General features: G+C 71.1%; 50 protein-coding genes (2 of these 50 cut by a window edge). 25 read left to right on the top strand and 25 right to left on the bottom strand.

Annotated features, from left to right (window positions below; translation table 11 throughout):
• A protein-coding gene (locus ACFC96_RS29385) for an FAD-binding and (Fe-S)-binding domain-containing protein (protein ID WP_376614956.1) crosses the window boundary here: on the top strand, positions 1-2,571 show its 3' portion. Its footprint begins 348 nt before the window's first position; 2,571 of the gene's 2,919 nt are visible here — the last part of the coding sequence; its start codon lies off the left edge, out of view; it ends in the stop codon at positions 2,569-2,571.
• Positions 2,572-2,957: 386 nt separating this feature from the next.
• On the top strand, positions 2,958-4,427 hold the full coding sequence (locus ACFC96_RS29380) for a Gfo/Idh/MocA family protein (RefSeq protein WP_376614954.1): 1,470 nt from the start codon (positions 2,958-2,960) through the stop codon (positions 4,425-4,427).
• Positions 4,428-4,479: 52 nt separating this feature from the next.
• On the opposite strand, the gene ACFC96_RS29375 is transcribed toward ACFC96_RS29380, so the two are convergent.
• From ACFC96_RS29375 to ACFC96_RS29365, 3 genes are all read right to left on the bottom strand, one after another.
• Entirely contained in the window at positions 4,480-5,865 is a 1,386-nt protein-coding gene (locus ACFC96_RS29375) for a cation:dicarboxylate symporter family transporter (protein WP_376614952.1), read from the bottom strand.
• 188 nt (positions 5,866-6,053) lie between these two features.
• A complete protein-coding gene (locus tag ACFC96_RS29370) occupies positions 6,054-7,709 on the bottom strand; it encodes a peptide-N4-asparagine amidase (RefSeq protein WP_376614950.1) in 1,656 nt (551 codons plus the stop codon).
• Between the two features lie 80 nt (positions 7,710-7,789).
• A complete protein-coding gene (locus ACFC96_RS29365) occupies positions 7,790-8,545 on the bottom strand; it encodes a L,D-transpeptidase family protein (protein WP_376614948.1) in 756 nt (251 codons plus the stop codon).
• Positions 8,546-8,731: 186 nt separating this feature from the next.
• Between ACFC96_RS29365 and ACFC96_RS29360 the strand changes: the two genes are divergently transcribed.
• Both ACFC96_RS29360 and ACFC96_RS29355 read left to right on the top strand, forming a co-directional pair.
• Entirely contained in the window at positions 8,732-10,729 is a 1,998-nt protein-coding gene (locus tag ACFC96_RS29360; RefSeq protein ID WP_376614946.1) for an ABC transporter transmembrane domain-containing protein, read from the top strand.
• Positions 10,726-12,516 carry an ABC transporter ATP-binding protein gene (locus ACFC96_RS29355; RefSeq protein WP_376614945.1) on the top strand — a complete coding sequence of 597 codons (1,791 nt, stop codon included), beginning with the start codon at positions 10,726-10,728 and terminating at the stop codon, positions 12,514-12,516. The genes ACFC96_RS29360 and ACFC96_RS29355 overlap by 4 nt, the downstream gene beginning before the upstream one ends.
• 32 nt (positions 12,517-12,548) lie before the next feature.
• Here the strand turns inward: ACFC96_RS29355 and ACFC96_RS29350 are convergent, their stop codons facing one another.
• Entirely contained in the window at positions 12,549-13,343 is a 795-nt protein-coding gene (locus ACFC96_RS29350; protein WP_376263256.1) for a metal-dependent hydrolase, read from the bottom strand.
• Between the two features lie 157 nt (positions 13,344-13,500).
• On the opposite strand from ACFC96_RS29350, the gene ACFC96_RS29345 reads away from it, so the two are divergent.
• From ACFC96_RS29345 to ACFC96_RS29335, 3 genes are all read left to right on the top strand, one after another.
• Positions 13,501-16,014: a DEAD/DEAH box helicase gene (locus tag ACFC96_RS29345; RefSeq protein WP_376614943.1), complete on the top strand. Its 2,514-nt coding sequence runs from the start codon at positions 13,501-13,503 to the stop codon at positions 16,012-16,014.
• A gap of 67 nt (positions 16,015-16,081) precedes the next feature.
• Positions 16,082-16,954: an acyl-CoA thioesterase gene (locus tag ACFC96_RS29340; RefSeq protein WP_376263261.1), complete on the top strand. Its 873-nt coding sequence runs from the start codon at positions 16,082-16,084 to the stop codon at positions 16,952-16,954.
• Positions 16,951-17,514: a tetratricopeptide repeat protein gene (locus ACFC96_RS29335; RefSeq protein ID WP_376614941.1), complete on the top strand. Its 564-nt coding sequence runs from the start codon at positions 16,951-16,953 to the stop codon at positions 17,512-17,514. Before ACFC96_RS29340 ends, ACFC96_RS29335 begins: the two co-directional genes overlap by 4 nt.
• A gap of 37 nt (positions 17,515-17,551) precedes the next feature.
• Here ACFC96_RS29335 and ACFC96_RS29330 read toward each other — a convergent pair whose 3' ends face one another.
• Entirely contained in the window at positions 17,552-18,541 is a 990-nt protein-coding gene (locus ACFC96_RS29330) for a DUF6397 family protein (protein ID WP_376614939.1), read from the bottom strand.
• A gap of 110 nt (positions 18,542-18,651) precedes the next feature.
• A complete protein-coding gene (locus tag ACFC96_RS29325; protein ID WP_376614938.1) occupies positions 18,652-19,050 on the bottom strand; it encodes a roadblock/LC7 domain-containing protein in 399 nt (132 codons plus the stop codon).
• Between the two features lie 96 nt (positions 19,051-19,146).
• Between ACFC96_RS29325 and ACFC96_RS29320 the strand changes: the two genes are divergently transcribed.
• Positions 19,147-19,575 (top strand): PPOX class F420-dependent oxidoreductase, encoded by a 429-nt coding sequence (locus ACFC96_RS29320; protein ID WP_376263273.1) that lies wholly within the window; start codon positions 19,147-19,149, stop codon positions 19,573-19,575.
• A 12-nt stretch (positions 19,576-19,587) separates the two neighbouring features.
• Here the strand turns inward: ACFC96_RS29320 and ACFC96_RS29315 are convergent, their stop codons facing one another.
• The 5 genes from ACFC96_RS29315 to ACFC96_RS29295 are packed head-to-tail and all read right to left on the bottom strand — an operon-like array spanning position 19,588 to position 24,429.
• Complete coding sequence (locus tag ACFC96_RS29315) at positions 19,588-20,193, bottom strand: ATP/GTP-binding protein (RefSeq protein ID WP_376263275.1); 606 nt, start codon at positions 20,191-20,193, stop codon at positions 19,588-19,590.
• Positions 20,174-20,605 carry a DUF742 domain-containing protein gene (locus ACFC96_RS29310; protein WP_376263278.1) on the bottom strand — a complete coding sequence of 144 codons (432 nt, stop codon included), beginning with the start codon at positions 20,603-20,605 and terminating at the stop codon, positions 20,174-20,176. The genes ACFC96_RS29315 and ACFC96_RS29310 overlap by 20 nt, the downstream gene beginning before the upstream one ends.
• Positions 20,606-20,621: 16 nt before the next feature.
• Complete coding sequence (locus tag ACFC96_RS29305) at positions 20,622-21,059, bottom strand: roadblock/LC7 domain-containing protein (protein WP_376614937.1); 438 nt, start codon at positions 21,057-21,059, stop codon at positions 20,622-20,624.
• Entirely contained in the window at positions 21,056-23,599 is a 2,544-nt protein-coding gene (locus ACFC96_RS29300; RefSeq protein WP_376614936.1) for a nitrate- and nitrite sensing domain-containing protein, read from the bottom strand. The genes ACFC96_RS29305 and ACFC96_RS29300 overlap by 4 nt, the downstream gene beginning before the upstream one ends.
• Before the next feature lie 56 nt (positions 23,600-23,655).
• Positions 23,656-24,429, bottom strand: coding sequence for an MHYT domain-containing protein (locus ACFC96_RS29295; protein ID WP_376614935.1), 774 nt, complete (start codon positions 24,427-24,429; stop codon positions 23,656-23,658).
• A gap of 225 nt (positions 24,430-24,654) precedes the next feature.
• Here ACFC96_RS29295 and ACFC96_RS29290 point away from each other — a divergent pair, with 225 nt between their 5' ends.
• Positions 24,655-25,254: a class I SAM-dependent methyltransferase gene (locus ACFC96_RS29290; protein WP_376614933.1), complete on the top strand. Its 600-nt coding sequence runs from the start codon at positions 24,655-24,657 to the stop codon at positions 25,252-25,254.
• Between the two features lie 158 nt (positions 25,255-25,412).
• Here ACFC96_RS29290 and ACFC96_RS29285 read toward each other — a convergent pair whose 3' ends face one another.
• Entirely contained in the window at positions 25,413-26,192 is a 780-nt protein-coding gene (locus ACFC96_RS29285; RefSeq protein ID WP_376263622.1) for an alpha/beta fold hydrolase, read from the bottom strand.
• Positions 26,193-26,328: 136 nt separating this feature from the next.
• On the opposite strand from ACFC96_RS29285, the gene ACFC96_RS29280 reads away from it, so the two are divergent.
• The 4 genes from ACFC96_RS29280 (at position 26,329) to ACFC96_RS29265 (ending at position 29,952) form a co-directional block, all read left to right on the top strand.
• Entirely contained in the window at positions 26,329-26,874 is a 546-nt protein-coding gene (locus ACFC96_RS29280) for a PadR family transcriptional regulator (protein WP_376263290.1), read from the top strand.
• Positions 26,875-26,944: 70 nt separating this feature from the next.
• Positions 26,945-27,241, top strand: coding sequence for a hypothetical protein (locus tag ACFC96_RS29275; RefSeq protein ID WP_376263293.1), 297 nt, complete (start codon positions 26,945-26,947; stop codon positions 27,239-27,241).
• A 178-nt stretch (positions 27,242-27,419) separates the two neighbouring features.
• Positions 27,420-28,373, top strand: a complete 954-nt coding sequence (locus tag ACFC96_RS29270; protein ID WP_376614931.1) for a hypothetical protein — start codon at positions 27,420-27,422, stop codon at positions 28,371-28,373.
• Positions 28,374-28,548: 175 nt separating this feature from the next.
• Positions 28,549-29,952 (top strand): tannase/feruloyl esterase family alpha/beta hydrolase, encoded by a 1,404-nt coding sequence (locus tag ACFC96_RS29265; RefSeq protein WP_376614929.1) that lies wholly within the window; start codon positions 28,549-28,551, stop codon positions 29,950-29,952.
• A gap of 10 nt (positions 29,953-29,962) precedes the next feature.
• On the opposite strand, the gene ACFC96_RS29260 is transcribed toward ACFC96_RS29265, so the two are convergent.
• Both ACFC96_RS29260 and ACFC96_RS29255 read right to left on the bottom strand, forming a co-directional pair.
• Positions 29,963-30,145, bottom strand: coding sequence for a hypothetical protein (locus ACFC96_RS29260; protein ID WP_116500187.1), 183 nt, complete (start codon positions 30,143-30,145; stop codon positions 29,963-29,965).
• A 282-nt stretch (positions 30,146-30,427) separates the two neighbouring features.
• Positions 30,428-31,483, bottom strand: coding sequence for a fatty acid desaturase family protein (locus ACFC96_RS29255; RefSeq protein ID WP_376263301.1), 1,056 nt, complete (start codon positions 31,481-31,483; stop codon positions 30,428-30,430).
• 246 nt (positions 31,484-31,729) lie between these two features.
• Between ACFC96_RS29255 and ACFC96_RS29250 the strand changes: the two genes are divergently transcribed.
• From ACFC96_RS29250 to ACFC96_RS29240, 3 genes are all read left to right on the top strand, one after another.
• Positions 31,730-34,672: an SNF2-related protein gene (locus tag ACFC96_RS29250; protein ID WP_376614928.1), complete on the top strand. Its 2,943-nt coding sequence runs from the start codon at positions 31,730-31,732 to the stop codon at positions 34,670-34,672.
• Positions 34,669-36,006, top strand: a complete 1,338-nt coding sequence (locus ACFC96_RS29245; RefSeq protein ID WP_376614926.1) for an SWF or SNF family helicase — start codon at positions 34,669-34,671, stop codon at positions 36,004-36,006. The genes ACFC96_RS29250 and ACFC96_RS29245 overlap by 4 nt, the downstream gene beginning before the upstream one ends.
• 310 nt (positions 36,007-36,316) lie before the next feature.
• On the top strand, positions 36,317-38,509 hold the full coding sequence (locus ACFC96_RS29240) for an alpha-N-acetylglucosaminidase (protein WP_376614924.1): 2,193 nt from the start codon (positions 36,317-36,319) through the stop codon (positions 38,507-38,509).
• A gap of 62 nt (positions 38,510-38,571) precedes the next feature.
• On the opposite strand, the gene ACFC96_RS29235 is transcribed toward ACFC96_RS29240, so the two are convergent.
• On the bottom strand, positions 38,572-39,801 hold the full coding sequence (locus tag ACFC96_RS29235; protein WP_376614922.1) for an acyl-CoA dehydrogenase family protein: 1,230 nt from the start codon (positions 39,799-39,801) through the stop codon (positions 38,572-38,574).
• Positions 39,802-39,965: 164 nt separating this feature from the next.
• Here ACFC96_RS29235 and ACFC96_RS29230 point away from each other — a divergent pair, with 164 nt between their 5' ends.
• Positions 39,966-40,622: a TetR family transcriptional regulator gene (locus tag ACFC96_RS29230; RefSeq protein WP_376263312.1), complete on the top strand. Its 657-nt coding sequence runs from the start codon at positions 39,966-39,968 to the stop codon at positions 40,620-40,622.
• Here ACFC96_RS29230 and def read toward each other — a convergent pair.
• Complete coding sequence (gene def / locus ACFC96_RS29225; RefSeq protein WP_376263315.1) at positions 40,619-41,179, bottom strand: peptide deformylase; 561 nt, start codon at positions 41,177-41,179, stop codon at positions 40,619-40,621. The two genes, ACFC96_RS29230 and def, sit on opposite strands and share 4 nt — an antisense overlap.
• Before the next feature lie 141 nt (positions 41,180-41,320).
• Here def and ACFC96_RS29220 point away from each other — a divergent pair, with 141 nt between their 5' ends.
• The 5 genes from ACFC96_RS29220 to ACFC96_RS29200 all read left to right on the top strand — a co-directional run bounded on the left by ACFC96_RS29220 (position 41,321) and on the right by ACFC96_RS29200 (position 45,777).
• The gene (locus ACFC96_RS29220) at positions 41,321-42,559 is read left to right on the top strand and encodes a Mur ligase family protein (protein WP_100597528.1); all 1,239 of its coding nucleotides are present in this window, start codon (positions 41,321-41,323) and stop codon (positions 42,557-42,559) included.
• A gap of 23 nt (positions 42,560-42,582) precedes the next feature.
• Positions 42,583-43,311, top strand: coding sequence for a type 1 glutamine amidotransferase (locus ACFC96_RS29215; protein ID WP_116500181.1), 729 nt, complete (start codon positions 42,583-42,585; stop codon positions 43,309-43,311).
• Positions 43,312-43,454: 143 nt separating this feature from the next.
• Entirely contained in the window at positions 43,455-44,480 is a 1,026-nt protein-coding gene (locus ACFC96_RS29210; protein ID WP_116500180.1) for a 6-phosphofructokinase, read from the top strand.
• Between the two features lie 103 nt (positions 44,481-44,583).
• Complete coding sequence (locus ACFC96_RS29205) at positions 44,584-45,534, top strand: cytochrome c oxidase assembly protein (RefSeq protein ID WP_376263318.1); 951 nt, start codon at positions 44,584-44,586, stop codon at positions 45,532-45,534.
• An 84-nt stretch (positions 45,535-45,618) separates the two neighbouring features.
• Positions 45,619-45,777 (top strand): hypothetical protein, encoded by a 159-nt coding sequence (locus ACFC96_RS29200; RefSeq protein WP_100597532.1) that lies wholly within the window; start codon positions 45,619-45,621, stop codon positions 45,775-45,777.
• 37 nt (positions 45,778-45,814) lie between these two features.
• Here ACFC96_RS29200 and ACFC96_RS29195 read toward each other — a convergent pair whose 3' ends face one another.
• The gene (locus tag ACFC96_RS29195) at positions 45,815-46,207 is read right to left on the bottom strand and encodes an SSI family serine proteinase inhibitor (RefSeq protein WP_376614920.1); all 393 of its coding nucleotides are present in this window, start codon (positions 46,205-46,207) and stop codon (positions 45,815-45,817) included.
• A gap of 188 nt (positions 46,208-46,395) precedes the next feature.
• On the opposite strand from ACFC96_RS29195, the gene ACFC96_RS29190 reads away from it, so the two are divergent.
• Positions 46,396-47,118: a lysophospholipid acyltransferase family protein gene (locus ACFC96_RS29190; protein ID WP_376263324.1), complete on the top strand. Its 723-nt coding sequence runs from the start codon at positions 46,396-46,398 to the stop codon at positions 47,116-47,118.
• A gap of 91 nt (positions 47,119-47,209) precedes the next feature.
• On the opposite strand, the gene ACFC96_RS29185 is transcribed toward ACFC96_RS29190, so the two are convergent.
• From ACFC96_RS29185 to ACFC96_RS29150, 8 genes are all read right to left on the bottom strand, one after another.
• Entirely contained in the window at positions 47,210-48,721 is a 1,512-nt protein-coding gene (locus tag ACFC96_RS29185) for an alpha/beta hydrolase (protein ID WP_376614998.1), read from the bottom strand.
• A 295-nt stretch (positions 48,722-49,016) separates the two neighbouring features.
• A complete protein-coding gene (locus tag ACFC96_RS29180) occupies positions 49,017-49,772 on the bottom strand; it encodes an urease accessory protein UreD (RefSeq protein ID WP_376614919.1) in 756 nt (251 codons plus the stop codon).
• The gene (gene ureG / locus ACFC96_RS29175; RefSeq protein ID WP_376263330.1) at positions 49,769-50,446 is read right to left on the bottom strand and encodes an urease accessory protein UreG; all 678 of its coding nucleotides are present in this window, start codon (positions 50,444-50,446) and stop codon (positions 49,769-49,771) included. Before ureG ends, ACFC96_RS29180 begins: the two co-directional genes overlap by 4 nt.
• 58 nt (positions 50,447-50,504) lie before the next feature.
• Positions 50,505-51,179 carry an urease accessory protein UreF gene (locus ACFC96_RS29170; protein WP_376614917.1) on the bottom strand — a complete coding sequence of 225 codons (675 nt, stop codon included), beginning with the start codon at positions 51,177-51,179 and terminating at the stop codon, positions 50,505-50,507.
• 19 nt (positions 51,180-51,198) lie between these two features.
• Positions 51,199-52,920 (bottom strand): urease subunit alpha, encoded by a 1,722-nt coding sequence (locus ACFC96_RS29165; protein WP_376614915.1) that lies wholly within the window; start codon positions 52,918-52,920, stop codon positions 51,199-51,201.
• Entirely contained in the window at positions 52,913-53,224 is a 312-nt protein-coding gene (locus ACFC96_RS29160) for an urease subunit beta (RefSeq protein ID WP_376263338.1), read from the bottom strand. Before ACFC96_RS29160 ends, ACFC96_RS29165 begins: the two co-directional genes overlap by 8 nt.
• Before the next feature lie 16 nt (positions 53,225-53,240).
• Positions 53,241-53,543: an urease subunit gamma gene (locus ACFC96_RS29155; protein WP_116501972.1), complete on the bottom strand. Its 303-nt coding sequence runs from the start codon at positions 53,541-53,543 to the stop codon at positions 53,241-53,243.
• An 828-nt stretch (positions 53,544-54,371) separates the two neighbouring features.
• The gene (locus tag ACFC96_RS29150; protein WP_376263341.1) at positions 54,372-54,650 is read right to left on the bottom strand and encodes a type II toxin-antitoxin system Phd/YefM family antitoxin; all 279 of its coding nucleotides are present in this window, start codon (positions 54,648-54,650) and stop codon (positions 54,372-54,374) included.
• Positions 54,651-54,880: 230 nt separating this feature from the next.
• Between ACFC96_RS29150 and ACFC96_RS29145 the strand changes: the two genes are divergently transcribed.
• Both ACFC96_RS29145 and ACFC96_RS29140 read left to right on the top strand, forming a co-directional pair.
• Positions 54,881-55,240 (top strand): hypothetical protein, encoded by a 360-nt coding sequence (locus ACFC96_RS29145; protein WP_376263344.1) that lies wholly within the window; start codon positions 54,881-54,883, stop codon positions 55,238-55,240.
• A 305-nt stretch (positions 55,241-55,545) separates the two neighbouring features.
• Positions 55,546-56,145: the 5' portion of an ATP-dependent Clp protease proteolytic subunit gene (locus tag ACFC96_RS29140; RefSeq protein WP_376614914.1), read on the top strand. It continues 36 nt past the right edge of the window; the window shows 600 of its 636 coding nt (coding positions 1-600); the start codon lies at positions 55,546-55,548; its stop codon lies off the right edge, out of view.

Genomic DNA, 56,145 nt, shown 5'->3' with positions numbered 1-56,145 from the left:
GTGGACGTCCGCAAGCACTGGGCGGGCGTCGAGGTCATCGGTGACGGCGAGCGGGCCAGGATCGGCCCGGGCACGACGATCGTGCGTGCCAACACGACGCTCGCGCGGCACGGGCGCGTGCTCGGCCCGGACCCGGCCAGCGCGATCGCCTGCACCATCGGCGGGGTCGTCGCGAACAACGCCTCGGGCATGACGGCGGGCACCACCAGGAACTCGTACCGGACGGTCGCCTCGCTCACCTTCGTCCTGCCCTCGGGCACCGTGGTGGACACGGCCGACCCCGACGCGAACGCGCTGCTCGAGCACGCGGAACCGGCGCTTTGTGTGGGCCTGTTGGAGATCAAGGGCGAGATCGAGGCCGACCCGGAGCTGGTCGCCCGTATCCGCGCCAAGTACGAGATCAAGAACACCAACGGCTACCGCCTGGACGCGTTCCTGGACGGGTCGACCCCGGTGGAGATCCTGCGCGGCCTCATGGTGGGGTCCGAGGGGACGTTCGGCTTCATCTCCGAGGTCGTCTTCGACACCCTGCCCCTCGACCGGAAGGTGTCCACGGCGCTGCTGTTCTTCCCCTCGCTGCCCGCGGCGGCAGCGGCGGTCCCGCTGTTCAACGAGGCGGGCGCGATCGCCGTCGAGGTGATGGACGGCAATACGCTGCGTGCCTCGGTGCGCGTCGAGGGGGTGCCCGCCGACTGGGCGCACCTGCCCGGGTCGACGACGGCGCTCCTGGTGGAGTTCCGCGCGCCGGACGAGGCGGCCCAGGAGCGCTACGAGGCGGCGGCCGCCGCGGTGCTGGACGGGCTCGAACTGGTGGCGCCCGTGGCCTCGGTGACCAACGCGTTCACGCGGGACGCGAAGACGATCGGTGGCTATTGGAAGGCCCGCAAGGCGTTCGTGACGGCGGTCGGCGGATCACGCCCCTCCGGGACGACGCTGATCACCGAGGACTTCGCGGTGCCGCCCTCGCGCCTGGCCGAGGCGTGCGAGGCGCTCCTCGAACTCCAGACGCGGCACGGCTTCGACGCCGCCGTCGCCGGTCATGCGGCGCACGGCAACCTGCACTTCCTGCTCGCCTTCGACGCCGGCAGGCCCGAGGACGTCGAGCGGTACGCGGCGTTCATGGACGAGTTCTGCCGCCTCACCGTCGAGCGCTTCGACGGCTCACTCAAGGCCGAGCACGCCACTGGGCGCAACATCGCGCCGTTCCTGGAGCTCGAATGGGGCGCGAAGGCCACGGAGTTGATGTGGCGCACCAAGCAGGTCATCGACCCGGACGGCGTCCTCGCGCCGCGCATCGTCCTCGACCGCGATCCCAAGGCCCACCTGCGCGGCCTCAAGACGATCCCCAAGGTGGAGCTGATCGCCGACCCGTGCATCGAGTGCGGTTTCTGTGAACCCACGTGTCCCAGCGAGGACCTGACGACCACGCCCCGCCAACGGATCGTCCTGCGCCGCGAGATGATGCGCCAGCCGTCCGGTTCGCCGGTCGAGGACGGGCTCGTCGAGGCGTACGGGTACGACGCGGTGGACACGTGCGCGGGCGACTCGACCTGCAAGCTGGCCTGCCCGGTCGGTATCGACACGGGTGCCTACATGAAGGAGTTCCGGCACGCGCGGCACACCCCGCGCGAGGAGAAGGTGGCCGCGTTCACGGCGAAGAACTTCAAGGCCGTGGAGGCGTCGGCGCGACTCGCCGTGGCGGCCGCCGGCAAGATCGGCGACCGGCTCCTGACCTCTGTGACGCAGGCCGCCCGCAAGGCCGTACGCCCCGACCTCGTGCCGGAGTGGCTGCCCGAGATCCCCGCTGCCGCGGCCCGGAAGCTGCCGCGCACCGCACGCGTGGGAGCCGCCGCGGTCTACTACCCTGCCTGCGTCAACCGTATCTTCGGCACCCCGGGGGACGTGTCCCTCGCGCAGGCCATGGTCGCCGTCTCCGCGCGCGCGGGGCGGTCGGTCTGGATTCCGGACGATGTCGCGGGGACATGCTGCGCCACGATCTGGCACTCGAAGGGCTACGACGAGGGCAACACCGTCATGGCGAACCGGATCGTCGAGGCGGCCTGGGGCTGGACCGCCGGCGGCGCACTGCCGCTCGTCGTGGACGCCTCGTCGTGCACGCTCGGCATCGCCCATGAGGTCGTCCCCTATCTGACGGACGACAACAGGGAGTTGCACAAGGAGCTCAAGATCGTCGACTCGATCGTGTGGGCGGCGGACGAGCTGCTGCCGCACCTGACGGTGCACCGGACGGTCGGTTCGGCGGTCCTTCATCCGACGTGTTCCATGGAACACCTGGGCGATGTGGCGCAGTTGCGGGCCGTCGCCGAGGCCTGTGCCGACGAGGTCGTCGTCCCGGACGACGCGGGGTGCTGTGCCTTCGCGGGCGACCGGGGCATGCTCCACAAGGAACTCACCGAGTCGGCCACCCTCAAGGAGGCGGCCGAGGTGACCGCCCGTGGCTTCGACGCGCATCTCTCGGCGAACCGGATGTGCGAGGTGGGCATGGATCACGCGACGGGCCGCAGCTATCACTCCGTGATCGTGGAGCTGGAGCGCGCGACGCGTCCCTAGGGTCTGTCGCACCGGTTCGCGGTGGCCGCCCGGTGGGACGTGGACACCGAGTTTCAGGCCCCGTGTCGTCGTATTCCCGATGTCCGCCCGCAGGGGCGTGGATCCGGAGTCCAGGGCCACGCTCGTCGGCAGGGTCCCCGCCTCCTGGGCGGGGACCCTGTCTGCGTATCGGCGAACGTGGCGGTCAGGGCTCCCCGATGTGGCGGCAGGAAGCATGGCGCCCTGCGGGACGCGCGAGAGCGCGGACTCCTCCCCGCTACCCAAGAGTCCCAAAGAGTCCGTAAAGAAAGTCCAACTCCCTGACCACTTCTGTCCCTTGCGCCCCGGTGTCGTCCCCTCCAGGGTGGCTAGCGCTTGCAGCGCACCCACCCATCGATGGAGGTCCGATGCACGACGACAACGCGACACCGGCACCCGACGCGAGCCACGAGCACCCCGAGCAGAGCGACGGCGGGCAGTCCCGCAGGTCCGTCCTACGGACGGCCGGCATCGCCGGGGCGGGGCTCGGGCTCAGCGCCTTCAGCGGTGGCACGGCGCAGGCCGCCGGCGGGCCGGCCGAGGCCGATCGCGGCGGGGCCGGGCAGGCCGCGGAGGCCCCGGCCCGCAAGGGCGAGACCATGGTCGGCGTGCCCTTCGAGGGGCGTTCCACCGTCCGGGTCGGCATCATCGGGCTCGGCAACCGCGGCGGCAGCATGATCGACCTGTTCCTGGCGATCCCAGGGGTCCAAGTAGTGGCGCTCTGCGACCCGGTGAAGGACAAGACCGCGCGTGCGGCGGCCAAGGTGACAGCCGCGGGGCAGCCCGCCCCTGCCACGTACACCAAGGGCGATCACGACTTCGAGAATCTGTGCAAGCGGGGCGACATCGACTTCGTGTACGCGGCGACGCCCTGGGACTGGCACTTCGAGATGGCGAAGACGGCGATGCTGAACGGCAAGCACGTCGGCGTGGAGTGCCCCATCGCCCTCCAGCTCGACCAGCTCTGGGAGTTGGTCGATCTCTCCGAGCGCACCCGCAGACACTGCATGCAGCTGGAGAACTGCTGCTACGGCAGGAACGAGATGCGAGTCCTGCGGATGGCGCACGCCGGCAAGTTCGGCGACCTGCTGCACGGAGCGGGCGCCTACAACCACGACCTGCGCGGCCTGATGTTCGACCCCGACTACTACGAGGGCCCGTGGCGGCGCCTGTGGCACACGCGACTGCGCGGCGATCTGTACCCCAACCACGGCTTCGGCCCGGTCGCCAACTACATGGACATCAACCGCGGTGACCGCGTCACACACATCTCCAGCTTCGGCACGCCCTCGCTGGGCCTCGCCCAGTACCGCGAGGCCCACATGCCGAAGGGCGACCCGAGCTGGAAGGAGACGTACATCGAGTCCGACCGCACCATCAGTCTGGTCCAGACGGCGAAGGGGCGCGTCATTCGGCTCGAACACGATGTGTCCACGCCCCACCCCTACTCGCGGATCAACAGCCTCGGTGGCACGAAGGGTGTGTTCGAGGACTACCCGGAGCGGATCTATATAGAGCCGGACCACACGAACGACTCCTGGGGTGACTTCTCCAAGTACACCGACTTCGACCACTGGCTGTGGAAGGAGCACTCCAATCCGCCGGGCGGCCACGGCGGCATGGACTACATCATGGTGTTCCGTCTGATGCAGTGTCTGCGGGTGGGTCTCGTACCGGACTTCGACGTGTACGACGCCGCCACGTGGACGTCTCCGGTGCCGCTGAGTCACTTGTCCATCAAGGCGAAGGGCGCGCCTCAGGCGATCCCCGACTTCACGCGCGGGATGTGGAAGAAGGCGCGGCCCGGGGTGGACTCCGAGAAGCCCGAGGAAGCCTGACGGTGCGGGGGCCCGGCACACGGGCGCGCGTGTACCGGGCCCCCGCCAGGTCTCAACCCACCGACTCCGCAGCGGACTTGGGGCCCCGGGGCTTCGCGAGTTCCGGCGCCTCGGCCGGCTCGTCACGGTCCTCCTCCGGTACGAACGGGATCTCGCCGCCCAGCACCTTCTTGGCCTTGACCGTGTCGAGCGCGCCCTCCCAGCGGGATACCACGAAGACGGCCACACAGTTGCCGAGCAGGTTCGTGGAGACGCGCATGGCATCCATGATGCGGTCGACGCCGAGCAGCAGGGCGACGGCACCCGCCGGGATGACCCCGAGGGCGGACGCGGTGGCCGACAGGGCGAGGAAGGCCGAACCGGGCACCCCCGCCATACCCTTGCTGGTGAGCATCAGGACGACCACCACGGTGATCTGCTGACCGAGCGAGAGGTCCACGCCCACGGCCTGCGCGATGAAGAGCGTACCGATGGAGAGATAGATCGACGCCCCGTCGAGGTTGAACGAGTACCCCGTCGGCAGGACCAGGCCCACGGCGTCGTCGCGGCAGCCGGCGTGGCGCAGCTTCTGCATCATGCGGGGCATGACCGTCTCGCTGGAGGCGGTGCCGAGCGCGAGGAGCAGCTCCTCGCGCGTGTAGCGGACGAACTTCCACAGGCTCAGTCCGGTGACCGCCTTCATGGCGAGGCCGAGGAGCACGAGGAAGACCACGGCGACGGCGTAACAGACACCGATGAGCTTGCCGTACGTCGACAGGGCGCCGAGGCCGTACTCCCCCACCAGGTGCGCCGTCGCGCCGAACACGGCGAGCGGGGCCAGCTTCATGATGAAGCCGACGACGGCGAAGACCACTTCCTGGCCCTGTTCGATGGCGGGCAGGATCGCGGGGACCTTGGTGTTGCCGAGATGCAGCAGCGCGGCGCCTACCAGGCAGGCGAGGACGAGCACTTGGAGCAGCGAGTTCTCGGCGAAGGCGCCGACGGCGCTGTCGGGGAGCGAGTGCAGGATGAAGTCGCCGGTCGACGGGAGGGAGCCGCCACCGGTCTTGTCCGCCACGGCGGAGGCGTCCAGCTTGGACGGGTCGACGTTCATGCCGACGCCGGGGCCGGCCAGGTTTCCGGCGAGCAGTCCGACGACGAGGGCGACGGTCGTCGCCACCTCGAACCAGAGGAGCGCCTTGAGCCCGATGCGGCCGAAGGCCTTGAGGTCTCCGGCCTTGGTGATTCCGGCGACGACCACGCAGAAGACCAGGGGCGCGATCATCGCCTTGATGAGACGTACGAAGCCGTCGCCGAGCGGTTGGACGGCTGTGCCCGCGTGGGGCCACAGCCGTCCCACGACGACTCCGATCACGAGTGCGCAGGCGACCTGCGCGAACAATGAGGTACGTAGTACGCGTGCGGCGCGTCGCGGCAGGGACGGTACGGACTGCGGCACGGGGCATTCCTCCGGAGCAATGTCAGTGACTTGTGCGGATTCTGCTATGCGGAAACTTGATTCCAATATCTGTTCCGCGAAGCGTCACTATGTCGGAGTGGCGGCTCTCGTAGAAGACCCCGATGTCACATCGGCGTAAATCTTGGATATTGCTCCAAGTCCTGAACGTCCGTGCCTGACCGCGCCCCTCAGCAGCGCCTGCGGTCCACCGTCAGCGCACCCTGCGCCGTGGCCAGCTCGCGGTCGTAACAACCGTCGGGGCTGGTCAGACGGTATCGCTCGCGACTTGTGCCGACAGCGTGCCGTTCGTCACGCGGCACGTTCGCCGTGTACGAGGCGTCGCCCGCATAGGTGTCGTCGAGCACCGTCCACGCCGCGTGGCCCGCCCCCGTGGCCCGTCCCGTCTTCGCCCGGTCACCGAGCTCGATCACGGTCCGCAGCCGGTTGTCCGCGTCGAGCGTGGTGGCGCCGTCCATCGTGTAGGTCCGGTTCGTACGAAGGGTGTGACGGCCGGAGACGACCGTCTGGCGGTCGGTCCAGGTCCCCTTCAGCGCGTCGTTGTTCTCGCCGTCGGTCCAGCGGTGCGTGGACTCGCCGGCGAGATCGCGGGTGACGGTGGTGGCGACGCGGCCGTGCGAGGTGTTCACGTAACCGGACACCGTCAGGCTGTGCCCGCCCTTCGCGTCCAGGCGGTGCTCGTCCGTGCCGGGCGTGTACGTCGTCGAGATGTCCGGCTCGCTCTCCTTGTGGCCGGTCAGCCCGCCGGTGACGCGCGCACTCCCGCCGTCCTGCCAGACGAGCACGTTGACCGGGGCGCTCCAGCCGCTCTGGCCCTTCGGGACACCCACGACGGAGACGTCGACCCGGTGCGGACGACCGTCGTCGAGGAGTCCGGCGAACGGCGTCAGGTCGTACTGCAGGGGTCGTACGTCGAAGGCTCCGGGAGCCGGAACGACGTACCAGAGGAAGGGATTGGACCAGCCTCCCGTCCAGACGTTCGGGAACGGCGAGGCGATGCCCGCGAGTTGGCCGTCCACGGAGATCTGCACCTCGCGGTACGGTCCGTCGTCCGCCTTGCACGAGTACGGGACCTCGCCCGGCACCGCCAGGTACCAGAACTCCTCGCAGCCGCCACCGGATCCGGTCGCGTACACCTCGGCGACGATGCGCTCGCTGTTACGCGGGGTGGTGAGTGTGCCCTGGTCGAGGGTGAGTACACGGTCGGGCGTGTCCGTGGCGGGCCGACGCTTCGCGCCCGGCTCGGCGGCATAGAAGGTGAGGGTGGCCCTGATCTCGATGACGCCGGTGTAGGTGTCGTCGACAACGTTGCCTATGAGCATCTCGACCGGCTGGTCGGCCCGCAGGGTGTCGCTGTAGCGGGTGACGTCCTTTTCCACGTTCCAGGCGATGCCGTCGGGCGAGGGCTCGGGGGTGGAGGTGCGCAGCACTTCGACGCCACCGATGTGCAGATAGCCGAGACGGTCGAACTGTCGCCCCTTGACCTTGCCTTCGAGGCGCAGGACGACCTTGCTCCACCGGTCGCCGCAGCCCTTGGGCGGGGTGTAACTGCCCTTGTAGGGCGTGAAGTCACGGAACTCGGTCTCCGCGAGCGTCACGCGGCAGGACTTGGTGGTGGGCTTGGCCACCGGCGGCGTGGCGGTGATCGGGTCGTGCCAGTCGGTGCCGAACTCCGTTGGCGGGTCGGCGGGTTGGCCTGCGACAGGACGACTGTCGGCGGAGGCCTCGGCGGGACGGGCTTCAGCGGAGGCGGCGGTGGCCTGGCCGGCGAGGGCAGCGGCCGCGAGGGTCACCGCTGCCAGCATGGACATGACGCGTCTTCTCATGAGGGGTGTTGTACGGGGTGGACGCGGCCCCCGCAACAGCCCGTGCCCGCGCCGGGCGATGCGTCAGTTCTTCAGCCCTTTCAATTCTTCAGCCCTTTCAGTGACGCCTTGTCGCCCATGACCACGACCGGGTGCTGCGCGGGGTCGATCGTGCGCAGCAGGTACTCCATGCCGGACTTCGACAGGCTCACGCATGCCGATGTGCCGCTGCCGTGGTCCATGTGGAGCCAGATGCTGCCGCCCTTGGTCTGCCCCTCGGGCCGGGTCGGGTCGTTCGGCGAGGTGCCCTTCACACGGTTGTAGTCGATGGCGATGACGTAGTCGAAGTCGTGCCAGTGCGACTTGGCCCAGTAGTGCGGGGCCTGGAAAGACGCCGCTTGCGTGTAGGGCAGCTTCGCGCCCGGGTCGGCGAGGACACCGCCCGCGTCGGTGAGCGTGAACACTCCTATGGGGCTTCGCTTGTCGCCCTCGCGGTGGTCGGCGGTCCAGCCCTTCTTGCCGTTGTGGGCGGGCCAGCTCCGCGTCTTGTCCCAGGTGGAACCGGACTTCGTGTAGAGCACGACGGTCGAGTCACCGGAGTTCTTGCCGTCGCCGTAGACCGCGACGACCTGCCCCGCGTTCTGCGGGATCTTCGACTGGAGTTGGTCCCCGACGTCCGGAATGCGCTTGAGGTCGACGGCCGGGCGGTCCTCCTGCCGGCTGTCGGCCGAGCCCGCCCCGGCCTTGCGCCCGCTCCCGTCGCCCCCGCTCGAACCGCCGCAGGCGGACAGGGTCATGAGAAGGACGCTGCAGGCCGCCGCAGCGACCGCCGTTCGAACCGCACCCGCGTTACGCATGCGGTCCATGGTCGCACCACGCACCAGGTGCCCCCGACCGGCCCCGCCCCCGGCGTCGAACACGGGCCGAAACTTTGCCCCACGGCGGAAAACCGTTTGCCTCCGGTGCCTGAATCCCGCGAACCTTGCACGGTTTGTTCCATCCGTACCCCGACTTCGCACTCCCCTTCCAAGCCCTGGGACACCATGCAGATCCACGATCTTCCGTATCCCGACCCGGGCCTGCCAGACGCCCGCTCCGGCCCGCGCTTCCTGCTCTGGCTCGGCCGGAACCAGCTCGGCGGCCAGTTCAAGTCCCTGTGCTGGGGACTCCTCCACTTCCTGTCCGTCGCCTCCCTTCCCTATGGCGTCGGCTTCGCCGTGCAGGCCGTGGTCGACGGTTCAGGCTCACGGCTCGCCCTCGCGGGCGGGCTCATCCTGCTCCTCGGCGCCGCGCTGGCTCTCGGCGACACGATGCTGCACCGGACGGCGGTCACCAACTGGATCACCGCGGCGGCCCGGGTCCAGCAGCTCCTCGCCCGCCGGACGGCGGCCCTGGGCGCCGCGCTGACCCGGCGGGTCGCCGCCGGTGAGGTCGTCGCGGTCTCCACGGGTGACGTCGAGAAGATCGGCTGGTTCGTCGAGGCGCTGTCGCGTTTCGCCGCCGCCGCGCTCACCGTCGTCGTGGTCTGCGTCGGCCTGGTCCTCTACCAGCCGGCGCTCGGCATCGTCGTCGCCGTCGGCATGCCGGTCCTCGCGCTCGCCGTCCTGCCGCTCCTCCCCCGCGCCACCCGCCGCGCCGACCAACAGCGCGAGAAGGCGGGCCGCGCCACGGAACTCGCCTCGGACACCGTCGCGGGACTGCGTGTCCTGCGCGGCATCGGCGGCGAGGAACTGTTCCTCGACCGCTACCGCCGCGCCTCGCAGGAGGTCCGTACCGCCGCCGTGCGCAGCGCGCGCATGTGGTCCCTGATCTCCGCGGTCCAGGTGCTGCTGCCTGGCCTGCTCCTGATCGCGGTCGTCTGGTACGGCATCGAACTGGCCCGCCAGGGCCGGATCACCGTCGGTGAACTCGTCACCGTGTACAGCGCCGTGATGATCCTCAACTACCCGTTGCGGCACTTCGAGGAGATCGCCATGGCGTACTCCTTCTCGCGCCCCTCGGCCCAACGCGCGGCGCGCGTCCTCTCCCTAGAACGGGTCACGGAGCCGGGCGGACTCCGCGCCGCCGAGGCACCGGCCGGTGACCTGTACGACCCGGTGACGGGGCTGCTGGCCCCCGCGGGCCGGCTCACCGCCGTGGTGTGCGGCGACCCCGATCTCGCGGGCCGACTCGCGGACCGACTCGGGGGACACCCCACGGAGGCGGACACCGGGACCAGTTCGAGTACCGCGTCGGGTTCAAGTTCGGGTTCGGGTTCGGGTTCGGGTTCGGGTACAGAGTCCGGACCCGGAGCGGATTCGGATTCCGGGTCCGGGTCCGGTTCCGGAAGCGATCTCGGCAGGCCGACACCGCCCGTCACCGCCCTGCCCTCCGTGCTGCTCGGCGGGGTACCGCTCGACGAGCTGCCGCTCGACACAGCCCGCACCGCCGTGCTCGTGCAGGACAAGGACCCCGTGCTGCTGTCGGGCACGCTCGCCGAACTGCTCGACGTCCCGGCCTCGGGATCCGTGCGTCCCGAGCAGGCGCTGGACGCGGCACAGTGCGCCGACGTGCTGGACGCGCTCTCGCAGGCGTCCCTCGACGACGACCCGATGAACGCGCGGATCACCGAGCGCGGCCGTTCCCTCTCCGGAGGCCAGCGGCAGCGGCTCGCGCTGGCGCGGTCCCTGGTCACCGACCCGGAGGCCCTGGTCCTCGACGAGCCGACGTCCGCCGTCGACTCCCACACCGAGGCCAGGATCGCCGAGGGCCTACGGGCGCTGCGCAGCGGCCGTACGACCGTCGTACTCACCTCGTCACCGCTGCTGCTCGACCGGGCGGACCGCGTCGTCCTGGTCCACGAGGGCACGGTCGCGGCGGTGGGTGAGCACCGGGAGCTGGTGCTCACCGACCCCCGGTACCGGGCCGTCGTGACCCGCGAGACCGACGAGGAGGCGGCGTCGACGGCGCTGTCCCGGAACGCCGACACCTCTCTGCACGGAGATCCGGGCATCGGCGGCGCCGGCATCGAAGAACTCACCGAGATCGAGGAGACGGCATGATCGGCCTGGCGCCACCGGCCTACGACCCGGCGGCCCCGACCACGGCGAACACCCTGCCCGTCGGTGCCCCGGCGACCGTGCGGTCCTACGTCCGCGAGCTGTACCGGCGACACCGCCGCGCGTTCCTGCTGCTCATCGGCGTGAACACGATCGCCGTCGTGGCGTCCATGGTCGGCCCCTATCTGCTCGGCGCCCTGGTCCAGGACGTCTCCGACGGCTCGGACCGGCTGCATGTGGAACATCTGGGCGGCACCATCGCCGTGTTCGTCGTCGCGCTCGTCCTCCAGGCCGTGTTCGTGCGGCAGGTGCGGCTGCGGGGCGCGATGCTCGGCGAGCGAATGCTGGCGGACCTGCGCGAGGACTTCCTCGTACGAGCGGTCGGCCTGCCGCCCGGCGTGCTCGAACGGGCCGGTACCGGTGACCTCCTCTCCCGTATCACCACCGACATCGACCGGCTCGCCAACGCGATGCGCGAGGCCGTTCCCCAGCTGTCCATCGGCGTCGTGTGGGTGGGGCTGCTCCTCGGCGGTCTCGCCGTGACCGCGCCGCCGCTGGTACCGGCCGTCCTCGTCGCGGTACCGCTGCTCGTCGTCGGCTGCCGCTGGTACTTCAAGCGGGCCCCGTCCGCCTACCGCTCGGAGGCCGCCGGCTACGCCGCTGTGGCCGCGGCCCTCGCGGAGACCGTCGACGCCGGGCGCACCATCGAGGCCCACCGGCTCGGCGACCGCCGCGTGGCCATGTCCGACCGGCGGGTCAGGGAGTGGACCGCGTGGGAGCGCTACACGCTCTATCTCCGATCGGTGCTCTTCCCGGTCATCAACGCCACCCATGTGACGGTGCTGTGCTCGGTGCTCCTGATCGGCGGTGTCTTCGCACTCCAGGGCTGGATCGACGTGGGGCAGCTGACCACGGGCGCGCTCATCGCCCAGATGCTGGTCGACCCGCTCGGCCTGATCCTGCGCTGGTACGACGAGCTCCAGGTCGCCCAGGTGTCGCTGGCCAGGCTCGTGGGGGTCAGGGACATCGAGCCGGACGCGGGCGACGGCTCGGTGGCTCCGGACGGCCGGCACGTGCAGGCCGACGACGTGCACTTCGGGTACCGGGCGGGCGTCGACGTACTGCGTCAGGTCTCCCTCGACGTGCGCCCCGGGACACGGCTCGCGCTGGTCGGGCCCTCCGGGGCGGGCAAATCCACGCTCGGCCGGCTGCTCGCCGGGATCTACGCGCCGCGCACCGGGCAGGTCACGCTGGGGGGCGCCGAGCTCTCCCGAATGCCCGCCGAGCACGTGCGCTCGCATGTGGCGCTGGTCAACCAGGAGCACCACGTGTTCGTCGGCTCCCTGCGCGACAATCTGCGGCTCGCGCGTACCGGGGCCAAGGACGCCGAGCTGTGGGCGGCTCTCGGCGCGGTCGACGCGGACGGCTGGGCGCGGGCGCTCGACGGAGGTCTCGATACCGAGGTCGGCTCGGGCGCGGTGGCGCTGACCTCGGCGCAGGCGCAGCAGATCGCCCTGGCGCGCCTGGTCCTCGCCGATCCGCACACCCTGGTCCTGGACGAGGCGACCTCGCTGCTCGATCCTCGGGCGGCCAGGAACCTGGAGCGCTCGCTCGGCAGGGTCCTCGACGGCCGCACGGTCGTCGCGATCGCCCACCGGCTGCACACCGCTCATGACGCGGATGTGATCGCCGTGGTCGAGGAGGGCCGGATCAGGGAGCTCGGCAGCCACGACCAGTTGGTCGCGGCCGACGGTGCGTACGCGGCGCTGTGGCGGTCCTGGCACGGGTGACCGCCCGCGCGGGGCAGGGAGTGCGCGGCGGCTCAGATGACGTTGAGCGCGGCCGCGCACCCCACTCCGCCGAGCAGCATGAACACCGGCATCAGCACCTTGAGCTCGACCCAGCTGCCCGCGCGGAAGCGCATCACCTTGGGCGGACCGATCGGGTACCAGCGCTTGCGGCCGACGGGGATGGGCCACAGGATCGGGCAGCCGGAGACCGTGAGCGCGTCCCCGATGTCGTGGACCAGAGCGCCCAGGACGATCGGCAGGCCCAGCCACAGGTACTCCTGGCCGGGCTGCGTGAACAGCCAGTCCGACCCGTTGCCCGGCTTGTCGAGGATTCCGGCGAGTATCCAGGCGCTGGTCCCGGCGAGCAGCCACACCAGGACGTCGCTGCTGGAGCCGCGCGCCGCCCGCCACAGCAGGCCTTCGATGGCGAGGACCATGTGGACGAAGAGGAGGGCGAGGACCGCCCAGCGCCCGCCGAAGATCGCCGCGGCCGAGGCGCCGGCGCCGATGAGGACGGCCCACAGCCAGGTGTGCGTGAGGGTGCGGTGTCCGCCGGAACGGCGCGGGTCGCCCTTCATACGGGTCGCCTTGTAGACCGCGTACGACAGCTTGTCGACGATCTCGCACAGGCCGCGCGACAGGGGGCCGAAGGCCCGGGAGATGGTGGCCGCCTTGTGGTCCAGGTCGGGGGCGAGGGCCGCGCCCGCGCAGATCAGTGCCCCGACGAGCACGACGGGCCAGGGCATGGGGTGCCCGGCGGCGGCCGCGGCCGCGCCCACCCCCAGCCAGGCCGCTGCTCCTGACAGCGAGTGTGCCGGTCCCATCATGGCTGTGTTCCGCCCCATTCCACTTGTGCGGGTGCCCAGTTGTCCCCACCCGGGCCCCGGCGTCCTGACGCTCCGTCGGCGCCACAGCGTACCTTTCGTGATCTTCGTCCGGGCAACCGATTGCCGGATCGGGTCGGAAGGCAGGCAAGATGGGGGCGTGACCCTTATCGATCAGCTGCCGCAGACCGCCGACCCCGACGCCCTCTACGAGGCTTTCGAGTCGTGGGCCGAGGAGCGCGGGATCACCCTCTATCCCCACCAGGAGGAGGCGCTGATCGAGGTGGTGTCCGGGGCGAACGTGATCGTCTCGACGCCCACCGGGTCCGGCAAGAGCATGATCGCCGCCGGTGCGCACTTCGCGGCGCTCGCACGGGACGAGGTCACCTTCTACACGGCACCGATCAAGGCGCTGGTCTCCGAGAAGTTCTTCGAGCTGTGCAAGCTCTTCGGCACGGAGAACGTCGGCATGCTCACGGGTGACGCGTCGGTCAACGCCGACGCCCCCGTGATCTGCTGCACCGCCGAGATCCTCGCGTCCATCGCGCTGCGCGACGGGGCGCGGGCCGACATCGGCCAGGTCGTGATGGACGAGTTCCACTTCTACGCGGAGGGCGACCGCGGCTGGGCCTGGCAGATTCCCCTGCTCGAACTGCCCCAGGCGCAGTTCATCCTCATGTCGGCGACGCTCGGCGACGTGTCGATGTTCGAGAAGGATCTGACGCGGCGCACCGGCCGCCCCACGTCCGTGGTCAGCTCCGCGACGCGTCCGGTCCCCCTTTCCTACGAGTACCGGCTCACGCCGCTCACGGAGACGCTGACCGAGCTCCTCGACACCCGGCAGGCCCCGGTCTACATCGTGCACTTCACGCAGGCGCAGGCCGTCGAGCGCGCGCAGGCACTCATGAGCATCAACATGTGCACGCGCGAGGAGAAGGAGAAGATCGCCGACCTGATCGGCAACTTCCGCTTCACCACCAAGTTCGGCCGCAATCTGTCGCGCTACGTGCGGCACGGGATCGGCGTGCACCACGCGGGCATGCTGCCCAAGTACCGACGCCTGGTGGAGAAGCTCGCGCAGGCCGGCCTCTTGAAGGTCATCTGCGGTACGGACACGCTGGGCGTGGGCGTCAACGTGCCCATTCGTACCGTTCTGTTCACCGCTCTGACGAAGTACGACGGGACGCGGGTGCGGACGCTGCGCGCGCGGGAGTTCCACCAGATCGCGGGCCGGGCCGGGCGGGCCGGGTTCGACACGGCGGGCCTCGTCGTGGCGCAGGCGCCCGAGCACGTCATCGAGAACGAGAAGGCCCTCTCGAAGGCGGGGGACGACCCGAAGAAGCGCCGCAAGGTGGTCCGCAAGAAGGCGCCCGAGGGCTTCGTCGGCTGGACCGAGAACACCTTCGAGAAGCTGATCGGCTCCGCTCCGGAGCCGCTGACGTCCCGCTTCCGCGTGACGCACATGATGCTGCTCGCGGTCATCGCCCGCCCGGGCAACGCCTTCGACGCCATGCGCCGCCTCCTCGAGGACAACCACGAGCCGCGCAAGCAGCAGCTGCGGCACATCCGCCGTGCGATCGCCATCTACCGCTCGCTCCTCGACGGCGGCATCGTGGAGAAGCTCGACGAGCCCGACCCGACGGGCCGGATCGTGCGCCTGACGGTCGATCTCCAGCAGGACTTCGCGCTCAACCAGCCGCTGTCGACGTTCGCCCTCGCCTCCTTCGACCTGCTCGACAAGGACTCGCCGTCCTACGCGCTCGACATGGTGTCCGTCGTGGAGTCGACGCTCGACGACCCGCGGCAGATCCTCGCCGCCCAGCAGAACAAGGCGCGCGGCGAGGCCGTCGCGGCGATGAAGTCCGACGGCGTCGAGTACGAGGACCGCATGGAGCGGCTCCAGGACGTCACGTACCCGAAGCCCCTGGACGAGCTGCTGTACCACGCGTACGACGTGTACCGCAGGAGCCACCCGTGGGTGGGTGACCACCCGCTGTCGCCGAAGTCCGTGATCCGTGACATGTACGAACGGGCCATGACCTTCACGGAGTTCGTGTCCTTCTACGAGCTCGCCCGCACCGAGGGCATCGTGCTGCGCTACCTGGCCGGCGCCTACAAGACGCTTGAGCACACGGTCCCCGACGATCTCAAGTCCGAGGACCTCGAGGACCTGATCGCCTGGCTGGGAGAGATGGTCCGCCAGGTCGACTCCAGCCTCCTCGACGAGTGGGAGCAGCTCGCCAACCCCGAGGTCATGACGGCCGAGGAGGCCCAGGAGAAGGCCGACCAGGTCAAGCCGGTCACGGCGAACGCGCGCGCGTTCCGGGTGCTCGTCCGCAACGCCATGTTCCGACGGGTCGAGCTGGCCGCCCTCGACAACGTCGACGAACTGGGCGAGCTGGACGCCGACGCGGGCTGGGACGCGGACGCCTGGGGCGAGGCCATGGACAAGTACTGGGACGAGTACGAAGATCTCGGCACCGGTCCCGACGCCCGCGGGCCGAAGCTGCTGCAGATCGAGGAGGACACCGCGCACGGCCTGTGGCGGGTGCGCCAGACGTTCGCCGATCCGAACGGCGATCACGACTGGGGCATCAGCGCCGAGGTCGATCTGGAGGCGTCCGACGCGGAGGGCCGTGCGGTCGTCCGCGTCACGGATGTCAGCCAGCTGTAGGCCCTGCCCCGGACGCGCACCCCGGACGCAGCGCTCGGAGCGCGGCGCAGAGATGGGAGAACAACGCATGACGAACCCGGCTGAGCGGCTCGTCGACCTGCTCGACCTGGAGCAGATCGAGGTCAACATCTTCCGGGGCCGCAGCCCGCAGGAGTCTCTGCAGCGGGTCTTCGGCGGCCAGGTGGCCGGCCAGGCGCTCGTCGCGGCGGGCCGCACCACCGAGGGCGACCGCCCCGTGCACTCGCTGCACGCGTACTTCCTGCGTCCGGGCCGCCCCGGCGTGCCCATCGTGTACCAGGTCGAACGGGTCCGCGACGGCCGGTCGTTCACGACACGCCGTGTCACCGCCGTGCAGCAGGGCCGCACGATCTTCAATCTCACCGCCTCCTTCCACAGGCCCGAGGACGGGAGCTTCGAGCACCAGCTGCCGCCGGCGCGCGAGGTTCCCGATCCGGAGTCCCTGCCGACGATCGCCGACGAGGTCAAAGCCCATCTGGGCGCGCTGCCCGAGACGTTGGAGCTCATGGCGCGGCGCCAGCCCTTCGACATCCGGTACGTGGACCGCCTGCGCTGGTCACCCGAGGACATCGAGAGCGCCGAGCCGCGCAGCGCGGTGTGGATGCGCGCGGTCGGACCCCTCGGCGACGACCCGCTCGTGCACACCTGCGCTCTCACGTACGCGAGCGACATGACCCTCCTCGATGCCGTGCGCATCCCCGTGGAACCGCTGTGGGGTCAGCGCGGTTTCGACATGGCCTCGCTCGACCACGCCATGTGGTTCCACCGTCCCTTCCGTGCGGACGAGTGGTTCCTGTACGACCAGGAGTCCCCGATCGCGACGGGTGGCCGCGGCCTGGCGCGCGGCCGGATCTATGACACCGACGGACACCTCCTCGTGTCCGTGGTGCAAGAGGGCCTCTTCCGGAAGCTCGGGGAGTGACCGGATCCGTCGACCGGGACGCGTCGCTCGCCCGGGCCGTGCGGCTGCGCGAGGACGGCCTGCGCGAGGAGGCCCGCGAGCGGCTCGTCGAGCTGTCCGCCCGGTTCCCCGACGACGCCGGCATCGCGTACCAGACGGCCTGGGTCCACGACGCCCTCGGACTCGAGGCGGACGCCGTTCCGTACTACGTGCGGGCACTCGCCGGCTCCGGCCTGAGCCCGGACGACCGGCGTGGCGCTCTGCTCGGTCTGGGCAGCACGTACCGCACGCTCGGCCGCTACCCGGAGGCGGTCGCCACGCTGAGCGCCGGAGTCACCGAGTTCCCGCAGGACAGGGCCCTCCAGACGTTCCTGGCCATGGCCCTGTACAACGTGGGCCGCGCGCACGACGGGATGCGGCTCCTGCTGACCGTTCTCGCGGCGACGAGCGGCGATCCGGACCTCCTCGCGTACCGGCCGGCCATCGAGCACTACGCCAAGGACCTCGACGCCACCGACCTCGACGCCACGGGTCTCGACGCCACGGGTCTCGACGCCACGGGTCTCGACGCCGTCGAGTAGGGCCGTGCCTGGGAACTGCCCCCGTCCCAGGCCGCGTTCAGGATTCTCTGCGGCGGAGCCAGCCGAACAGTCCACGCGAGGGGCGAGGTGGCTCGGCCCCGACCGGACGCTGCTCACCCGCCGTCCCGGTCACCCCTCCCGTGGGTGCGGTGTCCGGCTCCGGCGGCACCACTCCGTGCGCGTACGCGGTCGGCGTGAGGGGTTCTCGGTCCGCGGCGACGGACGTGCCCGCGTTCGGTCGCGGCGCGGGCCGCAGGCGTCGCGCCTCCGCCAGGCTGAGCAGCAGACTCGCCCTGAGCCAGCTGACCTCGTGCGGGTCGTCCGCTGTCATGATCCGCTCGGAGATGCGTGCCGATGGCGAGTCGGGCGCCCCGTGTCCGGTCGACTCGGGCCGCAGTGTGCTCAGATAGCCGCGCTCGTACGGGCACTTGACGAGTTCCAGGACCGTCACCGGGTGCAGGAGGGACGCGACGGCGGCGGCGCGCTCCCATGCGTCGGAGCTCTGCCCGAGCAGGTGGCCCGCGTGCCGCGAGCGCCAGTTCCTGGCCCGCAGGTCGATCCCCGCGTCGAGGCGGGCGCGCATACGGTCGGGTGCGCGTCCTGTCATCAGTGGTGCGTTGACCTCGGCCGCCGCGAACTCCCTCAGCTCTTCGGCCAGATAGAGCCAGACCACCGCTCGGTACCGGTTCAGGTAGAAGCGGACCGGCGTCAGCATCCCCGCGCGGGCGAGCCGGGTGAACCTGGCTGTGGTGATGTCCATGAGGCCGGCGCCTTCCGTGGTCCCCACGGCCCGGACATGCTCCCTCAGCGAATCCGGGAAGCCCGCGGTGTCACGCACCCGCTCGATCTCCTCGCGGGCCACGCGGCGGCGCCCGCCGTCGTGGGCCGGTACGGTGCGGACGCGTCCGAGTCGCACCGCCAGCTCGAACTCGCCACGCTTCAGGCCCAGTTCGCGAGCCGCCCTGCTCTGTGCGAGCGAGGCGGCAGGTACTCGCGTGGCCGGTGTCGCGATGGTGTCGCCACCCATGTCTGATCTCCCCCGTGAGTCGTGATCGCTCCCGGGAAAAACCGTAGCCCGAATCCCGCCCGCGCCGCCGAGCCTGTGGATAACTCTGACTGGTCCGACGTCTGCGCAGGTCAGGTGCCTTCTGCCCGGCGGGCTCCCACACCGAGGTGCTCGCCGACCCGATTGACGAGGAGCGTCATCTCGTAGGCGACCTGGCCGATGTCGGCCTCGGCCGAGCTGAGGACGCACAGGCAGCTGCCGTCGCCCGCCGCCGTCACGAACAGTACGGCGTCGTCGAACTCGACCATCGTCTGCCGGACGCCACCGGCGCCGAAGTGCCGCCCGGATCCCTTGGCCAGGCTGTGCAGACCGGACGACACGGCCGCCAGATGCTCGGCGTCCTCCCGCCTGAGGTCGCTGCTCGCCCCGGTGACCAGACCGTCGTTGGACAGGACGAGAGCGTGGCGTACATGTTCGACACGCTCTGTCAGGTCGTCCAGCAGCCAGCCGAGCCCCTCGTTGTCCGCCATGATCCCGTCTCCCCCATTCCCGATCTCTCCCCTACCCGGAGGATCTGTCTCGCCAGCCTTCCCCACGCCCGGCGTCTGGGCAAGCAGGATGACCCCATGGCACACAAGATGACCGATGAGGAATGGCGGGCGTTCGTCTCCGAGGGGACCCGTACCGCCAAGCTGTCCACCGTGCGGCCCGACGGCAGCCCGCACATCGCGCCTGTCTGGTTCGTCCTCGACGGCGCGGACCTCTTGTTCAACACCGGCAAGGACACCGTGAAGGGCCGCAATCTCGCCCGGGACAACCGGGTGGCCCTGTGCGTGGACGACGAACGGCCGCCGTTCTCGTTCACCGTGATCGAGGGCCGTGCCGAACTCAGCGAGGACCTTGGGCAGTTGCGGGACTCGGCGACGAGGATCGGCGCGCGCTACATGGGTGAGGACCGCGCCCAGGAGTTCGGCGAGCGCAACGGCGTGCCCGGCGAGCTCCTGGTGCGCGTACGGATCGACAAGGTCGTGGCCCTCACGGGGCTCACCGACTGACGACGTCGCACCTCAGCCCACGGAGTCGAGGAGCCGGGCGGTGTGCATCCGCCCGGCGTACTCGACGAGCCGGATCAGCACCTCCTTTCCCGAGTCGCGGTCGCGGGCGTCGCACAGCACGACGGGTGTCCCGCGGTCGAGGTCGAGGGCGCGCGACACCTCGAGAGCGCCGTAAGCACGGGCGTTCGTGAAGCAGTTGACCGCCACCACGAACGGGATGCGGCGGTGCTCGAAATAGTCCACGGCGGGGAAACTGTCCGCGAGCCGGCGGGTGTCCGCGAGGACGACGGCGCCCAGCGCGCCCTGCGAGAGTTCGTCCCAGAGGAACCAGAAACGGTCCTGGCCCGGCGTGCCGAACAGGTAGAGCGAGAGGCCGGAGCGGATGGTGATGCGGCCGAAGTCCATGGCCACGGTCGTGGTGGTCTTGCGCTCCACGGCCCCGGTGTCGTCCACGTTCTGGCCGAGCTCGCTGAGCAGTTCCTCGGTGCGCAGCGGCCGGATCTCGCTCACGGCGCCGACCAAGGTGGTCTTGCCCACCCCGAATCCGCCCGCGACCAGGATCTTCAGAGCCAGGGCGGAGTTGTCGGCGTTCGTCTCTTCAGAGTGCTCGGAGGCCATCGATGACTTCCCTCAAGATTCTTTCGTCGGGTAGCTGAGCGGGCGGCACGGGCCGGCTGACCTTGACGCAACCCATGTCGAGCAGGTCGCCCAGGAGCACCCTGACCACCCCCACGGGGAGGTCGGTGCCGGCGGCGAGTTCGGCGACCGACTGCGTCTCGGTGCGGCACAGCTCGATGAGCGCCCTGTGCTCGGGCCCGAGCGCCGTGTCGTCGTCCTTGCCGGGCGCGGCGTCGTCGAGTTCGACGAGTGCGATCAGGTCGAAGCGCACCCCTCTGGGTCCGGGTGAGGTGCGCCCGCCGGTCATCGCGTAGGGGCGGACCAGGGGTCCTGCCTCGTTGTCGTACCACTGGCTGCCTGCCAGGTCCGGGCTGCCCCGCCCCTGGTCGTCTCTGTTCCCGTGATCGTTCATCGTCGTGGACGTCCGGTCATCCGGCGGCGGGCGGGTGGGCGGCGAACCGCGCCGGCGTGTAGAGGTGTTCGCCGACCCGCTTGACCATGCGGGCCATCTCGTACGCGACGAGGCCGATGTCGGCGTCGGCCGTGCTGAGGACGGCGAGGCACGAACCGTCGCCCGCGGCCGCGACGAAGAGGAAGCCGTCGTCCATCTCGACCATGGTCTGGCGGACGCCGCCCGCTCCGAAGTGCCGGCCGGCCCCCTTGGCGAGGCTGTGGAAGCCGGAGGCGACGGCGGCCAGGTGTTCGGCGTCCTCGCGGCCGAGACCGCTCGACGCGCCGACGGCGAGCCCGTCGTTGGACAGGACGACCGCGTGCCTCAGCTCGGTCACGCGCTGCACCAGGTCGTCGAGGAGCCAGTCGAGTTCTCCGGACCGGGGCGCGGCGCCCGTGGTCGGGTCCTGGATCATGTGGGATCTCCTTCGGTGCTGTCGCTGCCGGGCACGGGTCCTGAGCCGGTTCCTGGTGGGCGGCCGCCGCCCCGGACCCAGCCGTCACGGAAGGCCGCCATGCGCTGCCGTGCCTGTTCGGGTGTCCGTGCGTCGGGTTCCTGGTGCGGTGCGGCGCCGTTCTGCTCCTCGGGCCGCTCACGCAGTTGGGGCGCGAGGCTCGCCTGCCGCACCCGCTTGGGCAGTCCGTCCGGCGAGGCGTCGTCGGTGTCGTCCGCGTTGTCGGCGGGCTCCCGGTGCAGGCGCAGGGCGGTGACTCCGGGGGGCGGTGAGGCGTCGTGCGCCGTGTCGGCGTCCGGCACGGCGTGTACGGCGGCGGCGATGGCGGGGCGCGGCCCCTGGGCCGGCACGGAGTTACCGTTCATGTGGGGTGCTTCCGGATCGGGCACGCGCGCGTAGTGGTGCTCCGTCGCGTGTTCCTGGGTGGTGTCCGCCCGTTCCGGAGTTCCCGCGTGCAGGAGAGGTGTGGGCAACAGGACGACCGTGGTGGTGCCGCCATAGGGCGAAGTGCGCAGATGCACCTTGATCTCGTGGCGGTGGGCGAGGCGGCTGACCACGAAGAGCCCGAGCCGGTCGCTGTCGAACAGGTCGAGCGCTTCGGAGTGGGCGATGCGGTTGTTGGCCTCGGCGAGCGTCTCCTTGCCCATGCCGAGGCCCCGGTCCTCGATCTCCAGGGCGTAGCCGTTTCCGACGGGTTCGCCACTGACCCTCACCTTGGTGTGCGGTGGGGAGAACTGGGCGGCGTTCTCGACGAGTTCGGCCAGGAGGTGGGTGAGGTCGGCGACCGCAGCGCCCTGCACGGAGGCGGCGGGCAGTTGCCGTACCTCCACGCGCGCGTAGTCCTCGACTTCGGAGACGGCCGCGCGGACCACGTTGGTCAGCGAGACGGGGGTGCGCCAGGCGCGGCCCGGGGCGGCTCCCGAGAGGATGATCAGGCTTTCCGCGTGGCGCCTCATGCGGGTCGTGAGGTGGTCGAGGCGGAAGAGGTCGCTGAGTTCGTTCGGGTCCTCGGCCCTGCGCTCCATGGTGTCGAGGAGGCCGAGTTGCCGGTGCACGAGGACCTGGCTGCGGCGGGCGAGATTGACGAAGACCCCGGAGATCCCGCTGGCGAGTTCCGCGCGTTCGGCCGCGGCGCGCAGGGCTGCCCTGTGCACCGTGCCGAGCGCCTCGGCGACCTGTCCGGTCTCGTCCTCGGCGGGAGGGCCTTCCGGCGCCTCGGCAAGGACATCGATCTCCTCGCCGGCGCGCAGTTTCCGCATGGCCTGCGGGAGTTTGCGCCGAGCGATCTCCAGGGCGCTGTTGCGCAGACTGACCAGTTCGATGACCAGGCCCCGGCCGATGCGTACGGAGATCACGAGGGAGGCGGCGACGGCCAGCAGGCCGAAGAGGACCGCGGCGCCCGCGGGCGTGAGCAGTCCGCGGGTGAACGGATCCGCCCGGACCCCGGCCGTGCGCGCTGCGTCCGACTCGATCGAGCGGAACCGGTTCTGCACGGTCGTGTGCGCACTGTCCCAGGTGAGTGCGGGTGCCGCGGCGAGCGCGGCACTGCCGGGCCTGGCGGCGAGCGCCTTGTCCTCGACGGCTTGTACGTCGCCGTACGCGCTCCCCTCCACGAGGTCGCGCCAGGCGGTCCGTTGCGGTGCCGGGAGGTCGGCGACGGCCGATTCGGCGAGGGTCCGCCGGGTGTCGACCGCTCCGGTGAACAGCCGCAGCCGTGCGCCGTCCAGAGAGCCCGCGAGACGGGCGGCGGCGAGCAGGGAGTCCTCGCGGGCGAGCATCTCCCCGGACCGTGAGAATTCGAGCAGCACGCGCGCGTCGGAGCCCAGACGGTCGTCCTGGATCCCGGTCACCGCGCCGATCACCGCGAACGCCGAGTCGATCGTCTTCGTGTACTGCCCGTACGTGCCCTCCCAGCCGGTGCGTCGGTCGAGCACCCCACTGCGCACGGAGCGCAGCTTCTCGGCGCCGATGACGAACACCGAGAGACGCTCACCGACCCGGGCGGGCAGATCTGCGCCGTCCGCGACGGTGTTGCCCTCGTCGCCGAGGCGAAGTTTCGCCACGGCCTTGTCGGTCGCCGAGGTGCGCTGCCTGAGCTCGTCCCCGCGCTCGGCCGCCGGCTTGGCGGCGTAGGCGACGGCGGCGGTGCGTTCGGCCTGGAGCGCGACGACCGCGTCGGCGACCGGGCCACGGACCGTGGAGTCGACCCGCTGCAACTGCCGCATTCGCGCGACGTCCTGGGCGGTGGTGACCGTCGCGTACGCCCACAGGGCGAGCAACGAGACGACGGGCACCATCAGGAGGCACACGATCTTGGCACGGACGGTGCGGGGCCTCAGTCCTCGATTGCCCGCGCGCGTGGGAGGCGCGGTCGCAGCGGACGGATCGTCCCCTGTGTGGTCCTCTTCCGCGGGCGGTCCGGCGTGCGCGCGCCGTCCGCGCGCCGGGGGCGCGGGCTTGGGCGGCGCGCCGTTGATGGGGGTCCTACGGGGTGTACGCATGGCCTCCTCGCGCGTGGTGCGCTCGTGGTGGGAAGGGTCGTGACGCCGGTCCGCCGTCAGCGGGCGACGCTCTCGACGGGTCGCTGAGCCGACGCGGAGGCCTCGCGCTCCCCCGTGGTGGGTGACAGCGCGACGAACGCGGACGTCAGGAAGAGGTAGGACCCGAGGCCGACGGCGAGGGGGAAGATGAACTGCATCGCCGTGGCCCCGGGCAGGGCCGCCGCGGAGGACGCGACCTTCACACTCACCGCTGTCATCCCGGTGTAGTGCATGCTGCTCACCGCGCCGCCCATGACGAGGGACGCGACCGCGACCGCGGCGGGCGACTTGATATTGAGTCCGGCCCAGAGGGCGGCCGTCGCGGCGACGACGGCGATGGCGACGGAGAGCCCCACGAGCAGTGGGTCGTAGCGCACCTGGCCGTGCAGGCGCAGCGCCGCCATGCCCAGGTAGTGCATGCTCGCGACGCCGAGTCCCGTGGTGAGCCCGCCGAGGGCGAGGGCGCGGTTGCGGTCACGGCCGTAGCCGACGGCGAAGACACCGATGCCCACGACGGCCACGGCGACGACCAGGCTGAGGACGGTGAGCGGCACGTCGTAGCGGATCTCCGTACCGGTGACGCCGAAGCCGAGCATCGCCACGAAGTGCATCGTCCAGATGCCCGTGCCGATCGCGGACGCCGCGGTGATCAGCCAGTTGCGCCGCGAGCGGCCGGTGGCGCCGAGGGCGCGGACGGTGCAGCGCAGACCGAGCGCGGCGCCGATGGAGGCCATCACGTATGACAGCACGGGGGTAAGCCAGCCGAAGGTGGCGTGGTCCAGGTGTCCCATGGCTCCGGGACGCTAGACCTCTCGGGGGCGCACTACAGGGGCGCCTTTCGAAAGCTGCTGGAATATGACAGAGAGACGCGCGTGAACGATCGCGTCAGGCTCGAACATGTGCACCGTTCGCGCATGCGGCGGTTTCGGTTCGCATCGGTTCCCATCGGTCGCATGCGGAGTTTTCGATCCCCCGCGCCCGCCCACGCGCACCCGCATGCGAGGGATCATGGGGACATGAGCGACGACCACACGCACGTACAGGAGTTCTTCTCGGCCCGCGCGGCGAACTGGGACACGCGTTTCCCCGACGACGTTCCGCGCTTCGAGGCGGCCGTCGCCGAGCTGGGGCTCGGCACGGGCGACCGCGTGCTCGACGCGGGATGCGGCACGGGACGCGCCCTGCCGGCGCTCAGGGACGCCGTGGGGCCGTCCGGGGCCGTCCTCGGGGTCGACCTGACGCTCGCGATGCTGGAGGCCGCCGCGCGGGCGGGACGGGATCGCGCCGGCTCACTGATGCTCGCCGACGTGACGCGCCTGCCCGTACGGTCCGGATCGCTCGACGCCGTCTTCGGTTCCGGCCTGGTCGCGCACCTCCCCCAACCCAAGGAGAATCTGCGGGAGTTGGCGAGGGTGGTGCGCCCGGGTGGACTCCTCGCGCTGTTCCACCCCATCGGGCGGGCGGCGCTGGCCGCACGACAGGGCCGCGAGCTCACCCCGGACGACCTGCGCGCCGAACCGAACCTCCGCCCACTGCTGGCCGCTTCGGGCTGGCGGATGACGTCGTACGTGGATGAGGACACCCGATTTCTGTCGCTGGCGGAGCGCCGGGACTAGGGCCTGTCGTCCGGAGCAGGCCGGACCAGGGAGCGGGCGCCGGTGCCGTGCGTCGCAAGGCGGAGGAAGGAGCCGACGCGGAGCGTCGGTGCCTGAGGACAACGCCGCGCGACGCGGCACCGGGACCCGCGAGCCCGGCGCGATCCGGACGAAAGGCCCTAACGCGTGCCGGGCGACGCGAGAGCGTGGTCCGCGACCGCCGCGGCGAAGGCATCCGCGTTGTCGAACATGATGTTGTGCCCGGCGCCCGGCACGGTGCGCACGCGTACGCCCGCGGCCTCGAGGCCCGCGCGGTCCGCGAGTTCACCACTGCGCGCGCCCTGCAGATACAGCCGGTCGATGTCCAGGTCCATGAGCATCCGCCGCATGGTGGGGCGGGTGCCGTGGGCGAGTCCGACGGCGGTGCGGTGCAGGGCGAGGGGGTCCGCGAGACGCATGGTGGCCGCCCACAGGGGGCCGACCTTGGCGAGCACGCGCGCGTGGCCGACGCCGTTGACGTACTCGCCCTCTCCGTAGGAGGCGATTCCACTGCTGCCCTCCACGCGGGGAGGGTACGGGTCGAGGTTCGCCTCGGTGAGCACGAGCCGCGCGACGAGGTCGCGGCGCCGATGGGCGAGGACGATCGCCACGGCGCCGCCCATGCTGTGCGCGACGAGCTCGGCCCCGGACACGCCGGCCGCGTCGAGAGCGGCCGCCAGAGCATCGGCGTGGTCGTCCAGCGCGTACCCGAAGTCGGCGGGCCGGTCGCTGATGCCGTGCCCCGGCAGATCGACGAACAACGAACGCCGGCCGGCGAGCTCGGGCCTGCCGGCGATGTGCGCGTGGTACACGGTCGAGGCGGACCCCAGCCCATGGACGTACACCAGCGGAACCCCGTCGCCGTCGCCCTCGACCCAGCGGATGCAGCTCCCCTGCGCGTCGAACCGGGCCTGCTTCATCATGCGCCCCCACTCCCTCTCCCCAGCAACCGCACGGCCCCGTCCTTACGAGGCACTCCGTAGAGGATACATCGGTGCCGATGTATTACCAGATTGATGTACACCGACCTCGGAGGGCGTGCGACACAATGGGGGCATGCTGGAACTCGCCATCCTCGGCTTCCTCTACGACGCGCCCCTGCACGGATACGAGCTGCGCAAACGGATCACGGCACTGACCGGCCACGTGCGACCCGTCGCCGAGAGCACGCTCTATCCGGCGATCAAGCGCCTGGAGAAGGCGGGCCTGCTCACGCGCGAGACACAGCCGGGGTCGGTCGCCGCCCAGCGCCACGTCCTCAACCTCACGGCAGCGGGCCGGGAGGAGCTCCGCGGCAGGCTGGCGGAGCCCGGCCGGGCCGACATCACCGACGAGAACCGCTGGTTCACGGTCCTCGCGTTCCTGCGGCACCTCGACGACCCGGCGGCGCAGGCGACGGTCCTCGCGCGCAGGCTGGCATTCCTGGAGGAACCGGCCAGCTTCTTCTACGAGGGTGAACGCCCCCTGCGCGCAGAGGAGCTGGACGACCCGTTCCGCCGCGGCATCCTCACCATCGCCCGCGCGACCAGCCGGGCCGAACTGGCCTGGCTGCGCTCCACCCTCACGGACTTGCGCGAACACGCGGAGACAAAACCCTTCTGACAGTCGAACTCCCGCTCTACGTTGAGGATGTGACGCTCCGTCGCACATCGCACAGGGGAAGGTGGCGTACATGTTCGACAGACTCCGCAATGCCTTGGCCACGCGGACACCGGCCGGGGCGAGCATCGCGACACCGCCGCGCAAGCGGCCGCCCAACCTCTTCGAGGCGGCGGCCACCTACGTGTCGGCATCCGTCGAGGACGACGAGGACAGGCTCGCCGAGGCCGCGACCTGGGTGTCTCCGGAGGCCCTGACGTTCGGCATCAACGAACTCGCGTGCCGCGCGGTCGTCGCACTCGCCCGGGAACGCGACGAATCGCCCGAGGTGGTGGCACGGGCGCTGCTCGGTCTGCCCACCGCCACCTGACCCGCTGCTCCCGTCGGCCCTCCACGGGAAGGACACGAAGTGCGCACGGGATCTTGGCATGGTCCACCCGTCGGGCACACACCGGGTCCCCGGGGAGAATTTCCAGCTCAACGCCCTCGACGATCTCCACCGCGACTGGTTAGGGTGCGCCGACGGACGAAGCTCAGGGGAGGCTGGCATGGCCGGGACGGACGACGCGGTCGCCGCCGGGGACGACGCGCTGTACGTACTGACGGCGGTGTTGCTGACCCCTGCGAAGTTCCCCAGTGTGCTCGGGGACGACTACCCGGAGGCATGCGCCGCGCTCGGGCTCGCACCCCTCGCCGACGGGTACGGACTCGTGCTCGGACAGGACGGGGCGGGGGCGCGCTGGACCGTCGTCATCGACGACGTGTCCCTGGTCGCCGTAGCCATCGCGTCCTGGGACTGCGGCATGGAGTACGAGTTGTCGCCCGACGAGCGCACGGTGGTCTCGGCCCTGCCGGGGTGGCCGCTCGCCCTGTCCGTGGCCGCGCCGGGCGTCCCCGACCCGCACGACCCGGAACACGACCCCGAGATCATGGACGGTCCGCCCCTCACTCCGCCGAACACGGAGACGTGGGGCCCGGCCCAACGCCGCCTGGGCGCAGACGAGATCGCGCTCCAGTGGGCGTCCTGGCGGGAGCAGATCGACGACCGCGCTTTCCAGACGGACGACGCGGGCGACTCCTCCGGTGCGCAGGGGACGGACGGCACGAACGCCGACGGCCCCGCCACGGACGGCACGGCCGCCCCCGCCGCCCCCGCCGCCATCGATTCCGGCGACGCCGCCACGGCCACCGCTGCCTCCGGCAGTGACACCGAGGCGCAGGGCACCCGCGCGCCGCACGCCGGCATCCGGCGGGTCCTCGCCGAGGTGCGCGCCTACGTGGACAGCCCTCCACCCCTGGGCCGCGTCCGGTCGGCGTTCGCGTCCGGAGACGCCCGGACGCTCCGGGCCGACGGTCCCGGCTGGTCGATGGTGGCCCGGACGGACGACATCGCGTTCGTGCTCCTGGACGACGAGCCCGGTGAGGTGCTGCCCGTGGGGCGGGGCCCCGAGCTGCCCGGCCTCCTGGAAGCGCTCGACAAGATGGCCGTGCGCCCGTCCTGACCCTTGCCGCGGCGGGCCACCCGGCCCACCGCGCGCAGGCCGTGCCGAACCTCCGCCCCACATACCGCTCCCCTCCCCCATGTGGCGCCGGCCCATGGTCCGGTGACTGTTCCCGCCCGCACGATGGCCCCGCTCGTCACCCCTTGCCGGTCCCTCGTCGTCGCGGAGGCTCACCATGCGCGTGCCCGGAACAGTTCCCCTCTTCGCCACGGCTCTACTGGCGCTGGCCGCCTCGGGGCCGGTGCCGGCGGGGGCCGCCGTGGACAGCGGCGGAGGCGGGGCGCACTGCTCGCGCCAGGAGCGGGTGCACGTCCCGGGCGCCGCCCTTCAACAGAGCGCCTGCCTGGACGACTTGACGACGGCCGCCCTGGCCGGAACCCCGTACACCGACACCGCCGACCAGGCGGGCCTCATCGCGAAGGGGACCCACAACCCGTCCGGCGTCCCCGGCTCGCAGATCGACGGGTACTTCCCGGACGACTCCACGTCGAACGCGACGCACGGCTGGCAGCACGATGCCCAGTTCGTGATCAGGCTGCCCGACCACTGGAACGGCGGCCTCGTGGTGACCGGCTCACCCGGAAACCGTAAGCAGTACTCGACGGACGCGGCGATCTCCGACCGAGTCCTGGCCCAGGGATACGCCTACGCGGCGACCGACAAGGGCAATACCGGACCCGACTTCTACCGTGACGGAAAGCGTCCCGGCGACGCGATCGTCGAGTGGAACAACCGGACCACCCAGCTCACGAGAGCGGCGAAGAAGGCCGTGGCCCAGCGTTACGGCCGGGCTCCGCGGCGGACCTACATGACCGGCATCTCCAACGCCGGCTATCTGACGCGCTGGCAACTGGAGAACCATCCCGAGCTGTACGACGGAGGCGTGGACTGGGAGGGCACCCTCTGGACGGCGGACGGCCCGAACCTGCTCACCTCGCTGCCCACCGCAGTCGCCCACGGGCTCGGGAAGGCCGACGCCGACGATCTGTACCGCGTGGGCTTCGCGCGTGGGTCGGAATTCCTGTGGGCCTACCACCAGAAGGCCTACTGGGGGATCACACAGAAGATCTATCGCGCCGAGCTGGACCCCGCGTACGACCCCAAGTGCCCCGGGCCGTCGGCGGGTTCGACGACCGACGAGCTGCTCGCCCCATGTGCGTCCGACGCCTCCTACGACTACGCGGCACGGCCCGCCTCGGTCCACCGGGCCGTCGCACGCGTCGCGCTGAGCGGACGGATCGGCAAGCCGCTGATCACGCTCCAGGGCGACCTGGACACCTTGCTGCCGATCGCGACCGACGCCGATGTCTACGGGCGGATGGTGGACGACCGGGGGCGCGGCCGCCTGCACCGCTCGTACACCGTGCAGGACGGCACGCACACCGATGGGCTCTATGACACCTATCCCGACCGGCTGCGGCCCGTGCTGCCCTGCTATCGGTCCGCGTTCGACGTGCTCACCGCGTGGGTGGAGGACGGCGCGCGGCCGCCGGCCGACCACACGATCGACCGGCCGGCGAGCGGCGACGTCGTCAACAGCTGCTCGGTGACGGCAGCAGCAGCCGCCACCCGCTCGTAGCACCGGCCCGTCAGCGGCCGATCTCCCGGCGTGAGGCGCGGCGGAGCCTGCGCCGCTGGGAGGGGTCCAGCGCCAGGTAGGCCGCCGCGGGCACCCCGAGCACGATCAGGAGTGACGCCCACCAGGGCAGCCAGATCAGCAGGATGAGTCCGGCCGCCACACCTCCTGCGGCGATCTTCGCGTTCCTCGACATGTCCGTCGCCTCCTTCGGGGGCTGCACACCGCCCTCGCCATGTGAGGCGGGCCCCCGCCTCTACTCTCTGAAACGGACTCGCGGCCCGGGCGGTTCCTGTTCACGACCCTGAGGCATCCCTGACCCTCCACCCTGACGCACCCCCGAGCTCCGCGCAGCTCCGGTGGACACCCGCCCCTGAGGCAGGCGCGGCTCAAGCAGGGCGTACGGGCCTGAGCCCGGGGCGAGCAACCCGGGGCTCAGGCCCGTACGGGGTGCGCCTCGCCCCACCCGGACAGCGCCTCACTCCATGCGCAGCGGCTCCCCGACCTCGTACATGTGGCGCAGGGCCTGGCGGTAGGAGTCGACGAGCCCGGTCTCGGTGAACGGGATGCCCAGGTCGCGGCAGTGGGCCTTGACGAGGGGCTGGGCCAGGCGCAGGTGGGGGCGGGGCATGCTCGGGAAGAGGTGGTGCTCGATCTGGTAGTTGAGGCCGCCGAGGAACCAGTCGGTCAGTGCGCCGCCCTTGATGTTGCGGGAGGTGAGGACCTGCCGGCGCAGGTGGCCCCAGCGCTCGCCGTCCGGGTCGGGCATCTCCATGCCCTTGTGGTTCGGCGCGAAGGCCATGCCGAGGTGGAGGCCGAACAGTGCCTGGTGGATCGCCGCGAAGGCGAGGGCGTGGCCGAGCGGCATGGTGGTCAGGAGCAGGGTCACGTAGCCGACGACGTGGGCGACGAGGAACAGCCCCTCCACGGCGCGCTCGCGCGGGGGCTGGCGGCGCAGGTCCTGGAAGCCGTACAGCTTCAGGGCGAGGCCCTCCAGGAGGGTCAGCGGGAAGAACAGCCAAGCCTGGTTGCGGGTGAGCCAGCGGCGGAATCCGGAGCGGGTCGCGGCCTGCTTGCTCGTGAAGACGAGGACGTCGGCGGCCACGTCGGGGTCTTTGTCGATGTGGTTGGGGTTGGCGTGGTGCCGGTTGTGCTTGTCGTTCCACCAGCTGTAGCTCATGCCGAGCAGGAGATTGCCGTGGATGAGCCCGATGACGCGGCTCACGGCGCGGTTTCCGGTGATCTGCGCGTGGCCGGCGTCGTGCCCCACGAAGGCGGTGCGCGCGCAGAGCACCGCGAGGACGGGCGCGAGCGCGAGGACCCACCAGGAACCGCCGATGAGGGCCATCCCGGTGCCGACGGCGGCGAGGGACAGGGCGTTCAGCGCGATGGTGCGCACGTACCAGCCGGTGCGCCGCTCCAGGAGGTCCTGGCTCTTGACGGTGCGCAGCAACGGCGTGAACTCGCTTCCTTGCGGCTGCGTCCCGGCCGCTCCTGCGGAAGGGTCCACTACGGGTTCGACGGCCAGGGTCATGGCGAGCTCTCCGGTCTCTGGGCATGGCGATGGGAGTGACGAGGGGGGGAGGGGGCGTACGTCCGGACGTCCTGCTCACGGGACGGCCCGACCTCAACAAATCTAGGAATCGGCGGCCTTGGGGACCATGAGGCCACCCACCCGACCGAGCGCGGGGGTAGCACCGCCCCCGAAGGGGGGCTACCTACACCCCTTTCGGAGGGAGTGACTGGCGTCACTTTGTGACGCGGCACGTCGAGCGGAGTCATGGGGTACCCTCGGCGATTCCGCCCAGTAGTCAAATTTGAGGAATACGTCATCGCTGCCCACAGGCGTCCCGTGGCAACACTCCCCGAGATCTCCGAACTGGTCCGCTGCTGCGCCGTCTTCGTGCCCGGTGACCCGGCACGCGAAGGAAGAGTCGCCTTCTGGCGCCCCGATGGCGGACGACCTCCGCACACCGAGGCCGGGGCGCCCGAGGAGCTGTGCCTCGCCGCGCCCGCAGACACCGGTGCCGAGCGCGCGTCCGTACCCGCCGTATTGCTGCCCGTACGCGCCGCGCTGCCGGTCCTCACGCGCGCGCGTGCCGCCGCGCAGGCGCACCCGACCGCCGTCTTCTGGGGCGCCGCCTCCGTGCTCGCCCTCCAGTTCGCGGCGCGCGGCCTGCTGTTGCCCGGGCTCACGCCGACCGATCACGACGCCTGGCGCGCGGGCCCGCTACGAGCCGAGGACCTGGAGCGGGTCGCGGAACTGGCCGCCGCGATGCCGCCCGAGGCTCACGCGACGCCCCTGGACGGTCCGGGCCCGCTCCACCTCCCCGTGCCCGAGGCGCTGCTGCGCGCCTTCCTCGACGCCGTCGCCGACACCCTGCCCCGCTCCCCCGCGGCGAGCCTCGCGGCGGGCGCGCGGCCCTTCGCCGCGACCGAGCCGCAGCAGGTGCCGGAACACCGCGCGTGGGCGGCCGATGTCGCCGCGGGACACGACGCCGGTGTACGGATCTCACTGCGCGTCGAGGTGCCCGGCCTCGAGCGGGACGTGACGGGAGCCGAGGACGAGGAACACGTCGCCTTCCGCGCCGTGCTGCAGATGCACAGCGTCAGCGACCCCGCGCTGGTCGGCGACGCCGCCGAGGTGTGGGCGGCGTCGGGCGCTTCGGCCAAGGCGTTCGGGCCGCGGGCCCGCATGGACGCCCTGCTCGCGTTGCGCCGCGCGGCCCGCGCCTGGGCGCCTCTCACGCCGCTGCTCTCGGCGGCAGTCCCGGACGCGCTCGATCTGGCGGACGAGGAGATCACCGACCTGCTCGGCGCCGGTGCGCGTGCCCTCGCGGCGGCGGGCGTGGATGTGCACTGGCCACGGCAGCTGGCGCGCCGGCTGAGCGCACGCGCGGTCATCGGCCCGCCGGACGGGATGTCACCCGGAGGGGGAGACCCGGACCGGTTCCGGACGGACACTCCGTCGTTCCTCGCGGCGGACGCGCTCCTCGCGTTCAACTGGCGCTTCGCGCTGGGCGACCAGGAGCTGAGCCGGGAAGAGCTCGACCGGCTCGCCGAGGCCAACCGGCCCGTGGTCAGGCTGCGCGACCAGTGGGTCCTCATCGACCCCGAGGAGGCCCGGCGCGCCCGCGAGCACCAGGACCGCAAGGTCACTCCGATCGACGCCCTCGGCGCGGTCCTGACGGGCTCCACGGAGGTCGACGGCCGCCGCGTCGACGTCCACCCGACGGGCTGGCTCGCGGAGCTGCGGGAGCGGCTCGCCGACCCGGAGGGCATGGAGCCCGTCGGACAGCCCGCCGCGCTGGCCGCCGACCTGCGCGACTACCAGCTGCGCGGCCTGAACTGGCTGGCCCGGATGACATCCCTCGGCCTCGGCGCCTGCCTCGCCGACGACATGGGCCTGGGCAAGACGATCACGCTGATCGCGCTCCACCTGCACCGGCAGACCGCCCCTGAGACCGCCGCCCCGACCCTCGTCGTCTGCCCCACGTCCCTCATGGGCAACTGGCAGCGCGAGATCGAGAAGTTCGCGCCCGGCACCCCCGTACGCCGCTTTCACGGCGGGCGCCGCAGCCTTGAGGACCTCGCCGCCGGCGAGTTCGTCCTCACCACGTACGGCACGATGCGGCTCGACGCCGCGCAGCTCGCGGGCGTCGACTGGGGCATGGTCGTCACCGACGAGGCACAACACGTCAAGAACCCGCACTCGGCGACCGCGAAGGAGCTGCGGACCATCGGTGCACGCGCGCGCGTGGCGCTCACCGGCACCCCCGTGGAGAACAACCTGTCCGAGCTGTGGGCGATCCTCGACTGGACGACCCCGGGGCTGCTCGGAAGGCTCGGCACGTTCCGCACGCGTTACGCGCGCGCGGCGGAGGAGGGCAAGGACCCGGCCGCCGCCCAGCGCCTGTCCCAACTGGTACGCCCCTTCCTGCTCAGGCGCCGCAAGTCGGACCCCGGCATCGCGCCCGAGCTCCCGCCGAAGACCGAGACCGACCGCGCCGTGTCGCTCACCACCGAGCAGACGGGGCTCTACGAGGCCGTGGTGCGCGAGACGCTCGCCGAGATCTCCGCGGCGGACGGGATCGCCCGCCGCGGACTGATCGTCAAACTCCTCACGGGGCTCAAGCAGATCTGCAACCACCCGGCCCAGTACCTCAAGGAGGACGAGCCACGCATCCCCGGCCGCTCCGGCAAGCTGGAACTGCTCGACGAACTGCTCGACACCATCCTCTCCGAGGACGCGAGCGTCCTGGTCTTCACGCAGTACGTGCAGATGGGGCGCCTGATCGAGCAGCATCTGGCGGCTCGCGGCGTGGCCTCGCAGTTCCTTCACGGTGGCACGCCCATCGCCGCGCGCGAGGCGATGGTGGCGCGCTTCCAGGAGGGCGAGGTGCCGGTCTTCCTGCTCTCCCTGAAGGCCGCGGGTACGGGCCTCAACCTCACCCGTGCCGAACATGTCGTGCACTACGACCGCTGGTGGAACCCCGCTGTCGAGGCACAGGCGACGGACCGCGCGTACCGGATCGGGCAGAACAGGCCGGTCCAGGTGCACCGCCTGATCGCGGAGGGGACGATCGAGGACCGGATCGCCGACATGCTGGTCCGTAAGCGGGAGTTGGCCGACGCGGTGCTCGGCACCGGAGAGGCGGCCCTGACCGAACTGACCGATTCCGAACTGGCCGATCTGGTCGAGCTGCGAGGGGGCGCGCGATGACGGACCGTCACGAGTACGACGACGACCTGTTCGACACCGAAGACAACAGGGACGGGGCTGACGCGTCGGACGAGGAGCGTGTCTTCGCGGCGCTGGAGCCCGTCCGGGGACGCGACTTCACGCAGTCGTGGTGGGGCCGGACCTGGCTCAAGGCACTGGAGGACACGGCTCTCGACCTCCAGCAGCTGAAGGCGGGGCGCCGGCTCGCGCGCGCCGGGTCCGTGGGAGCGGTCTCGGTGCGGCCAGGGCGAGTCACCGCGGTCGTCGGGGACCGGGGCGGCGCCGCGTACCGCGCCGACGTGCTGCTGCAACAGCTGAGCGAGGAGGACTGGGACCGTTTCCTCGGGATGGCGGCCGAACGGGCGGGGCACATCGCGGCGCTGCTCGACCGTGAGATGCCGCCGCACCTGGTCGAGGACGCGGCGGCGGCCGGTGTGGAACTGCTGCCCGGAATCGGCGACTTGGAGCCGCGCTGCGGGTGTGACGCGTGGGACCACTGCGCCCACACGGCGGCGCTCTGCTACCAGCTGGCCCGCCTCCTCGACGAGGATCCGTTCGTACTGCTGCTGATGCGCGGGCGTGGCGAGCGGGTACTGCTCGACGAACTCCAGGTGCGCAGCGTCGCGTCCGCCTCGGCCGGGTCCGCCGACGAAGAGGCCGAAGAGGAGCCGTCGGACGCGGACGGCGTCGACGCCACGGAGGCCTTCGCGGCGGGGAGCATCCTGCCGCCGCTGCCCGCCGCTCCCCCGGTGCCGCCCGAGGCGGGGCCCGTACCGTCCCTGGACACGGAGACGGAGCCGCCCGCCGGGACGGATGTGCCGGCACTGGAGTTCCTCGGGGCGCGCGCGGCCGTCGAGGCGCTCCGGATGCTGACGGACGCCTTGACTCCGGGCCATGAACTCCGGACACCGACGGAGGAATTGACTATCGGTCAGGATGTGGTCCGACTGGCCGCGGGCGCTCCTGAGGCGTGGATCGCGGCGCGGCTCGCGGAGGGCTCGGGGCGAGACGGCGAGGGTCTGGCGGCGGCCGTGCTGGCATGGGAACACGGAGGCACAGCCGGCCTGTCCGTCCTGGAGGACGAGTGGACGCCGGACGCGGAGACCGCGGCACGCGCGCGTGCCACCGTCGAAGCCGCCTGGGACGCCGGGGAGCGCCCGCCGTTGCGGGCGACCCGCAATCGATGGACGGCCGCCGGCACGGGCACACAGATCCGCCTCGGCCGCGACGGCCGCTGGTGGCCGTTCCGCGAGACCCATGGCCGGTGGCTTCCGGCGGGCCCGGCGGCCCACGACCCGGCCGCGGCACTGTCGGCCGCCGCCGGGGACGAGTGACGTCCGGCCGGGGTGAGCACGCGGCCGCGCCCACCCCGGCACGGCCTCCCACCCACCGGGCACCACCCACCACCCACCACCCACGGAGCACCGGGCTCCGGATCCGGCTGCAACTCCGGCTCCGGCCCCAGCTCCGGCTCCAACTCCAGCCCCGGTCCCGGCTCCAGCTCCGGCTCCGGCTCCGGCTCCGGCTCCGGCTCCGGCTCCGGCTCCGGCAAGCGCTTACCCCCGCTCCCTACCGAACCCTCCCCGCTCTCCGTAAGATCCCCGGCGCAAGTGGTCCAGTCCACTCACGCGCTTGGAGTGCTCCATGAACCTCGGTCGCCGTACCGTGCTCACCGCCCTCGGCTCCGCCACCGCACTTGCCGCGTCCGCGCCCGGTGCCACCGCCGAGAGCGCGGCGGCCTCCCGCACCCCGGCCGCCGACGCCCTGGCCCGGCTGCTGCCGCGCCACCACGACCAGGTCACCTTCCGCACCGTCCCCCGCCCTGCCGGTGGCACGGGCGACGCGTTCAGGGTGTCGGGGTCCAAGGGCCACATCCTCGTCGAAGGCACCACGCCCGCAGTGCAGTTGACGGGCTTCCACCAGTACCTCCGTCACCACGCCCACGCACACTTCTCGTGGAACGGCGAGCAGACCGAGTCCCTGCCGACGCGGCTGCCCGGCCTCGCCGCACCCCTGACACGCGGCGCGAACGTCGCCCACCGATTCGCCTTCAACGACACCAACGACGGCTACACCGGCCCGTATCACGGCTGGGACTACTGGGAGCGCGAGCTCGACGTCCTCGCGCTGCACGGCTTCAACGAGGTCCTGGTCTACCTCGGCGCCGACACCGTCTACCACCGCACGTTCCAGCAGTTCGGCTACGACGACGCCGAGATGCGCGCGTGGATCGCGGGCCCGGCCCACCAGCCGTGGTGGCTGCTCCAGAACATGTCCGGGTTCGGCGGCCCCGTGTCGCGGCGGCTCCTCGACCGTCGTGCGGCGCTCGCCCGCAGAGTCGTCCACCGGATCCGCGAACTCGGCATGACCCCGGTGTTCCCCGGCTACTTCGGCACGGTCCCGCCCGGCTTCGCCGACCGGAACCCGGGCGCGCACGTAGTTCCCCAGGGCGATTGGGTCGGCTTCACGCGCCCCGACTGGCTCGACCCGCGCGACCCGCATTTCGCCAGGATCGCGGAGACGTTCTACCGCGTGCAGGGCGAACTTCTCGGCGACTCCACGATGTACAAGCTCGACCTGCTGCACGAGGGCGGCAGGCCGGGTGACGTGCCGGTGGGCGAGGCCGCCAAGGCGGTCGAGAAGGCGCTGCGCACCGCCCGTCCCGGCGCGATCTGGAACATCCTCGGCTGGCAGACCAACCCGCGCCGCGACATCCTCGACGCCGTCGACCGCTCGAAGATGTTCATCGTCGACGGTCTCTCCGACCGCTTCCCCTCGGTGACCGACCGCGACAAGGACTGGGCGGGCACGCCCTACGCGTTCGGCTCGATCTGGAATTTCGGCGGCCATACGACGATGGGCGCCAACACCCCCGACTGGGCGACGCTGTACGAGAGTTGGCGTACCAAGGAGAACAGCGCCCTGGACGGCATCGCGCTCATGCCCGAGGGCGCCGACAACAACCCGGCCGCGTTCGCCCTCTTCAGCGACCTGCCGTGGACGGACGGCCCGGTCGAGCTGAAGACCTGGTTCGAGCAGTGGCCGGTGCAGCGCTACGGCGGGCACGACGCGCACGCCGTGGCCGCCTGGGACGTCCTGCGGCGCACCGCGTACGGCACCACGCGCGCGGACAGCTGGAGCGAGGGCCACGACGGACTCTTCGGCGCCCGGCCCGACCTGGACGTCTCCAGCGCCGCGTCCTGGTCGCCGGGCGCGCTGCGCTACGACCCCGTGGAGTTCGCACGCGCCCTGCCCGAACTGCTGGCGGTCGCACCGAGCCTGCGGCGCAGCTCCGCGTACGCCTACGACCTGATGGACGTCACCCGGCAGACGATCTCGCACCGCAGCCGCCTCCTGCTGCCGCGGATCAAGGCCGCGTACGACGCCGGGGACCGCGCGGCGTTCGAGGAGCTGACGGGTGAGTGGTTCACGTGGCTCGGGCTGCTGGAGGAGACCGTCGCCACGCAGCCGCGGCACCTGCTCGGGCGCTGGATCGCCGACGCGCGCGCGTGGGGCGCCGACGAGGAGGAGCGGGACCGCCTCGAGTACGACGCGGTGTCCCTGGTGACGGTGTGGGGTCCTCGTTCGGGCGCCGACGACGGAGGTCTGCACGACTACGCGAACCGCGAGTGGGCCGGACTCATCGGCGGCCTCTACACACTGCGCTGGCGGACCTGCTTCGACGGACTCGCGGCCGCACTCGCCGACGGCACGACACCGCGGCCGGTCGACTGGTACGCCCTGGAGGACGGCTGGGTCCGCGACCACCCGGCGTACCCCGCACGGCCTTCGGGCGACATCGTCAGGATCGCCCGCGAGGTCGCCGCACGGCTCTGACCACACGGCCCGACCGCTGAAGCCGGTGCCCTCCGCCGCGCGAAGGGCACCGGCCGATTCGGCTAGCGGATCGGCAGACCCGAGAGGGTGCGGGCGATCACCAGGCGCTGGATCTCGCTGGTGCCCTCGAAGATCGTGTAGATCGCGGCGTCGCGGTGCATGCGCTCGACGGGATACTCGCGGGTGAAGCCGTTGCCGCCGAGGATCTGGACGGCCTGCCCGGTGACCTTCTTGGCGGTCTCGCTCGCGAAGAGCTTCGACATGGAGCCCTCGGCCGACTCGAACTTCTTGCCCGTGGTCGCCATCCAGGAGGCACGCCACACCAGGAGTCGCGCCGCGTCGATCTGCGTGCGCATGTCGGCGAGCTGGAAGGCGACGCCCTGGTTGTCGATGATCGGGCGACCGAACTGCGTGCGCGTCTTGGCGTACTCCAGGGCCTCCTCGTAGGCGGCGCGGGCCGTGCCCACCGCCATCGCGCCGACGGCCGGTCGGGACGCCTCGAACGTCGCCATGGCGGCGTTCTTCACGCGCTCGCCGCCGCCGGCCTTGGCACGCTCACGGGCGCGCGCCATGCGCTCGTCGAGCTTGTCCTTGCCGCCGAGCAGGCAGGAGCCGGGGACGCGTACGTCCTCGAGAACGACCTCGGCGGTGTGCGAGGCGCGGATGCCGTGCTTCTTGAACTTCTGGCCCTGGGACAGACCCGGCGTGTTCGGCGGGACGATGAAGGAGGCGTGGCCCTTGGAGCCGAGCTCGGGGTCGACGACGGCGACGACGACGTGGACGTTGGCGATGCCGCCGTTGGTCGCCCAGGTCTTGGTGCCGTTGAGCACCCACTCGTCCTTGGCCGCGTCGTAGACGGCGCGGGTGTGCATGGAGGCGACATCGGATCCGGCGTCCGGCTCGGAGGAGCAGAAGGCGGCGACCTTGACGTCGTCGGCGTCGCCGTACATCTGGGGGATCCAGGTGCCGATCTGCTCCTCGGTGCCGTTGGCGAGGACGCCGACCGCGGCGAGCCCGGTCCCGACGATCGACAGGGCTATGCCCGCGTCACCCCAGAACAGCTCCTCCATGGCCATCGGGATGCCGAGACCGGTCGGGTCGAAGAACTGCTGCGCGTAGAAGTCCAGGGAGTAGATTCCGATCTTGGCGGCTTCCTGGATGACCGGCCACGGCGTCTCTTCGCGCTCGTCCCACTCGGCGGCCGCGGGACGGATCACATCGGCGGCGAACCCGTGGAGCCAGTCCCTGACTTCCTTCTGCTCGTCGTTCAGATCCATCGTGAACTCGGCCATGACCCCTCCAGCACTGCGTACACTTCACACGTTACTTGCGGTAACGGCAGTCTGTTACTCGCCAGTAGCCCCTGTCAACTCCCGGCAGCCCGTTCGATGCCCCCGGGGCGTCGAGTGTTACGTTTCGCGTGCGTCAGGCCATCGCACGGGCGGGGAGAGACCTCATGGAGACCACACAGCGGACGGAACAGCAGACGTCTGCCGAGCGCCGGCGGCGTGAGCTGCTGGAGGCCGCGGACCGCGTGGTGCTCCGCGACGGGCCCGGTGCGTCCATGAACGCCATCGCGGCCGAGGCGGGCATCACCAAGCCGATCCTCTACCGGCACTTCGGCGACAAGGGCGGCCTCTACGCCGCGCTCGCCAAGCGCCACACCGACGCGCTCCTCGCCTCGCTGCGGGCCGCGCTCGACGCCCCGGCCGATCGCCGGGAGCGGGTCGAGTCGACGCTCGACACGTATCTCGCGGCGATCGAGGCGAGCCCTCAGGTGTACCGCTTCCTCATGCACCCCTCGGAGAGCGTGTCCGAGAGCACGGCGCCGGGCGAGCAGGGCTTCTACGTGGGCAAGCACTCCGCTCCCCTGCTGCGCCGCATGGGCGAGGAGCTCGCCGAGGTCATCGAGGAACGCGTCGACCTCGGCCCCGGAAGCCAGCAGCTCGCCCGGGTCTGGGGTCACGGAATCGTCGGCATGATGCACGCCGCGGGCGACTGGTGGCTCGGCGAACGGCCCTGCTCGCGGAGCGAGTTGGTGCGCAGCCTCGCCGACCTGCTGTGGGGCAGGCTCGCGGCGGCGGGGGACAAGGCGGGCGGGCCGGGGTTCTAGCCGAAGGGCGCCGCCTTGCCGGTCGCCCAGGAGGCCCGCGCCGCCTGGCGCAGCACCCTGCGGCGGCGCCACCCTGTGACGTGGTCCGTGTAGACCCGCCCCTCCAGGTGGTCGCACTCGTGCTGGAGACAGCGGGCGAACCAGCCCGTGCCGTGCACGACCAAGGGCTCTCCCCGCAGGTCCACGCCCTCGACGAGGACATGGTCGAAGCGGGGCGTGCCCGCCTCCAGGCCCGGCAGCGAGAGACAGCCCTCCGGGCCGCGTACGACCACGCCGTCCGCCTCGACGAGGCGCGGGTTCACGATGTGCCCGAGGTGGCGGACGTCCTCGTCGTCGGGGCAGTCGTACACGAACACCCGCGTGGACTCACCGATCTGGTTCGCCGCGAGGCCCACACCCCGGGCGGCGTACATCGTCGCGAACAGGTCCTCCACAAGACGGCCGAGCGAGGGCCCGAAATCTGTCACCTCCTCGCAGGGCGTGTGCAGCACGGGATCACCGAGCAAGGTCAGGGGTCGTACGCGCCCAAAGGCGCCCGGGATCGAGCCGTGTCGCATGGCCGTAAGGGTACGGTCAGGGCGAGCCCCGGATCCGGGGTGGTGCCGCGGTTCGGGCTCAAAGGTGGATCTCGATAGGCTGACTCCACCAAGCGATGCCGGGGGCAGGCGCGGCGCCGTACGCAAGGAGGATCCAGAACGATGTCAGGCAACTCGGAGCCGCTGACTCCGCGGGCCAAGCTGGCCGTCACGGCGGGCAAGGCGGCCGCGGCGGTGTCCCGCGCGGCGGGCCGCGGCAGCGGATCGGTGATCGGCGGCAAGGTCGCGCTCAGGCTCGACCCCGAGCTGCTGGGGCGACTTGCCCAGCATCTGGACGTGGTGCTCGTCTCGGCGACGAACGGCAAGACCACCACCACGCGGCTGATCGCGGAGGCCCTGCGCGCCGCCGGCCCCGTCGTGTCGAACGCGCTCGGCGCGAACATGCCCGCGGGCATCACGTCGGCGCTGGCCGGCGGCTCGGACGCGAAGTTCGGCGTGATCGAGGTCGACGAGAAGTACCTCGCGGGCGTCGCCCGTGACACCGCTCCCAAGGCCATCGCGCTGCTCAACCTCTCGCGCGACCAGCTCGACCGTGCCGCCGAGACCCGCATGCTCGCCGAGAAGTGGCGCGAGGGCCTGGCCGGTTCGAAGGCGATCGTGATCGCGAACGCGGACGACCCGCTGGTCGTCTGGGCCGCGTCCTCCTCGCCGAACGTGGTGTGGGTCGCCGCCGGTCAGGAGTGGAAGGACGACGCGTGGTCCTGCCCGTCGTGCGGCGGCGTGATGCAGCGTCCCGGCGACGACTGGTACTGCGGCGAGTGCGGCTTCCGCCGTCCGACGCCCAGCTGGGCGCTCCAGGGCGACTACGTCCTCGACCCGCACGGCTCGGCCTGGCCGATCCACCTCCAGCTCCCCGGCCGCGCCAACAAGGCGAACGCGACCTCGTCGGCGGCCGTCGCCGCGTGCTTCGGTGTGCCGCCGCAGGTGGCCCTCGAGCGGATGTACCAGGTGCAGGCGGTCGCGGGGCGCTACGACGTCGTGCAGTTCCTCGGCCGTGACCTGCGTCTGCTGCTCGCGAAGAACCCGGCGGGCTGGCTCGAAACGTTTTCCCTGATCGACCCGCCGCCCACCCCGGTGATCCTTTCGGTCAACGCGCGCGGCGCCGACGGCACCGACACCTCCTGGCTGTGGGACGTCGACTACACGCGTCTGGCCGGGCATCCGATCTTCGTGATCGGCGACCGCAGGCTCGACCTCGCCGTGCGGCTCGAGGTCGCCGGCCTGGACTTCCGGGTCTGCGAGAGCGTCGACGAGGCGGTGCAGTCCGCCCCGCCCGGGCGGATCGAGCTGATCGCCAACTACACCGCGTTCCAGGACGTCCGCCGCCGCGTCGGCAACTGAGACCCCGCAGAGGATTCATGAGCATGAGCGACAACGGCCTTCGTCTGGTCTGGGTCTACCCCGACCTCCTGAGCACGTACGGCGACCAGGGCAACGCCCTCGTCGTGGAGCGCCGCGCCCGCCAGCGCCGCCTCGACGTGCACCGCCTCGACGTGCGCAGCGACCAGCCGGTGCCCACCTCCGGCGACATCTACCTGATCGGCGGCGGTGAGGACCGGCCGCAGCGTCTCGCCGCGGAGCGGCTGCGCCGCGACGGCGGTCTCCAGCGGGCCGTCGCCAACGGCGCGATCGTCTTCTCGGTCTGCGCCGGGTACCAGATCCTCGGCCACGAGTTCATCAACGACCTGGGCGAGCGCGAGCAGGGCCTCGGCCTGCTCGACGTGGTGTCCACGCGTGGTGAGGGCGAGCGGTGCGTCGGCGACGTACTGGGCGACATCGACCCGCAGTTGGGGCTCCCCCCGCTGACGGGCTTCGAGAACCACCAGGGCATCACGCACCTCGGTCCGTCGGCGCGGCCCTTCGCCCGCGTGCAGATCGGCAAGGGCAACGGCACGGGTGACGGCACGGAGGGCGCGTTCAACGACACCGTGTTCGGCACGTACATGCACGGCCCCGTCCTCGCCCGCAACCCGCTGATCGCGGACCTGCTGCTGAAGCTGGCCCTCGATGTCAACGCGCTGCCGCCGGTCGACGACCGCTGGTACGAGGCGCTGCGCAACGAGCGGATCACGGCGGCTCAGCAGCCCGCCTGATCGCGCTCCCGCACAAGTGAGCGGGTCAGTCCAGCAGGCGGACGCCTGGTACGGCCCCGCCCCCTCCCGCCGGTAGGGTGGCGGGGATCCAGCCCGGACGACGTGGTCCGGTCATCGGCCCACGTTGCAAAGGTTTTCGGGCTATGCGTATTGGTGTCCTCACCTCCGGCGGAGACTGCCCCGGCCTGAACGCGGTGATTCGTTCGGTCGTGCACCGTGCCGTCGTCGACCACGGCGACGAGGTCATCGGCTTCCACGACGGCTGGAAGGGCCTGCTGGAGTGCGACTACCGCAAGCTCGACCTGGACGCGGTGGGCGGCATCCTCGCCCGCGGCGGCACGATCCTCGGCTCGTCCCGGGTCCAGCCCGCGCATCTGCGCGACGGCGTGGAGCGGGCCAGGGGCCATGTCGCGGATCTGGGTCTTGACGCGATCATCCCGATCGGCGGAGAGGGCACGCTGAAGGCGGCCCGTCTCCTGTCCGACAGCGGCCTCCCGATCGTCGGCGTGCCGAAGACGATCGACAACGACATCGCCGTCACGGACGTCACCTTCGGCTTCGACACGGCCGTCGGCGTCGCGACCGAGGCGCTCGACCGCCTCAAGACGACCGCCGAGTCCCACCAGCGCGTCCTGATCGTCGAGGTCATGGGCCGTCACACCGGCTGGATCGCGCTGCACTCGGGCATGGCCGCCGGCGCCCACGCCATCGTCGTGCCGGAGCGCCCCTTCGACATCGAGGAGCTCGCCGCGAAGGTCGGCGAGCGGTTCTCCGCGGGCAAGAAGTTCGCCATCGTCGTGGCCGCCGAGGGCGCCAAGCCCGCCCCCGGCTCCATGGAGTTCGACGAGGGCGTCAAGGACATGTACGGCCACGAGCGCTTCGCGGGCATCGCCACGCGGCTCTCCGGTGAGCTGGAGCAGCGCCTCGGCAAGGAGGCCCGCCCGGTGATCCTCGGTCACGTCCAGCGCGGCGGCACCCCCACCGCGTACGACCGGGTGCTCGCCACGCGCTTCGGCTGGCACGCCGTCGAGGCCGTGCACCGCGGCGAGTTCGGCATGATGACGGCGCTGCGCGGCACGGACATCGTGATGGTGTCGCTCGCCGAGGCCGTGGAGACGCTGAAGACGGTTCCCCAGGAGCGGTACGCCGAGGCGGAGTGCGTTCTGTAGTCGCTGCTCGAAGAGTCTGCCCCCGGTCGCGGCCGCGACCGGGGGCAGTTCTACTCTGGTGCGGACAGACAGCCCACAACCAGTACCAATCAGGAGCCGGCGGATGGATCACAGCGGGCACGGCATGAACATGGATCTGCCGCCGTTCACGCTGGGGCGAGGCCTCGCATGGTCGGCGGACCCCTTCTTCCTGATCGGGTGCCTGATGGCGCTCGGCCTGTACGGCTGGGCTGTCGTGCGGCTCGCGCGGCGCGGTGACAGCTGGCCGGTGGGCCGCACGCTGTCGTTCGTCGTCGGTGTGCTGACCGTGATGCTGGTGATGTGCACCAAGCTGAACGACTACGGCATGGTCATGTTTAGCGTGCACATGGTGCAGCACATGGTGATCAGCATGCTGTCGCCGATCCTGCTCCTGATGGGCGCCCCGATCACGCTCGCCCTGCGGGCGATGCCGGTGGCGCGGCGCGGCGACAAGGGGCCGCGCGAGCTGCTCCTGATGCTGCTGCACAGCCGGTACATGCGGATCATCACGCATCCCGCGTTCACGATCCCGCTGTTCATCGCGAGCCTGTACGCGCTCTACTTCACTCCGATCTTCGACACCCTGATGGGTTCGAAGGTCGGGCACATCGGCATGATGGTGCACTTCCTCGCCGTCGGCCTGGTCTTCTTCTGGCCGATCATGGGGGTGGACCCGGGCCCGCACCGCCCCGGCTACGTGATGCGGATGCTGGAGCTCTTCGCGGGCATGCCCTTCCACGCGTTCTTCGGCATCGCGCTGATGATGGCGTCGGGGCCGATGATCGGCACGTACGAGCACCCGCCGGCCTCGCTCGGGATCGACGCGCTGGCGGACCAGACGGCGGCGGGCGGCATCGCCTGGGCGTTCAGCGAGGTGCCCTCGGTGCTCGTGCTGCTCGCACTGCTGTTCCAGTGGAAGAAGTCCGAGGACCGGCAGGCCCGCCGCAAGGACCGGGCCGCCGACCGTGACGGCGACCAGGAGCTGGCCGCGTACAACGCGTACCTCGCCTCACTGAACACCCGCGGGCAGTAGCGCCCGACGCCCCTGAGGGGTGACCATGGTGTTCAGCCGTGGTCCGGGCGCTGCGTCGTCCGGGTTGCCGGGAGGAGGCGGGCGATGCCCGGATCGATGAAGACTATGGGGGTGCTCACCGTCGGCGCCCTCGTCGCGGTGACGGCCTACACGGTGGCACTCGGGAGCAACGGCTGGCTGTGGTTCGGCTGGGTCGTGCTCGGTCTGCTCACGCTCGGGATGGCCGCGTCGCGCAGCACCTGACGTCCGGCCGGTGCCGCGCGAGAGCGGGTCCCGGGCCTCAGAAGCGGAAGACGTATCCGGTCGACGCTTCCATCGTGCACGCGTTGGCGAACGTCTTCCGCCAGGTGATCTGCCTGCCCCGGTACGTGCCGCTCGCACTCGCGGTGACCGGCGCGTAGACCTGGGTACACATCTCCGGATCCACGGCGAGCGCGTCCAGATCCCCGTGTGCCCGGTCGAGCGCGCCGCACGCCTGTGACGCGTGCGGGTGGTGTCCCCACGCCTGCGGCTCGCAGCGCAGAAGCTCACCGCGCATCCACGAACCCTGGTCCCCGGAGACGGTGAGGAAGACCCCCTGAGGTACGGGTGGGTCGGCGGCGTGGGCGGGGCCTGCCGCGGCGAAGGCGGCGAGGGCGGTGAGAGCCGCGGCGGCGAGTGGGTGCGGACGCATGCGGGACCTCCGGTGAGGGCACGGGACGAAGGGAGGCCAGGGCACTCCCTGCGCCGGGCCGCCGCCAAGCGGGCGCGCCGTACGGTCCCCCGCCCGGAGGTCCGGCGAGGTCCGAACGGGCTCTCGCGCGCGGGCCGCCGATTGGTTACTGTGCGCACGCATCTGATCCACGGGGAAGGCGGCCCAGCATGTTCTACCGACTGCTCAAGTACGTGATTCTGGGCCCACTGCTGCGGCTGGTCTTCCGGCCCCGGATCGAGGGGCTCGAACACGTACCGGAGTCGGGCGCGGCGATCGTCGCGGGCAATCACCTGTCGTTCTCGGACCACTTCCTGATGCCGGCCATCCTGAAGCGGCGCATCACGTTCCTGGCGAAGGCGGAGTACTTCACGGGGCCCGGCGTCAAGGGCCGGCTGACGGCCGCGTTCTTCCGCAGCGCCGGCCAGATCCCCGTGGACCGCTCCGGCAAGGAGGCGGGCCAGGCGGCGATCCGCGAGGGCCTCGGCGTGCTGAGCAAGGGCGAGCTGCTCGGGATCTACCCGGAGGGCACGCGCTCGCACGACGGGCGGCTCTACAAGGGCAAGGTCGGCGTGGCCGCGATGGCGCTGAAGGGGCAGGTTCCGGTGATCCCCTGCGCGATGATCGGCACCTTCGAGGCCCAGCCGCCCGGCCAGGTCATCCCGAACCCCCACCGGGTGACGATCCGCTTCGGTGAGCCCCTGGACTTCTCGCGCTACGCGGGCATGGACGGCGAGAAGGCGATCCTCCGCGCGGTCACGGACGAGATCATCTACGCGATCCTCGGCCTGTCGGGCCAGGAGTACGTCGACAGGTACGCGGCCGACGTCAAGGCCGAGGCCGAAGCGGCCAAGGAGAAGGCACGGAAGTTCCCGCGGATGCCGCTGAGCTGAGCCCGGGGCGTTCGGGCGCCCGGCGACGGCATGCAGACGGCCCGGCCTCTGGGCGAGGCCGGGCCGTCACGGGTTCACCGCGGGTCGGTGGTCACGGCTTGGGCGTGGCGTGCGGGGTGCAGGTCACGTCCTGGCCGTCCGTCTTGCCGGTGAGCAGGTAGGTGTCGACCCGGTCGTTGATGCACGGGTTGGTCAGGCCGGTGACACCGTGGGAGCCCGCGTCCTTCTCGGTGATCAGGCGCGAGCCCTTGAAGCGCTGGTGCAGCTCGACGGCGCCCTTGTAGGGGGTGGCCGCGTCACGCGTGGACTGGACGATCAGCACGGCGGGCAGGCCCTTGCCGGTCTTCACGTTCACGGGGGTCTGCTGCTTGGTGGGCCAGGTGGCGCACGGCAGGTTCATCCACGCGTTCGCCCACGTCATGAACGGATAGTCCTTGTGCAGGCGCGTGTTGTCACGGTCCCACTTGTTCCAGCTGGTGGGCCACTTGGCGTCGGCGCACTCGACGGCCGTGTAGACCGCGTTGCCGTTCTCCGACGCGGCGTTGCCCGCGGTGTCCGACATGTCGGGGGCCGCGGCGTCGACGAGCGCCTGGGTGTCCCCGGCGACGTACTTGCTCCACACCTGCGCGACCGGCACCCACGACGAGTCGTAGTACGGCGCGCTCTGGAAGAAGGCGATCAGCTCGGCGGGGCCGACGACGCCGCCGATGGGGTTCTTCTTGGCGGCGGCGCGCAGCTTCACCCACTGGGCCTCGACCTTGGCCTGCGTGTCACCGAGGTGGAAGGAGGCGTCGTTCTTCGCCACCCACGACGTCCAGTCGTTCCAGCGGCCCTGGAAGGCGACGTCCTGGCCGAGGTTGGCCTCGTACCAGATGTTGTCGCGCGACGGGTCGACGACGCTGTCGACGATCATGCGGCGGACGTGGCCCGGGAAGAGCGTGCCGTAGACGGCGCCCAGGTAGGTGCCGTAGGAGACGCCCAGGTAGTTGAGCTTCTTCTCGCCGAGGGCGGCGCGGATGACGTCGAGGTCGCGCGCAGTGTTCGGCGTGGTCATCTGCGGCAGCATGTCGCCGCTGCGCTCGGCGCAGCCGTCCGCGTACTCCTTGGCCAGCTTGCGCTGGGCGAGCTTGTCGGCCTCGGAGTCGGGGACCGGGTCGGCCTTGGGGGCCTTCACGAACTCCTGCGGGTCGATGCAGGAGATCGGCGCGGAGTGGCCGACGCCGCGCGGGTCGAAGCCCACGAAGTCGTAGGCCTTCGACGTCTTCGTCCACAGCGGGTTCTTGCTGGTGACGCGCGTCGGGAAGCGCATGCCGGAGCCGCCGGGGCCGCCCGGGTTGTAGACGAGGGCGCCCTGGCGCTCGTCCTTGGTGCCGGTGGAGCCGATGCGGTCGACGGCCAGCTTGATCTGCTTGCCGTACGGCTTCGCGTAGTCGAGCGGCACCGTCACCCAGCCGCACTGGATGGGCTTGGCTATGCCCCAGTCGGCGGGGCAGTCCTTCCAGTCGATGCCGGCCTTGGCGGCACGGGCCGCCGCGACGGCCGCACCGCGGGCCTCACGGTCCTGGCCGGTCCGGGAGTCCGCGCTCGCCACCGGCGCCGCCATCGCTCCGGCAATCAGGGTCGCCGCCACCAGGGTTCCGGCGGAGCCGATCACCGCCGTCCGGCTGCTTCGACTGGTAAGTCGAGTCCGTCTCAACTGAGGCCTCCGTACATCGATTCGATCATTACTTCGATCGGGTTCTCGATCAGTACGGGGATCCTTGCGCCTGTACCGTCCCTGACAACAGGGACAGTTGACGTTCTTTACCAATCCGATAAACGGTATAACTCGTCCCGGTGAGCGGAATGGGCCCGTACGGTCGTTTGGTTCGGACCGGCCGGGCCCCCTGGGCCGTCGCTCAGGCCAGGCGACGCAGGGCGTCGTCGAGCGTTCCGCGCAGCCGCAGCGCGTCGGACGCGAGGGCCGTGACCAGGACTGCGGGCCCGGCGAGCGGCGTCAGCGCGGCGTTCTCGCCGAGCAGCGCGGGTGGCGGTCTGTCCTTCTCGAACTCGGGTCTCACGAGCACGAGTTGACCGAGCGCCCGGTGTCCCCCGAGCACGGCGGGGCCGTCCCAGCCGCCGGGTGCGCCCGGACCGCAGGCCAGCTCCTGGTCGAGCAGTGGCCGGCCCGCGCGGTGGACGGTGAGCCGGCTGGTCAGCCGGCCGGGTTCCTCCGCGGTGCGACCGAGCACCTGCTCCTCACGCAGCACGAGCCGCGCGCCCGGGGCGAGCTCGGCCCGCGTGGTGACGCGCAGGTCGCTCTCGCACGCGGAGATCAACTGCTCGGGCAGCCAATGCAGTTCGGCCTCGTCGTCGACCGTGAGGCGGACGTCGTAGCGCGCCTCGCCCTTGTTCTGGCCGGGCAGGGCGATCGTCGCGGCGACGGACCCGATGCGCAGCCGGGCACCGGCCTTCGCCCGCGCCTCGACACTCATGTGGTCGCCGCCGAGGGGTCCGCCCATCGCGCCGACGAGCATGACGCGCGCGTCGGGACCGGTCGAGCGAACGCGGCGCAGGGCCAGCGAGCCCTCTCCGTCGAGGACGGGCAGACAGGTGCCGCCCCGGCCGTCGTCGCTCGCCGTGATCCGGGCCGTGGAGCGTACTCCTGCTGTCATGCCGTCCACGCGGTGAGCTGTCCGCGCACCCACTCGGCGACCTCGCGCACCCCGTCGGTGGAACGCAGGGACTGCAGGACGACGGGGAGTTCGGCGCGCTGCGCCTTGGCATCGGCGGACATCCGGGCGAGGTCGGAGCCCACGTACGGGGCGAGGTCCGTCTTGTTGATGACGAGCAGGTCGGCGGTGGTGACGCCGGGGCCTCCCTTACGCGGGATGTCATCGCCTCCGGCGACGTCGATGACGAAGACCTGAGCGTCGACGAGACCGCGCGAGAACGTGGCGGTGAGGTTGTCGCCGCCGGACTCGACGAGGATCAGGTCCAGCGGCCCGACCTCGTCCTCCAGGTCCTCCACGGCCTCCAGGTTGGCGGAGATGTCGTCGCGGATGGCGGTGTGCGGGCACGCGCCGGTCTCCACGGCCGTGATGCGCTCGGGCGGCAGCACGGCCTCACGGAGCAGGAACTCGGCGTCCTCGCGCGTGTAGATGTCGTTCGTCACGACGGCGAGGGACAGCTCGTCGCGCAGCGCGCGGCAGAGCGCGGCCACGGTGGCCGTCTTTCCCGAGCCGACGGGGCCGCCGAGTCCTATACGGAGGGCGCGGCGGGTGCCGTCGGGGCGGCGGGCGTCGGCGCTGACCGCGGCGGGGCCGTCGTGCGAGTGGTCGAGGTGCATGGTGTGACTCCAATCGTTCTGTGTGGCGGACGGGGCGCCTGGGGTGCCAGGTCGCGTCCTACGACGCGAACAGGCGCACAGCCCAGGCCGCGTGGGCCTCGGCCCCCACCTCCAGCAGCGGCGCGGACGCCGCGGGCAATGAATCCGCCCCTTCGGTGACGGCCCGTGCCGCCGCCTCGGCGGCCGCCGTCGCGACGCGGTCGATGTCGTCCGCGAGGCGCGCGAGCCCCGCCGTCGCGTCGAACGGATCGAGGCTGAGCAGCCTGACCGTCGCGGTGGCGGGCCCGCTGACGCTCTCGTACGCGGAGCAGTAGGCGGCGTCGACGGGTCCGAGGCCCGCGGCCCGTGCGGTGAGGCCGAGGACCACCGGCTGGTGCGCCCCCTTGGGGAACCGCCGGGCGAGCGCGTCGAGTTCGGGGTGCGGCCAGGCCGCGCGCGCGGCGCGCATGAGCTGTCTGCCGAGCCTGCGCGCCGCGGCGCGCAGGGCGGGCGAAGGGGTACGGGCGTCAGCGGCCTCGTCCAGGGTGACCGGGTCGAGGCCGAGCGCGGCGGCGGCCGCCAAGGACGCCGACACCAGCCCCGTGGTGTGCAGACGGCCCCGGCAGAACTCCTCCAGGCTCGCCGCGCCGGTGATGCGTCCCGCCTTGACGGCGGCCTCCGCCCCGCCGGAGTGGGCATGCCCTCCGGCGGGGAAGCGGCCGTCGGCCAGGACGAGTAGTGCGGCTCGTGTCATGACTCTTCTTCTCGGCCCGTCAGAACAGGAAGTACCGCTGGGCGAGCGGCAGTTCGGCGGCGGGCGCGGGCTCGACGAGTTCGCCGTCGATGGTGACGGCGAAGCTGTCGGGGGTGACCTCGACCCGCGGCAGCGCGTCGTTCTCCCGCATGTCCGCCTTCGTGCGTCCCCGCGTCGAGCGGATCGGCACGAACTTCCTGTCGAGACTGAGGCGTTCGGGCAGACCGTCGTCGAGGGCGGTCTGCGTCACGTAGAAGAACGAGTTCGATGCCGGGGCCCTGCCGTGGGCACCGAACATGGGGCGGGGCAGGACGGGCTGCGGCGTGGGGATGGACGCGTTGGCGTCACCCATTTGTGCGTACGCGATCTGGCCGCCCTTGATGACGAGCTGCGGCTTGACACCGAAGAACTGGGGGTCCCAGAGCACGAGATCGGCGAGCTTGCCGGTCTCGACGGAGCCGATCTCGCGGTCGATGCCCTGCGCGACGGCCGCGTTGATCGTGTATTTGGCGACATAGCGACGCGCGCGCCGGTTGTCGGCCCGGGTGTCGCCGGGGAGTTGGCCGCGGCGGCGCTTCATGACGTGCGCGGTCTGCCAGGTCCGCAGGACGACCTCGCCGACGCGGCCCATCGCCTGGGAGTCCGAGGACATGATCGAGATGGCGCCGATGTCGTGGAGGACGTCCTCGGCCGCGATGGTGGTCGGCCGGATCCGGGACTCGGCGAAGGCCAGGTCCTCGGGGACCGCCGGGTTGAGGTGGTGACAGACCATCAGCATGTCGAGGTGTTCCTCGACGGTGTTGACGGTGTGCGGCCTCGTCGGGTTGGTCGAGCTCGGCAGCATGTTGGGCAGCGAGACGGCCGTGATCATGTCGGGCGCGTGCCCGCCGCCCGCGCCCTCGACGTGGAAGGCGTGGAGGGTGCGGCCGGCCACGGCGTCGAACGTGGCGTCGACGAAGCCCGCCTCGTTCAGGGTGTCCGTGTGGACGGCGAGCTGCGCGCCGGTGTCCTCGCAGACGTTCAGGCAGGCGTCGATGACGGCGGGGGTCGCGCCCCAGTCCTCGTGGATCTTGAAACTGACGGCTCCCGCGCGCAGTTGGGCGTACATCGACTCGGCGGACGTGGTGTTGCCCTTGCCGAGGAAGCCGATGTTGACGGGGCTCGACTCCATCGCCTCGAACATGCGGGCAAGGTGCCACGCACCAGGGGTGATCGTGGTCGCCTTGGAACCCTCTGCCGGGCCGGTACCGCCGCCGATGAGCGTGGTGACACCGGAGGCGAGCGCCTCGTCGACGATGGTCGGCGAGATGAAGTGGATGTGGGTGTCGATGGCGCCGGCGGTGACGATCTTGCCGTTGCCCGCGAGGATCTCGGTCTCTGGGCCGATGACGAGGTCGGGGTGGACGCCGTCCATCGTGTCCGGGTTGCCGGACTTGCCGATCGCGGTGATCCGGCCGTCCCGCATACCGATGTCGGCCTTGACGATGCCCCAGTGGTCGATGATCACGGCGCCGGTGATGACGGTGTCGGGGGCGCCGTCTGCGCGCGTAGCGCGTGACTGACCCATGGACTCGCGGATCACCTTGCCGCCGCCGAACACCGACTCGTCACCGGAGAGTCCGGGGCCGCCGGAGCGGTCCTCCTCGATCTCGATCAGCAGGTCGGTGTCCGCGAGGCGGATGCGGTCGCCTGTGGTGGGGCCGAACAGGTCGGCGTAGGCGGCGCGGGAGAGTTCAGCCATCGAGGGCACCTCCGGTCCGGCCCCGCAGACCGGGCACGATGCGCCGGCCGGCCAGGGGCACGAGTTCGATGTCGACGGGGATTCCGGGCTCGAAGCGCACGGCGGTCCCCGCGGCGACGTTGAGTCGCAGACCGTGCGCCGCGGCACGGTCGAACTCCAGACCGGGATTGGCCTCGGCGAAGTGGTAGTGGGAGCCGACCTGGACGGGCCGGTCGGCGGCGTTGAGCACGGTCAGACGGGTGACCTCGCGGCCCGCGTTGAACACGACGGGCTCGTCCGCGAACAGGATCTCTCCGGGGATCATGGCAGCGCTCCCCCCGTCAGACGATCGGGTCATGGACAGTGACGAGCTTGGTGCCGTCGGGGAAGGTCGCCTCGACCTGCACATCGTGGATCATCTCGGGGATGCCCTCCATGACGTCGTCGCGCGTGAGCACCTTGCGACCGGACGACATGAGTTCGGCCACGGTCCGGCCGTCACGTGCGCCTTCGAGAATGTGTGACGTGACAAGGGCGATCGCCTCGGGATGGTTGAGCTTCAGACCCCGGGCCCGGCGCTTCTCGGCCACGTCGGCGGCCACATGAATGAGCAGTCTCTCCTGCTCGTGCGGGGTCAGTTGCACGGCTCCCACCTCACAGTCCTTCACTCCGGACCGTGCGGGGTCCGGCTGCCGCGGCCACCGCGACGGGTATAGATGTAACACACAAGAAATGCACACGATCTTGTGCATCCCGGGTTACGAAATCCCCTGGTGACGTGCGGTGCAGGCTAATTGCGGGGAGTTTCAACGAGGTTAACCACCCTTTGACCCGCTCATGACCGCCAGCAGGGCTCACCCATACCCATCAGCGCCTGCAGGCCGCACGGCAAAGTTTCGCTATGGACCTCCCTGAACAGCCCCCGTCAAGCGGCCGCGACAGAGCGTGATCGCCGAGGCACGATGACTCACCGAGACCCTCGAAGGGCACCCGGGCGCGGGGCCGCCGGCACCGACCATGCCGTGACGGCCCGAACGGGTGGGCCGCATCGGCCAGTTCATGACGCCGGGCACGGACGGGGCGCTGCTGGACCCCCTGCCGTATGACGACGGGGCGCTTCGGCGGGGCAGTGCGGTGCGTGCGGTGCGGTGGGGCGCCACGGCGGAACACTTCGGCGGGGCACGGGTCTTGACGCCCTCGATCACGAGGGCGGCGCGAGGGGCTCGGGCTCGTATACGTACGGCTCGACGGGCTGTGCGAGAAGCGGAGCGGGCGCCGCCGAAGGGGCCGAGAGCCCAAGTCGTCCGATCGAGAGCCCAAGTCATCTGATCCAGGCCCTACTTGAGGCCCGTCATACGCATGCGACCTACCAGGTCAGTCAGACTCGCCGGGCCGGCCCGACCCGACCGACCTCCCGACCAGACCGGCCTCCCGACCCGACCGACCTCCCGATCCGACCGACCTGCCCCGGCCTACCTGGCCTCCGGTCCTCGGTGCTCCGCGGCGATGCCGAAGCGGTGGCGGTCGCCTCCGGTGGACGAGGTCGAGCCGATGCTGGAGACGGAGCTGATCACTTGCTCGCCCTCCGGGTCCCCCAGGGCCTCCAGGCGCTCGAGATCGGCGGCGGAGACCAACGCGACGAGCGGCTTGCCGTGCCGGGTCACGACGACGCGCTCCCCGCCGTACACGACGCGGTTGATCAGATCGGCGAGCTCAGCGCGGGCTTGCGTCACCGGAATCTCGTAGGCCATGTCCTCCAGCTTAGACCGGGCCCGCAGCACGGACACGGTCCGTGATCGCGCGACGACCCACGGGTGGGACGGCGGCCCGGGCGGGCAGATGCGAGCCGCCACCGTTGTCAGTGGCCGGGCGTAGCGTCGACGTGTCAACTGTTCGTGCTGCATGGCTGCTTGCGCGGATCCGACGGAGCCCCGCCCGGAACAGCGCCCGCGGCGGGGCCTCGCGCGCCTAGGCTCCGCGCATGGAACAGAGCGAGATCATCTTGCGCGCAATCGGCGTCCTGACCGAGACCCAGGAAATGGTGCGCAGGCTCAGCAAGGATGCCGAGCCCGACATCGAGACCGAGGACGCCCAGCTCGGGCGCCTGGTGACAGAGGTCTTCCCCTCCATCGAGATCCCTGCGGAATCGAGCGTGCAGGAGGCGGCGGAGGCCACCGTCGCGGCACTGATGCCCGTGACGATCTCCTTGGTGGGCGCGTTCGCGTTCCTCTTCTCCGAGCTCGCCGAGGTGCACGACTCGGGCCGGACGGACATCAAGACCGCCGACCTCCTGCAGCACCTCGCGCTGCGCCTGTCCAGTTCGGACGACGGCGACCGGTAGCCACGACACGGGAGAACGGAGCAGGGGGTCGGCCGGCGCCTCGGGCGCGGGCCGACCCCCTTTCACGCCTCCTGCAGCCCAAACCCTCCCTTCGCGCCCCTTGCGGCAAAGCCCTCCCTTCGCGCCCCTTGCAGCACGAGCCCTCCCATCGCGTCCCTGGCGGCACAAGCCCTCCCATCGCGTCCCTTGCGGCAAAGCCCTCCCCTCGCGTCTCTCGCAGCCCGAGCCCTACTCGATCGTCCGTACGTCCTGTACATTTTTTACAGAAGCAGCGACAGAGTTACGCGCTCACGGAGGCATGTGCCATGAACCGACCTTCCGCCCGTTACGTCCTGCCCGAGTTCACCGAGCGCACCTCGGCCGGGCACCGCACTCTCGATCCGTACTCCAAGCTCCTGGAGGAGCGGATCGTCTTCCTGGGAACGCCGATCGACGACACCTCCGCGAACGACGTGATGGCGCAGTTCATGCACCTCGAGTACGCCGCGCCGGACCGGGACATCTCGCTGTACATCAACTCCCCCGGCGGCTCGTTCAGCGCGATGACGGCGATCTACGACACGATCCGGTTCGTCAGCTGCGAGGTCGAGACCGTGTGCCTCGGGCAGGCCGCCTCCGCCGCCGCCGTGCTCCTGGCGGCCGGGACGCCGGGGAAGCGGGCCACGCTGCCCGGCGCGCGCGTGGTGATCCGGCAGCCAGGACTGCCCGAGCCCGCGCAGGGAATGCCGACCGACCTGGAGATCCAGGCCCGTGAACTGGTGCGTATGCGCGGCCAGCTGGAAGAACTGCTCGCGCGGCACACCGGGCAGAGTCACGAGCGCATCGCCGCCGACATCGAGCGGGACACGATCCTCCAGGCCCAGGACGCCCTGGAGTACGGGCTCGTGGACCGGGTCATCGACAAC

It is taken from the genome of Streptomyces sp. NPDC055955 (genome assembly GCF_042270245.1).
Lineage (GTDB): Bacteria > Actinomycetota > Actinomycetes > Streptomycetales > Streptomycetaceae > Streptomyces.
This window is presented reverse-complemented; position numbering and strand designations above follow the sequence as displayed.

Coding starts and splice junctions, on each gene's coding strand:
- ACFC96_RS29380 (WP_376614954.1), top strand. CDS start 2,958: ATGCACGACGACAACGCGACACCGGCACCCGACGCGAGCCACGAGCAC.
- ACFC96_RS29370 (WP_376614950.1), bottom strand. CDS start 7,709: ATGAGAAGACGCGTCATGTCCATGCTGGCAGCGGTGACCCTCGCGGCC.
- ACFC96_RS29365 (WP_376614948.1), bottom strand. CDS start 8,545: ATGCGTAACGCGGGTGCGGTTCGAACGGCGGTCGCTGCGGCGGCCTGC.
- ACFC96_RS29360 (WP_376614946.1), top strand. CDS start 8,732: ATGCAGATCCACGATCTTCCGTATCCCGACCCGGGCCTGCCAGACGCC.
- ACFC96_RS29355 (WP_376614945.1), top strand. CDS start 10,726: ATGATCGGCCTGGCGCCACCGGCCTACGACCCGGCGGCCCCGACCACG.
- ACFC96_RS29350 (WP_376263256.1), bottom strand. CDS start 13,343: ATGATGGGACCGGCACACTCGCTGTCAGGAGCAGCGGCCTGGCTGGGG.
- ACFC96_RS29340 (WP_376263261.1), top strand. CDS start 16,082: ATGACGAACCCGGCTGAGCGGCTCGTCGACCTGCTCGACCTGGAGCAG.
- ACFC96_RS29330 (WP_376614939.1), bottom strand. CDS start 18,541: ATGGGTGGCGACACCATCGCGACACCGGCCACGCGAGTACCTGCCGCC.
- ACFC96_RS29325 (WP_376614938.1), bottom strand. CDS start 19,050: ATGGCGGACAACGAGGGGCTCGGCTGGCTGCTGGACGACCTGACAGAG.
- ACFC96_RS29320 (WP_376263273.1), top strand. CDS start 19,147: ATGGCACACAAGATGACCGATGAGGAATGGCGGGCGTTCGTCTCCGAG.
- ACFC96_RS29315 (WP_376263275.1), bottom strand. CDS start 20,193: ATGGCCTCCGAGCACTCTGAAGAGACGAACGCCGACAACTCCGCCCTG.
- ACFC96_RS29310 (WP_376263278.1), bottom strand. CDS start 20,605: ATGAACGATCACGGGAACAGAGACGACCAGGGGCGGGGCAGCCCGGAC.
- ACFC96_RS29305 (WP_376614937.1), bottom strand. CDS start 21,059: ATGATCCAGGACCCGACCACGGGCGCCGCGCCCCGGTCCGGAGAACTC.
- ACFC96_RS29300 (WP_376614936.1), bottom strand. CDS start 23,599: ATGCGTACACCCCGTAGGACCCCCATCAACGGCGCGCCGCCCAAGCCC.
- ACFC96_RS29295 (WP_376614935.1), bottom strand. CDS start 24,429: ATGGGACACCTGGACCACGCCACCTTCGGCTGGCTTACCCCCGTGCTG.
- ACFC96_RS29290 (WP_376614933.1), top strand. CDS start 24,655: ATGAGCGACGACCACACGCACGTACAGGAGTTCTTCTCGGCCCGCGCG.
- ACFC96_RS29285 (WP_376263622.1), bottom strand. CDS start 26,192: ATGAAGCAGGCCCGGTTCGACGCGCAGGGGAGCTGCATCCGCTGGGTC.
- ACFC96_RS29280 (WP_376263290.1), top strand. CDS start 26,329: ATGCTGGAACTCGCCATCCTCGGCTTCCTCTACGACGCGCCCCTGCAC.
- ACFC96_RS29275 (WP_376263293.1), top strand. CDS start 26,945: ATGTTCGACAGACTCCGCAATGCCTTGGCCACGCGGACACCGGCCGGG.
- ACFC96_RS29270 (WP_376614931.1), top strand. CDS start 27,420: ATGGCCGGGACGGACGACGCGGTCGCCGCCGGGGACGACGCGCTGTAC.
- ACFC96_RS29265 (WP_376614929.1), top strand. CDS start 28,549: ATGCGCGTGCCCGGAACAGTTCCCCTCTTCGCCACGGCTCTACTGGCG.
- ACFC96_RS29260 (WP_116500187.1), bottom strand. CDS start 30,145: ATGTCGAGGAACGCGAAGATCGCCGCAGGAGGTGTGGCGGCCGGACTC.
- ACFC96_RS29255 (WP_376263301.1), bottom strand. CDS start 31,483: ATGACCCTGGCCGTCGAACCCGTAGTGGACCCTTCCGCAGGAGCGGCC.
- ACFC96_RS29250 (WP_376614928.1), top strand. CDS start 31,730: ATGGGGTACCCTCGGCGATTCCGCCCAGTAGTCAAATTTGAGGAATAC.
- ACFC96_RS29245 (WP_376614926.1), top strand. CDS start 34,669: ATGACGGACCGTCACGAGTACGACGACGACCTGTTCGACACCGAAGAC.
- ACFC96_RS29240 (WP_376614924.1), top strand. CDS start 36,317: ATGAACCTCGGTCGCCGTACCGTGCTCACCGCCCTCGGCTCCGCCACC.
- ACFC96_RS29235 (WP_376614922.1), bottom strand. CDS start 39,801: ATGGCCGAGTTCACGATGGATCTGAACGACGAGCAGAAGGAAGTCAGG.
- ACFC96_RS29230 (WP_376263312.1), top strand. CDS start 39,966: ATGGAGACCACACAGCGGACGGAACAGCAGACGTCTGCCGAGCGCCGG.
- def (WP_376263315.1), bottom strand. CDS start 41,179: ATGCGACACGGCTCGATCCCGGGCGCCTTTGGGCGCGTACGACCCCTG.
- ACFC96_RS29220 (WP_100597528.1), top strand. CDS start 41,321: ATGTCAGGCAACTCGGAGCCGCTGACTCCGCGGGCCAAGCTGGCCGTC.
- ACFC96_RS29215 (WP_116500181.1), top strand. CDS start 42,583: ATGAGCGACAACGGCCTTCGTCTGGTCTGGGTCTACCCCGACCTCCTG.
- ACFC96_RS29210 (WP_116500180.1), top strand. CDS start 43,455: ATGCGTATTGGTGTCCTCACCTCCGGCGGAGACTGCCCCGGCCTGAAC.
- ACFC96_RS29205 (WP_376263318.1), top strand. CDS start 44,584: ATGGATCACAGCGGGCACGGCATGAACATGGATCTGCCGCCGTTCACG.
- ACFC96_RS29200 (WP_100597532.1), top strand. CDS start 45,619: ATGCCCGGATCGATGAAGACTATGGGGGTGCTCACCGTCGGCGCCCTC.
- ACFC96_RS29195 (WP_376614920.1), bottom strand. CDS start 46,207: ATGCGTCCGCACCCACTCGCCGCCGCGGCTCTCACCGCCCTCGCCGCC.
- ACFC96_RS29190 (WP_376263324.1), top strand. CDS start 46,396: ATGTTCTACCGACTGCTCAAGTACGTGATTCTGGGCCCACTGCTGCGG.
- ACFC96_RS29185 (WP_376614998.1), bottom strand. CDS start 48,721: ATGGCGGCGCCGGTGGCGAGCGCGGACTCCCGGACCGGCCAGGACCGT.
- ACFC96_RS29180 (WP_376614919.1), bottom strand. CDS start 49,772: ATGACAGCAGGAGTACGCTCCACGGCCCGGATCACGGCGAGCGACGAC.
- ureG (WP_376263330.1), bottom strand. CDS start 50,446: ATGCACCTCGACCACTCGCACGACGGCCCCGCCGCGGTCAGCGCCGAC.
- ACFC96_RS29170 (WP_376614917.1), bottom strand. CDS start 51,179: ATGACACGAGCCGCACTACTCGTCCTGGCCGACGGCCGCTTCCCCGCC.
- ACFC96_RS29165 (WP_376614915.1), bottom strand. CDS start 52,920: ATGGCTGAACTCTCCCGCGCCGCCTACGCCGACCTGTTCGGCCCCACC.
- ACFC96_RS29160 (WP_376263338.1), bottom strand. CDS start 53,224: ATGATCCCCGGAGAGATCCTGTTCGCGGACGAGCCCGTCGTGTTCAAC.
- ACFC96_RS29150 (WP_376263341.1), bottom strand. CDS start 54,650: ATGGCCTACGAGATTCCGGTGACGCAAGCCCGCGCTGAGCTCGCCGAT.
- ACFC96_RS29145 (WP_376263344.1), top strand. CDS start 54,881: ATGGAACAGAGCGAGATCATCTTGCGCGCAATCGGCGTCCTGACCGAG.